Below are 56274 nucleotides of genomic sequence, written 5' to 3'. Positions count from 1 at the left end.
CCTGAAACTGCTGCCGCAATTCGATGTACTGGTCGAGAACTTCCGCACCGGCACGCTGGCGCGCTGGGGGCTGGATATCGAGACCCTGCGCGCTGCCAACCCCGGCCTGGTGGTATTGCGGCTGACCGGCTTCGGCCAGACCGGACCCTACGCGCAGCGGCCCGGGTTTGCGCGGATCTTTGAAGCGATGAGCGGGTTCACCAACCTGGCGGGGTCGCCGGAGAGCGGGCCGATGCATATGAACTATCCGGTCGGCGACATGGTCGCTGGCTTGTTCGGCGCCTTTGCCATCGCCACTGCGGTGGCGGAGCGGCGCGCGCGGCCGGACTTGCCCGGCCGCGAGATCGACCTCGCCGCCACCGAAGCACTGTTCCGGCTGCTGGAGCCGCTGGCGGTGGAGTACGAGCAACTGGGCCGCGTGCGCCAGCGCGCGGGCAATCGAACGACCTATGCGGCGCCGTCCAATATGTACCGGACCTCGGATGACGTCTGGGTGTCGGTGGTGGCCTCGTCCGATGCCACCTTCCGCCGGCTGGCAGAGGCGATGGCTGCGCCGCAGCTCGCGCACGCGGCCAACTACGCTACCAATGCCGACCGCGTGCGCAATCTCGATGCGCTCGACGCCCAGATCGCCGCGTGGTTTGCGGCCAGGCCCTACGCGGATGCGGCGTCGGCGCTTGAGGCGTGCCAGGTGCCGTTCAGCAAGGTGTTCAGCATCGCCGACATTGTCGAGGATCCGCAGATGCAGGCGCGCGAAGCGATCGTGCGCCTGCCGGATTCTGAACTCGGGTCAGTGCCGGCGCCGTGCGTGGTGCCGAGGTTCTCCGGCTACGCACCGTCCGCGCCGCGCTGCGGCCCGGACGTGGGCGAGCACAATGCGCTGGTCTATGGCGCGTTGGGGCTGGACGCGAGCGAGTTGCGCGCACTGCGGGAAGCGGGCGTCATCTGAAGCGCGTTGCTGCCGTGGTTGTCAGTTGACAACTTGCGTGGGCGCATTTAATCTTTGGAGACAGAAATGGTTCGGGACAGGTACCCCTGGTCAATCCGCAGAAGGCGAAATAGACATGGAATATTCTTTCACCCTCAGATATCAACTTTCGCCGGACGATAACAACCCCGACGCGCTGGTCGAACGCCTGTACGAAGCGGGTTGTGACGACGCCATCGTAGGGACGGGCGTGGCCGGCCGGATTGCGGTTGCGTTCGACCGCGAGTCGGAGTCCGCCATGGATGCCATCATGAGCGCGCTCGCCGACGTGAAGCGCGCCATACCCTCCGCAATGCTGATCGAAGCCGCGCCGGATCTGGTTGGCTTGACGGATATCGCCGATGCGATCGGGATGTCGCGCCAGAACATGCGCAAGCTGATGATTGGCTATCCCGAATCATTTCCACCGCCGGTGCATGAAGGCACCAGTTCGCTGTGGCACCTGCGCGAGGTCTTGTCGTGGATGGCCAGGAATGGCTATGAGATAGATCGGACACTGATTGAAACGGCATCCACGACCATGCAAGTCAATCTGGCGATGCGCGTCAGGGACGTAAGCCCTGCAATGGAGCGCCAGTTCCGGCCGCTGGTCGCCTGAGCAGCGCTTTCCCTTGCCGCGCTTGTCCACCACTGCCGATAAGGTCGTGCCAGGCGACGCGTACACCGCCTCGGCATACGTCCCACGCACCGCCGGCCGGACCAAGGGGAAGCTGCCCAGCGGCACGCCAGCTGGTGCAGCCAGTCTGGAAACTGACGCAGTACCGGCTTAGTCCAGCCGGATGTTGTACTCCTTGATCACCTTTCCCCAATAAGCCTGGTCGGCCTTCGCCACTGCAGCGAACGCGGCCGGGCGCGAAGTCTTGACGATCAGCCCGAGGTCGGCCATGCGCTGCCGGATATCGGCCGCGGCCATCACCGTCTCCACATCCGCGGAAATCTTCTCGACGATAGCCTGCGGCGTCCCGGCCGTGGTGAACAGCCCGAGCCAGGCCGGGCCGTCCAGCCCCTTGTAGCCGAGCTCCTGGAAGGTGGGTACGTCAGGCAGCATCGGCGCGCGCGTGTTGCCGGTCACGGCCAGCGGCTGCAGCTTGCCGGTGCGCGCGTGCTGCCGCACGGTCATGGGCGAGAGCGTACCCAGCGAGATCTGGCCGCCGATCAGGTCGGTGGCGATCGGCGCTTCGCCCTTGTACGGGACGTGCAGCAGCTCGGCGCCGGCAGCGGTCGCGAATACCTGCATATAGAGATGCGCGCCGGTGCCAATGCCATAGGTGCCATAGGAAATCTTGTTGGACTGCGCCTTGGCCAGGCTGACCACCTCGGGCAGCGTGCGTGGCATGGCGCTGTTGGCGGTCAGCACCAGGCTGGAGGTGCACAGCTGGCCGATGGCGGTCAGATCGCGCAGCGGATCGAACGGAGGCTTGGCCACCATGTAGGGCGTCTGCACCAGGCTGGGCAGCGCCAGCAGCAGCGTATAGCCATCCGGCGCTGCCTTGGCCACCACGTCGGCGCCGATCATGCCGCCGACGCCGGGGCGGTTCTCGACGATGACCGGGCGCTGCCACAGCTTGCCGAGCGGTTCGCCGAGCGCGCGTGCCAGCACGTCGGTGGCGCCGCCTGGCGGGTAGGGCACGACCAGCCGCACCGGCTTCGACGGATAGTTCGCCACGGCGGACTGGGCTGGCTGGGCGCGGGCATGGCCAAGGCCAAGTGCCGAAGCGGTGGCGGCGAGCGAGCCTGCACCCAGCCGCTGCAGGGCTTTGCGTCGGTCAGCTTGCATGGTGTTTCCTCCTGGTTGTGACGTCCTGGTTGTCGTGTCGCGCCTTGCGCGCATGGCAAACGGCAGCGTACCGGCCGCTGCCGGCGCGGCACATCGGCGCTATGGACGAAACAGCGGGACGGTATTTACCCCGAGGCGCAGACACTGATGCCATTGCCGCTGTGAAATATTTCAACTCGCGCGGCAAGAAATCTGAATTCCGTTTCAGTACCCATTCTGTGACGATACCCGCAGGTGCACGATTGCACCTTTTGTCTTTGCGGAGGACGTCCTATGGCAACCGGCAAGCGCAACGGGCTTAAGTCGCAGGCCCCGGCGCACGGCGCAGCGCAAGTGCCTGCCTCTGCTGCGGCGCCGCATCGACGCCGCAGGTTCCTGATTGCCGTGCTGGCCTGTGCCGGCATCGCGGCAGGTGCGGGCGGCAGCTGGTGGTACGCGCAGTCGCGCGGCGGCACGGCGCCTGGGGTGGTGGAAGGCGACGGCAAGAGCGGCCCGCTCGGCATGGTCCATGTACCCGGCGGCGAATTCCTGATGGGTAGCGACAGCAAGATGGCGCAGGCCAACGAGAAGCCGGCGCACAAGGTGCGCGTGCATGCCTTCTGGATGGACAAGCACCACGTCACCAATGGCGAGTTCCGCAAGTTCGTCGAGGCCACGGGCTACGTCACCACGGCGGAACGGGCGCCGGAATGGGAAACCCTTAAAGTACAGCTGCCCCCCGGCACGCCGCGGCCACCCGACAGCGCGATGGTAGCCGGCGGCATGGTCTTTGTCGGCACGCCGCGTCCGGTGCCGCTGCAGGACTATTCGCGCTGGTGGCGGTACGTGCCTGACGCCGACTGGCGTCATCCGGGTGGTCCCGGTACTTCGATCGAAGGCAAGGACGATCATCCGGTGGTGCAGGTGTCGTACGAAGACGCACAGGCCTACGCCAAATGGGTCGGCAAGCGCCTGCCTACCGAGGCCGAGTGGGAGTTCGCCGCGCGAGGCGGGCTGGAGCAGGCCACCTACGCATGGGGCGACCAGTTCGCACCCGCCGGCAAGCAGATGGCCAACGTCTGGCAGGGCCAGCAGAGCCGGCCGTTCCCCGTTGTGGGCCAGGTAGTCAGCCCGAAGGCCGGTGGGGCGCTGGGCACCAGCCCGGTCGGCACGTTTCCGCCCAACGGCTATGGGCTGTCCGACATGACCGGCAATGCCTGGCAATGGGTCGCCGACTGGTACCGCGCCGACCAGTTCCGGCGCGAAGCCGGCAAGGCGCTGCCGATCGAGAACCCCGCCGGCCCGCTGGCCTCTTGGGATCCCAGCGAGCCCGGCGTTCCGGTCAACGCACCCAAGCGCGTGACGCGCGGGGGCTCGTTTCTCTGCAACGAAGATTACTGCCTGAGCTACCGCCCCAGCGCGCGGCGCGGGACGGATCCGTTCAATAGCATGTCGCACCTTGGCTTCCGGCTGGTGATGGACGACAGCCGCTGGGCCGAGATGCGTCGCAATGCGCCCAATACGCCGCTGGCGATGGGCGGACAACCGCAACCGGCGGCACGCTGATGCAGGGCCGGAGCGACACGAACCAGGAGCAAGCGTCATGAACATGCCTGCCAACGGCGCCTTGCGCGCTGGCACTTCGCGCAAGATGATCGCTGTACTGTGTGCCGCGCTGGCGCTTGCGGGACTGCAGCTTTCCGGCTGTACCGCGCCCGCCACGCCTGTGGCCCCCGCGGCACAGCCAACCGCCACGCAGGCGGCGCGCCCCGCGGAACAGGCCCTGCCATCGTGGCGCGACGGCGCCGCACGGCAGGCGCTGCTCAAGTTCGTGGCCGACGTGACAACCCCGGGCTCGCCCGGCTTCGTGGGGCCCGAGGCGCGCGTGGCCGTGTTCGACAACGACGGCACGCTGTGGAGCGAGCAGCCGCTGTACTTCCAGTTCTTCTTCCTGCTCGACCAGGTCAGGGCGGCCGCGCCGCAGCATCCGGAGTGGCGCAACAATGCCGCGTTCAAGGCGCTGATGGCCAACGACATGAATGCGCTGATGGCCAACCAGAAGCAGCTGCTCGGGCTGATCGCCACGGCCAACAGTGGCATGAGCGTCGACGAATACGACCGCACCATCCGCGACTGGCTTTCCAAGGCGCGCCATCCCAGGTTCAAGCGGCCCTATACCGAGCTGGTCTACCAGCCGCAGCTCGAGCTGCTGTCCTACCTGCGCGCCAATGGCTTCAAGACCTACATCGTGTCCGGCGGCACCATCGATTTCATGCGGCCCTGGAGCCAGCAGGTCTATGGCATTCCGCCCGAGCAGGTGATTGGTTCGTCCCAGGCGGTGCGCTACATGGTGCGCGACGGCAAGCCCGTGCTGATGCGCGATCCCAAGCTCGACTTTATCGATGACGGCCCCGGCAAGCCGGTCGGCATCTACCGTCATATCGGCCGCCGGCCAATCCTCGCGGTCGGCAATTCGGACGGCGACTTGCAGATGCTCGAGTACACCGCCGGCGGCGACGGTCCGCGCATGGCGGTGCTGGTGCATCACGACGACGCCGAGCGGGAGTTTGCCTACGACCGCCAGTCCAAGGTGGGCAAGCTCGACAAGGCTCTGGATGCTGCCAGGGCCAAGGGCTGGACCGTGGTCAGCATGAAGCAGGACTGGCAGCAGATTTATCCGGCCGCCAAGCCATGAGCACGATGTGAGCAGCAGTGAACCGACCGTAACGGGTCAACGAACGGAGGCGGGACATGCACCGATTTGACGAAGGCTTAGGGAAAGGAGGCGGCTCCAGGCTGGTGATGCTGGCCATGGCCGCCGTCGTGTTCACGATCGCGGGCTGCGGCAAGAAGGAGACGCCGCCCAAGGAACAGCAGCCGGCGGCGCAGGCGCCTTCCGCGCCGGCACCCACCGCGGCCGAGCCTGTGCCAGCCAGGGAGAACCCGCCGGTCGCGGCCACCGCGCCGGTTGCCGCGGCTTCGGCGCCCGCGCTGGCGGCCACCGCGCCGTCCGGCAAGAAGCCCAACATCCTCGTCATCTTCGGCGATGACATCGGACAGACCAACATCAGCGCCTACAGCCACGGCGTGGTGGGCTATCGCACGCCCAACATCGACCGCATCGCGCAGGAAGGCATGATGCTCACCGACTACTACGGCGAAAACAGCTGCACGGCCGGCCGTTCCACCTTCATCACCGGTGAAGTCGGGTTGCGCACGGGCCTGCTGAAAGTCGGCATCCCGGGTGCGCCAGTCGGCCTGCAGGCGCAGAACGTCACCATCGCACAGGCCCTCAAGCCGCTTGGCTATGCCACCGGCCAGTTCGGCAAGAACCACCTGGGCGACCGTAACGAGCACCTGCCGACCGCGCATGGCTTCGACGAGTTCTTTGGCAACCTCTACCACCTGAATGCGGAAGAGGAACCCGAGCGCCCGTACTATCCGAAGAACGACGCGGCCTGGGTGAAGGCGAACGCTCCGCGCGGCGTCATCCATTCCTTTGCCGACGGCAAGGTGGAGGATACCGGCCCGCTGAACCGCAAGCGCATGGAGACCATCGACGACGAGACCACGGCGGCCGCGATCGGCTTCATGGAGAAGCAGGTCAAGGCCGACAAGCCATTCTTCGTGTGGATGAACACTACACGCATGCACCTGTTCACCCACGTACGCGAGTCGAGGCGCGGGCAGAGCGGCATGCCAGGCAATGAATATGCGGACGGCATGATCGAGCACGACGGCGATGTCGGCAAACTGCTCAAGTCACTGGATGACCTGAAGGTCGCGGACAATACGATCGTGATCTACACGACGGACAATGGCCCGAACCAGTTCAGCTGGCCGGACGCCGCGACCACGCCGTTCCGCAGCGAGAAGGACACCAACTGGGAGGGCGCATTCCGCGTGCCGGCGATCGTCCGGTGGCCCGGTCGCATCAAGCCCAATACCGTGTCCACGACGATGATGTCCGGGCTCGACTGGTTCCCGACACTGCTTGCCGCAGCCGGCGATGCCGACATCAAGGATCGGCTGCTCAAGGGCATCAGTATCGGCGGGAAGTCGTTCAAGGTTCACCTCGATGGCTACAACTTCCTGCCATACCTGACCGGTCAGGCCAATACCGGGCCCCGCCAGGATTTCTATTACTTCAACGATGACGGCGTACTGGTGGCGATGCGGCACAACGACTGGAAGTTCGTCTTCTGCGAGCAGCGCCAGCCGGGCGGCTTCGAGGTGTGGGCGAACCCCTTCACCTGCCTGCGCGTACCGAAGGCATTCAACCTGCGCATGGATCCGTATGAGCGGGCGGATATCGTCTCCGACCAGTACTATGACTGGACCGCGAAGAATGCCTACATGATCAGCTATGCATCGTCGCGGGTAGCGCCGTTCCTCCAGACATTCAAGGCCTATCCACCCAGCCAGAGGCCGGCAAGCTTCACCATTGACCAGATGACCGAGGCGTTGATGAACTCCCTCGACAAGGGGGCGGCGGGAGGAAAGTAAACCTCCCGGCGAACCTCTTCACCAGGATCACACCATGGGAGAAGCGCATGCCGGCGCAAGCGCCGGCAAGCAGCAAGCGCGGCACAGGTCCGGCAAACCGCGACGCGTGGAAAGTGCTGCCTTGCAGGCAGGGCAGGGTCAGTTGGCACCTCACCGCGCCATGCTGGCACCTGCCCTGCTGCTTTTCGCGTCCGGCGCGGCCGGACTGATCTACCAGGTCCTCTGGATCAAGCAGCTCGCGCTGGTGGTCGGCGTGGATGTGCACGCCGTCACCACCGCCGTGGGTGCGTTCTTTGCCGGGCTGGCACTGGGCGGCTGGCTATTCGGGCGCGTGGCCGATCGGCACGCGCAACCGCTGCGGCTGTATGCGTGGCTCGAAATCGCCGTGCTGGTGCTGGCCATTGGCGCCACGCTGGCGCTGGCCCGTGCCGCCGCGCCGTTCGCGTGGCTGGAAAGCCGTGTTGGCCTGCTGGCCTGGGCGTTGCCGTTCGTCCTGGTGATCCTGCCCGCGGCGGCCATGGGCGGCACGCTGCCTGTGCTGATGCGAATGCTGGCGTCGCGCGCGGGCCAGGTCGGCACGCACGGCGGGCGCCTCTATGCCGCCAACACCGCAGGGGCCATTGCCGGCACGCTGCTGGCGGGTTTCGTGCTGATCCCGTGGCTCGGTATCACCGGCAGCGCGTTGGCCGCGGCCACGCTCAACGGTCTTGCTGCGGTCGTCGCGCTAGCCCTGGCGTCGCACGTATCGCCGCCGACGGAAGGGCCGGCTGCCATTGCCGCCGCGCCAGCGTTCGCAGAGCCCGCGCGCGATGCCGGCGACGGTCGCCTGGCGCTGGTGCTTTATGCCGCCGCGGGCGGCATCGCGCTGGGTTATGAAGTGGTGTGGTCGCAAGCCATCGTGCAGTTCATCAGCACGCGCACCTTTGCCTTCACGGTGGTACTGGCGACCTATCTTGCGGGCCTAGCCATCGGCAGTGCGCTGGCCGCGCGGCGAGCCGACCGTGCGCGCGATCCGTGGGGCGCGTTCGCGATGCTGATCGCCGCGGCCGGGCTGGTGGCGCTGCTCGAAATCGTGGTGCTTGGCGAATGGCTGCTGCGGGCGCAGTCAGCGGTATCGGACTGGGTGCAGTCGGCCACTTCGAGCGGCCTGGCGGCCGCCTGCGCGAGCTTCGCGGTGGCAGCGCTGAGCGTGGTGTTCGTGCCCACGCTGCTGCTGGGCGCCGCGTTCCCGTTCGTGCTGCGCGTGGGCGTGGACAACCACCGGCTCGGCGCCGGCGTGGGGGCAGTGGTCGCGCTCAACACGCTGGGCGGCATCGTCGGCACAGCGGTGGCGGGGTTTGTGCTCGTGCCGCGCATCGGCCTTGTCCATACGCTGTCGCTGCTGGCCGTGGGCGCCGGCATGGTTGGCATCGTCGCGGTTGCGCTCGGCTCGGGTGTGCGCAAGCTGGCGCGCTGGTCTGTGCCGATGGTGGCGGTGATTGCGGTGATTGCCGCGGCTCTAGCGCCGGCGGACCGGCTCGCCACGCTGTTGGCGAGGGCGCGTGGCGGCGAGATGGTGTTTTACGAGGAGGGCCGGGGCGCCACTGTGGCGGTGGTGAAGCAATCGTCGCCGAGCCACACGTTCAACCGCCTCTATATCCAGGGCGTGTCCAATTCCGGCGACACCATGACGTCGCTGCGCTACATGCGGTTGCAGGCGCTGCTGCCCCTGATCGTGCACGGCGGCACGCCGCGCTCGGCGCTGGTGATCGGCCTCGGAACCGGCATCACCGCCGGTGCCACGCTGCCGTATCCAGGCCTAGAACGCCGCGTGGTGGCCGAACTGCTGCCGGCGGTGCTGCGTGCCGTGCCACAGTTCCAGGGCAATTTCGGCGTTGCCGGAGACAAGCGCGTCGATATCCGCTTGCGCGACGGCCGGCGCGAGTTGCTGCAGAGCGAGCAACGCTACGACCTGATCACGCTAGAGCCGCCCCCGCCTTCGGCCGCAGGCGTGGTCAACCTGTACTCGACCGACTTCTATCGGCTCGCCGCGGCCCGGCTGCAGCCGGGCGGACTGGTCGCGCAATGGCTGCCGTTGCCCACGCAGAACAACGAAGACACGCGTTCGCTGGTGCGCAGTTTCCTCGACGTGTTTCCGCACGCGACGCTATGGACCACCGAACTGCACGAGATGATGCTGGTGGGTTCCCTGTCGCCGATCACGCTCAGTGCGGCGCATATTCGCCAGCGCTTTGCGGAGCCTGAAGTCGCGGCGGCGCTGCGGGCGGTGGGCGTGGCATCGCCGGCCGCGCTGCTGGCGACCTGGGTGACGGACCGCGCGGGTCTGGAGCGCTATGTCGGCGATGCGCCCGCCGTGACCGACGACCGCCCGCGCATCGAATACGCGGCGTGGGTGCGGCGCGCCGAGTTCCCGCAGGTCCTCGAGCGCCTGCTGACGCTGCAGACCGAGCCGCCGCTGACGGGTGCCGATGCAGGGCTGATCGCCGATATCGGGCGCGAACGCGAAACGCTGCATACCTTCTACACGGCCGGCCTCGACGCCTATTATGGCGATCGCGACGCTTGGGCGCTGCATATGCAACAAGTCATGCGTACCGATCCCGACAACCCTTACTACGCCTGGTTCGGAGGTGGCCGCCGAACACCCGGCCCGGCGCCATCGAGGAAAGCCCCATGAGCACCCGTGACGACGTGCTGGCGCTGCAGCAGCGGATGGGCGAAGCGATCGTCGGCCAGCAGCATATGATCGAGCGCCTCTTGCTGGGCCTGCTGGCTGATGGCCACCTGCTGGTGGAAGGGCTGCCGGGTCTGGCCAAGACGCGCGCGATCAAGGTGCTCGCGCGGAACCTGGAGGCGAAGCTGTCGCGCATCCAGTTCACGCCTGACCTGCTGCCGGCCGATATCACGGGCTCCGAGGTGTATTACACCGAGGGCGGCAAGGGCGAATTCCGCTTCCAGGCCGGGCCGATCTTCGCCAACCTGGTGCTCGCGGATGAGGTCAACCGCTCGCCGGCCAAGGTGCAGGCGGCGCTGCTCGAAGCGATGGAAGAGCGCCAGGTCACCGTCGGCGGCGTCACCCACAAGCTCGACCCGCTGTTCCTGGTCATGGCCACGCAGAACCCGATCGAGCAGGAGGGCACCTACCCCTTGCCCGAAGCGCAGATGGACCGCTTCCTGATGCACGTGAGCGTGACCTACCCCGAAGCCGACGCCGAGGCGCAGATTGTCGCGCTGGCGCGCGCCGAGGAGTCCGGCGCCGCCGCCGGTGCACAGTCGGGCTCCGTGCAGAGGCTGGCACCCGAAGTCATTTTCGCCGCGCGGGCCGAGATCCACGGCATCCACGTGAGCGAAGCGGTCGCGCGCTACATGGTCGCGCTCGTGCATGCCACGCGCGAGCCCAAGGCCGTCGACGACGAGCTGGATCGCTGGATCCAGGTCGGCGCGAGCCCGCGGGGATCCATCGGGCTGGACAAGGTGGCGCGCGCGCATGCCTGGCTGCACGGGCACGACTTCGTCTCGCCCGAGGACGTGCAGGCCGTGGTGCACGAAGTGTTCCGCCACCGCCTGATCCTGTCGTACGAGGCGCACGCGGCCGGCGTCAACGCCGATGCCGTGATCGACCGCCTGGTGCAGCAGGTGGCCGTGGCCTGACCCGCCGGGCGGCGCCATGCGTTCCCACCTTGCCTCGCTCGGCCGTTCGCCGGTGCCAGCCGGGCCCGGCCAGGCCACGCGCGCGCAGCCCGGCGTCAGCGTCGATGCCGCGGCACTGGCAGCGCTCGAAGTCGCCGCGCGCGATTTCCATTTCCTGCCGCGCCAGCCGGTGCACAGCGTGCTGGCGGGCCGGCATGCGTCCAGGATACGCGGGCGCGGCCTGACCTTTGAGGAGCTGCGCGGCTACCTGCCTGGCGACGATATTCGCAGCATGGACTGGCGCGTCACGGCGCGCACCGGCAAGCCGCACGTGCGCGTGTACAGCGAGGAGAAGGACCGGCCCGTGCTGCTGCTCGTGGACCAGCGCATCAATATGTTCTTCGGCAGCCGCCGCGCGATGAAATCCGTGGTCGCGGCAGAGGCCGCGGCGCTGGCCGCGTGGCGCGTGCTGTCCGAGGGCGACCGTGTCGGCGGCCTGGTGTTCGGCGACGGCGGATGCACCGAGCTGGCGCCGCGCCGCAGCCGTCAGGCCGTCGAGCACTTGCTCGGCGAGATCGCGCGCTACAACCAGGCGCTGCGTGCCGATGCCCCCGCGCGGCGCGGCGCCGGCCAGCTCAATGCCGCGCTCGAGCGCGCCGCACGGCTCGCGCGGCATGACCACCTCGTCATCGTCATCAGCGACTTCGACGGACATGACGCAGCCACGCGCGACCTGATGCTGTCGATGAGCGCCCGCAACGACCTGCTCACGATGCTGGTCTATGACCCGTTCCTGCTCGAACTGCCGGACTCCGGCCACCTTGTCGTCAGCGACGGCGAGCTGCAGGTCGAGCTGGGGTTCGGCCACGCCTCTACGCGCAAGGGCATCGCCGAATTCGTCGATGCGCAGAGCCGCAACCTGCTGGGCTGGCACCGTGCCATCGGCGTGCCGCTGCTGCCGCTGTCGGCCGCGGAGGAAACGCCGCTGCAGCTGCGCCGCCTGCTCGGACAGGCACTGCCGCAAGGCCAGGGAACGCTGCGTGCCCGGCAGGGAGGGCGGCCATGAGCGACCTGACCCACAGCACGGCCGCGCCCGACAGTGCCACGATTGCCGGCGATCTCCAGCAGATGGCCGAGGTGGTCGTGCCGCCGCCGCCGTCGTGGCGGCCGCAGACCATCGGCTGGCCGGTGGCCGGCGCGATCGTGCTGGCGCTGCTGGCCTTCGCAACCTGGCGCTGGTGGCGCCACTATCGTGCCAACCGCTACCGCCGCGAGGCGCTGGCCGAACTGTCGCGATTGCGCGCGGGCATATCCGCGTCGCCCGAAGCGCGCGCGCAGGCGCTGGCCGCCATGGCGGAACTGCTCAAGCGCACCGCGCTGGCGGCGTGGCCGCGTACAGAGGTGGCCAGTATGGCCGGTGCGGAGTGGGCGCGGTTCCTGCGCGACCATGCGGGCAAGGCCGGCGCGGCGGTGCCGGTGCTTGCCACGCTGGTCAACGACGCGCAGTACCGCGATGCGTCCGCGCTGGCGCAATGGCCCGACAGCCAGGTGACGGCCACCGCCGAAGCCTGCCAGCAATGGATTGCCGGCCACCATGTACCAGTTTGAATACCCGTGGCTCTTCGTGCTGTTGCCGCTGCCCTTGCTGCTGTGGTGGCTGTTGCCGCCGTATCGCGAGGAAAGCCCGTCGGTGCGCCTGCCGTTCTTCGGCGAGGTGGCCAGCGCCGTGGGACTCAAGCCGGCGCCGGGCGCGGTCGTGCCGCGCAGCAACTGGCTGCAGCGCATGCTGGCGCCGCTCGCGTGGGCACTGCTGGTGACGGCGCTGGCGCGCCCGCAGTTCCTGGAGGCGCCGCTCGAGAAGGTGCAGCCGGCGCGCGACCTGCTGCTCGCGCTGGACCTGTCGCAGTCGATGGATACGCAGGATTTCCGCGACCCGGCCGGCGCGCGGATCCCGCGCGTGCAGGCGGTGCGGGAAGTGGTCAGCAGTTTCGTGACGCATCGGCCCGGCGACCGCATCGGCCTGATCGTCTTCGGCGACGCGCCGTACCCGCTGGCGCCGTTCACGCTGGACCATGCGCTGGTGCAGACCATGATCCATGACCTGATGCCGGGCATGGCCGGGCCCAGCACGGCACTCGGCGACGGCATCGGCCTTGGCATCAAGATGTTCGGCCAGAGCCAGGCGCCCGAGAAGGTGCTGATCGTGCTGACCGACGGCAACGACACCGCCAGCAAGATGCCGCCGGAACGCGCCGCGGACATCGCCAGGCAGCGGCATGTGATCGTGCATACGATCGGCATCGGCGATCCTTCCGCCGAGGGCGAGCAGCGCGTCGATCTCGGCGTGCTGCAGCGCATCGCCGCGCAGACGGGCGGACGCTATTTCTTCGGCGCCGACCAGGCGGGACTCGAAAGCATCTACGCGACGCTGGACCACATCACGCCGCACAACCACAAGACGCTGTCGTGGCGGCCGCGCCGCGAGCTGTTCATGTGGCCGCTCGGCGCCGCGGTGGGCGTGGTGCTGGCGTACCAGCTCATCATGGCGGTGTGGACAGCGTGGCTGTCGCGACCAAGCCGGCACGGCGCGCCACAAGCGGTAGCGGAGGAGCCGTGATGCAGATGCTGGCGGACTTCCACTTTCTGCGCCCGTGGTGGCTGCTGGCGCTGTTCCCGGCGGTGCTGCTGGTATGGGCCGTGCGCCGCCGCGGCGACGTGCGGCGCCGTTGGCGCGACACCATCGCCCCGCACCTGCTGGACGCTCTGATGGTGGGCGAGCGCCGCCGGCTGGCCATCCGCCCCGTGCATCTGACCGCGCTGCTGCTTGCGCTCGGCGCCATTGCGCTGGCTGGTCCCACCTGGGAGCGCGAGCGCCCGCCGTTTCTCGACGACAAGGCGCCGCTGGCGATTGCCATCGACCTGTCGCCGACCATGGATGCCATCGACGTGACCCCCACGCGGCTCGAGCGCGCTAAGCTCAAGGTGAAGGCGCTGCTGGCGCGCCGCGACGGCGGACGTACCGCCATCTGGGCCTATGCCGGCTCCACGCACCTGGTGCTGCCGCTGACCGACGATGCGACGCTGCTGCAGACCTTTGTCGATGCGCTGCAGACCCGCATCATGCCGGCGCCCGGCAGGGACACCGCGCTGGCATTGCGCACCATCGATGCGGCGCTCGCGCACGAGGAGGTGCCCGGCACCATCCTGTTCCTGACCGACGGGGTGGAGACCGCCGCCGTGCGCGCGTTCAAGGCCCAGGCAGGCAGCGGGCGCAGCCAGCCGGTGGTGCTGGCGATCGGCACCGAACGCGGTGGCCCACTGCGCAGCGGCACCGACGGCTTTGTGGAGAAGGACGGCGTGCGCATGTTCGCGCGCATGGACACGGCGGCGCTCAAGCGCTTTGGCGACGATACCGGCGTGCCGGTCGCCACGTTCACGCCCGACAGCGACGACGATGTCGCATGGGTGCAGCGCCATGTGCAGTCGCACCTCGCGCAGAAGCAGTCGGCGGACAACACGCGCTGGAAGGATGAGGGCTGGTGGCTGACGATTCCCATCGCGCTGCTCGGCATGCTGTGGTTCCGCAAGGGCTGGACCGTACGCTGGATCACTGGCGTGCTGCTTGCCGTGGCGCTGGCGGCGCCGCAGCAGGAGCTGCGCGCGCAGGCTTCGGCGCCGGATGCCGAAGCGCCGCGCGCGTGGCGCTTTGTGGACCTGTGGTTCACGCATGACCAGCAGGGCCGCCGGGCGTTCGAGCGTGGCGACTTTGCCGCTGCCGCCGCGCTGTTCGATGATCCCATGTGGCGCGGCGTGGCGCAGTACCGCGCGGGCCAGTACGCGCAGGCGGTGCAGAGTTTCGCGCTGGTCGATTCGCCGGAGAGCGACTTCAACCAGGGCGATGCGCTGGCGCGGCTGGGCAAGTACAAGGACGCGGCGGCGCGCTACCGGCAGGCCCTGAAACGCCGCCCGCAATGGCCCGCGGCAGCGGCCAACCTTGCGCTCATGGAAAAACTGGCCGCGAAGGCGGAAAAGCCGAAGGAAGGCGAGGAGTCGCCCGACATCAAGCCCGACGCAGTGAAATACGACAGCGAGTCCAGGCCGCCCGAAGGCGAGGGCAAGAAGCTGGAGATGGGCGCGGTCGAAAGTGCCGAGACGTGGATGCGTGCGATCCAGACCACGCCGACCGAGCTGCTGCAACGCAAGTTCGCGCTGCAGCAGAGCCAGGCGCAGCCTGACGCCGGAGCCAGACCATGACGCGCGCGGGCCGGGGTTTCGGCATCTGGCTCGCCGGCCTTGCGCTGTGGCTGGCGAGCACGCTCGCGCTGGCGGCCGATCCCGTCGTGCGCGTCGACGTGGCGGCGCAGCAGCCGGTGCTGCCGGGCCAGCAGATCCGCATCGACGTGACGATACTGGCGCCCAACTTCTTCCTGTCGGCGCCGGCCTTTCCGGCGCTGCAGGTGCCCGGCGCGATCGTCACCATGCCGGACGACCGCGGCCAGAACACGGTCGAGACCATCGACGGCGTGAGCTACGCCGGCATCCGGAAGACCTACCTGTTCGCCGCGGAGCAGGGCGGCGAATTCCGGTTGCCGCAGGTTTCCATCGCCTTCACTTATGCCGGTGACGACGGCAAGCCGCGCCAGGGCAGCGTGACGCTGCCAGCCACCACGATCCGCGCCGCGGGCGCAGCCGGCGCGCCGGCCGGTGCCACGCTGCCGGTGGCGCGCCTGAACGTCACGCAGCGCTTCGACCGACCGGTGAGCGGCCCGCAGGCGCAATTCCATGCCGGCGACGCGCTGGTGCGCACCATCACAACGTTCGCGCCGCAGACGCAGGCCATGATGATCCGGCCGCCGAAGGTCGAGGCGCCGTCCGGTGTGCGCGTGTTCGCCGGCGATCCGCAACTCAGCGATAGCGCGCACGACAGCGCGGGCAATACGGGCGGCAGCCGTACGGACCGCATCACCTATGTGTTCGAGCATGCCGGGACCTATACGCTGCCGGCGATCAAGGTGGAATGGTTTGACCCGGTCACGCGCAAGCCCGGCGAATCGGTGGCACCCGAGGTCAAGGTGGACGTGGCCTCCGCGCCGCACCTCGCAGGACTGTCCCCGACCGGACCGCACGCCGCGCCGTTGCGCGGGGAGGCCGGCACCGCGTGGCGCCTGTGGCTGTGGGCGGCCGGGGGCGCCCTGGTACTGCTGCTGGCGTGGCTGCTGCTTTATTGGGCACGGCCGCGCGTGGCACGCCTGCGCCGGGCGCTGGCGGCACGGCGCAGCGCCAGGGCGGCCGGCAGCGAGGCACGGCTCGCGGCGCTGCTGCGGGCCTGCCGCGCGAACGACGCGCCGGCGGCCTATCGCGCCCTGGGCGTGTGGTCGCGCACCGCGTGGGGCAAGGCCTCAGCGGAATGGGCGGCAGGCACCGGCGACGCGGCGCTGGTTTCCGCCGTCGATGAACTCGAACGGCGCCTGTTCGGTGCCGGCACCATCTCGGGGCCATGGAACGGCGGCGAGCTCGCGGGCCTGTTGCCGAAGTACGGCTCCCCACACGAGCCTGCCCGTACGCATCGGGCGACGCCTGCAGCCCTGCCGCCGCTCAATCCCTGAGCGCCGCTGGAGGAACTGGCCGGATCGACTATGATGGGCGCCTCGCCGCCAGCCAGCCCGGGATCGGATGACCCTTGCGCACGCCTGGTGGCGGCTTCCTGTCCACTTTGCCCGATGCCGCCATGGCCCGTCTTCAACTCGACCTTCCCGACGACCAGTTTTGCTATTCGACCCACCTGACCGTGCGCGTCACCGACATCAATTCAGCCAACCACCTGGCCAACGATTCGATGATCTCGATGATCTCCGAGGCGCGCGCCCGCTTCCTCTATGAGTTCGGCAGCGAGGGCGACAGGGTGGAGGGTCTCGGCATCATCGTCACGGACCTGGCCACCATGTACCGCAACGAAGCGCATGCGCGCGACCAGTTGCTGTTCGAAGTCGGCGTGATGGACTTCAACAAGTACGGCGGCGACATCATCTTCCGCATCACGCGCCCGGCTGACGGCGCGCTGATCGCCAAGGCCAAGTCCGGCTTTGTGTTCTTCGACTACATCGGCAAGACCGTGGTGCCGATGCCGGCCGGGTTTGCCGGCCGTTTCCCCAAGGTGAACTGGGTGGTGTAGCTGGCGTACCTGACGTACCTGGTGTAAGGGGGGAGCCGGCGCGCGGCAGCGCGCGCCGCCCGGCCTCAGCTCTTGCGCTCGCCGCCCAGCGCTTCGGTCAGGTCGCCCAGCAGGCCGGACAGCTCGCCGGCCATCATGGCGAAATCGGCATCGAAGCGCTCGTCCTCGTCATGCGTGGTGCCGTCGGCCTGTTCCTTGATCACGTCCAGCGGCGCCACCTTCTTTACCACCAGCCCGTCGGTCAGCACGAACGAGACGCGGTCGTTCCAGGTCATCGCCAGGCGCGTGCAGCGCTTGCCGGCGGCAATGTGTCGGCGCAGGTCTTCAGGATCGAGCGGATGGCGCACGTAGCGCACGGTGGCCTTGCTTTCGCTGCCGGACTGCAGCTCGATTTCCTGGTCGACGGTGAAGCCGCCCGGCGCGGCGTCGCCGGCCAGCCATTCGGTCATCGCCGCCACCGGGGACTGGTTGACATGCAGGTTGACCAGCGGCAGCGGGTCCAGCGCCTTGAACAGCATGCCGCGCACTTCGTCGGCCTTGGCCGCCGCGGCGGCATCGATCGCCAGCCAGCCGTTGTCCGGGTCGATCCACACGCGCGTGTCGCGGCGGATGCTGAAGGCGCGCGGCAGCAGTTCCTCGGTGACCTGCTCCTTCAGTTCCTTCATCTGCTTGCGGCCCGGCTTGTAGCCTTGCTGTTCCTCGATCTCCGCGGCGCGTGCGCGCGTGACCTGGTTGACCACGGTGGTCGGCAGCAGCTTCTTCTCGGTGCGCAGCGTCAGCAGCATCTGGCGGCCCACGGTGTGGACCAGCTGGCCGTTGTCACGGGGCGAGGCCCAGCCCTGCGTCTGCATTTCGAGGCTGGTGCCGGGGTAAAAGGCGTGCTTCGCCAGGCTGGCTTCGACTTCGTCGGCGCCGGACGTCCACGGAGCGGAGAAACGATGGACCTGCAGGTTCTTGAACCACATGAGAATTCGGCCAAAGGGACGAATTCTATCCCCTCGCGGCAGATGGCCGCGAAAAACTGCCGCCGCACGGCCGTCGAGCCGTGCGGCACTAGCTCGCGGCAGGTGCTTACAGGTCGAGCCGGGTGATCTTGCTACCTTCGAGGCTCAGGCCCGCCATCAACCCCGCGTTGGTCATCACGAAACCGACGATCGGCTGCTGCGCGGTATTGGTGTCGAGCACGCCGCTGGCGCCGACCGTTGCCAGCGCGACGGTAGCATCGACACCGGCGGTCCAGCCTGAGCTGCGTACGAACTTGTCGTACGCGTCCTGCGTCAAGAACATCAGGATCACTGACTTGGACTGCGCGCCGATCTGCCAGCCGAACGAGCCGGAAACCAGGCGGTAATAGCCGCGCGTGGCGCCGCCCGAGCGCAGCGCGCCGTCGCCATATTCGCCGCCGACGATAAAGCCCGCCGACAACGTTTTGGGGAACACCAGGATGCCGCGCGCGCGATTGCCGAGTTCGCGCGAGCCGTTGACCGAGCCATACAGGCGCGACAGCGTGGCATCGACGCCCGAGTCGAGCTCGCGCCGCCGTGCCGCCTTGTCGGTCGGCGCGTCGGGTGGTGTGGTGGTACAGGCACCCAGTGCCAGGCTGCCCAGGGCCAGGCCCGCGCTGGCGGTCAGGAAGTTTCGACGTTTCATCTTGTCTCCTTGGGTGTTGTTGTCGTCTCTGAAGCATAGGCGCCAGAAGCACTCGGACAAAAGATCACGTGGTGACGAGGCGTTTCCATTTGTGACGAAGGTAGCCTCGCCGACGCATTCGTGGCAGTTTGACGGCTCCCGAAACCACCACGCATCCATGCGGCACTGCCGCATCGCATCATCCAGGCATGAAGAAAATTCTTACCGCCCTGCCACTGGCGCTCCTCGCTGCGTGCGCTTCCCAGCCCTCGACCGGACCCGTCGGGGATACCGCCAGCGCTGCCGCGAGCGCCGACAGCAGCGGCTGGCAGTCGCTGCGCGCCAAATACATGGATTGCGTCAAGGAAAAGGCCGACGACAACCTGTCGTCCAAGGGCCAGTCGAAGGACGTGGCGAATGCGGCGCTGGCAGCTTGCCAGTCCGACCTGAACGCCATGCACGACGCCTTCCGCAGCTACCTGGACGGACAGATGTCGTCGTCGCACGGCAAGAACAGCGCCCGCCAGGCGGCGGCGCGCGTCACCGCCGATACCCGCGACAAGGCGCGCAACTACCTGGTGCGCTACGTCGAGCGCGAACGCTACGCGTCGCGCCTGAACTGACGCCGCGCCACCGGCGTGCTCACAGCATCTCCAGCGCCCCTGGCCCGTCCGGTGGTGGGAAGATGCGGTCGAGTTCGGCCAGCTGGGCCGCCGACAACGGGTGCGACAGCGCGCCGATATTCTCCTGCAGGCGCTCGCGCCGGCCCGTCTTGGGAATGGCGATGACGCCGTCCTGCGCCAGCAGCCAGGCCAGCGCCGCCTGCGCCGCGGTCATGCCGTGGTCGCGCGCGAAGCGCTTCAGCCCCGGGTTGCCCAGCAGCCGCGACTGCTCGATCGGCGAGTAGGCCATCACCGGGATGCCGCGCTGGCGCAGCCATGGCAACAGATCCCATTCGATGCCGCGCCGGCCCAGGTTGTACAGCAGCTGGTTGGTGGCCATGTTGTCGCCGCCGGGCGCGTCCCATAGCTCCTGCAGGTCAGCCAGGTCCAGGTTGCTGACGCCCCAGTGGCGGATCTTGCCGTCGCGCTGCAGCGCCTGCATGGCGGCAACGGTCTCTTCCAGCGGGACGCCTCCGCGCCAGTGCAACAGGTACAGGTCGATGCGGTCGGTGCGCAGCCGCCGCAGGCTGCGCTCGCACGCCTGCACGGTGCCGCGGCGGCTGGCGTTGAACGGATAGACCTTGCTGACCAGGAAGGCCTCATCGCGCCGTCCGGCCAGGGCCTCGCCGATCATTTCCTCGGACTGGCCCTCGCCATACATCTCGGCGGTATCGATCAGCCGCAGGCCCAGGTCCAGGCCCAGCCTTAGCGTGGCGATCTCTTCGGCGCGCGCGGCGGGCGTCTCGCCCATGTTCCACGTTCCCATGCCGAGCGCGGGGATGCGCTCGCCATCGGGCAGGATGATCTGTTTCATGCGTCGGGTTCCAGGATGGCCGGGCCGGGTGCCGGCGGCACCCAACCACACTAGTTAACAACGCACTAAATGTACAAGCGGCGGGCCGCCCGATTGCTTCAGACCAGTCCGGTCACAAAATACAGCCCGATCACGAAGAACACCGCACCGGTCTTGATCAGCGTGACGGCGAAGATATCCCGGTAGGACTCGCGGTGAGTGAGGCCGGTCACCGCCAGCAGCGTGATCACCGCGCCGTTGTGCGGCAGCGTATCCATGCCGCCGCTGGCCATCGACACCACCCGGTGCAGCACTTCCAGCGGAATCTGCATGGCCTGCGCGCCCGCGATAAAGGTCTGCGACATCGCCGCCAGCGCAATGCTCATGCCGCCCGACGCCGAGCCGGTGATGCCGGCGAGCGTGCTGACCGAAACGGCGGCATTGACCAGCGGATTGGGGATGGCGCGCAGCGCATCGCTGACCACCAGGAAGCCGGGCAGCGCGGCGATCACGCCGCCGAAGCCGTATTCCGAGGCGGTGTTCATCGACGCCAGCAGCGCACCGCCGACGGCCCCCTTGGTGCCTTCGGCAAAGCGTTCGCGCAGCGCGCCGAATGCGGTCACCAGCACCACGGCAATGCCCAGCAGCAGCGCGCCTTCCACTGCCCAGATCGCGGTCACGCTGGCGATCTTGGTTTCCACCGGCTTGGGCAGGCCAGGCAGCGTCACGCTGCTGGCTTCGCCGTACCAGAGCGGGATCATCCGCGTCAGCCAGAAGTTGGCGACGCCTACAACTACCAGTGGCAGCAGCGCCAGCAGCGGGTGCGGCAACTGGCCGGACTGGCTGCGCTCGGGCTCGTTGCGCAGGCTGGTGCCGTAGCCTTCGCCACGCGCGGCGGCGGCGCGGCGGCGCCATTCGAGGTAAGAGAGGCCGACCACGATGATGAAGACCGATCCCGCCACCCCCAGCACCGGCGCGGCCCAGGAGGTGGTGTTAAAGAAGTTGGTCGGGATGATGTTCTGGATCTGCGGCGTGCCCGGCAGCGAATCCATGGTGAACGAGAACGCGCCCAGCGCGATCGCGCCCGGCATCAGCCGCTTGGGGATATTGCTCTGGCGATACAGCTCAGCGGCGAAGGGGTAGACCGCGAACACCACCACGAACAGCGACACGCCGCCGTAGGTCAGCAGCGCGCACACCGTGACGATCACCGCATTGGCGCGCGAGCGGCCGATATAGCGGATCGCGGCCGCGACGATCGACTCGGAAAAGCCCGACAGCTCGACCACCTTGCCGAACACCGCGCCCAGCAGGAACACCGGGAAATAGAGCTTCACGAAGCCGACCATCTTCTCCATGAAGATGCCGGTAAAGACCGGCGCGACCGCGGACGGGTCGGTCAGCAGCACCGCGCCCAGCGCGGCGATCGGCGCGAACAGGATCACGCTGTAGCCGCGGTAGGCGGCGAACATCAGGAAGGCCAGCGCGGCCAGCACAATCAAGAACGACATCGGTTCTCCTTCAGGTTGGCCTTGTCCTGAGGGGCGGTGCGATGCCGCGCGGGGGCTGGCGCTTGTGGCGCCTTGTGGGTAGGTCCGTCAGGGCAAGGGATCAGCCGGCGACTGTGCCACAGGCGGGCGTGCGGCGAAACACCCGTTCGCGGCGTGGCAGCCCGCCGGCCTGAAGGCGACGCGTGCATCAGCCGTGCTGGTGGCGGTACTCCTGCGTGCGGCCGCCATAGCCGTACGCCGCCGCGCGGGCATCGATCACATGCACATAAGAGACGGGATGCAGGTTGCCGAGCAGACCCGCCATGGCCTCGAACACGGCCTGGATGAACTGCGCCTTTTCAGCCTTGGTATTGGTCTCGTCGGTGACGCTGATATCGAGGTGGAAGGCGTTGCGATCCTGCTCGGACAGCGGCACGCCGCCGATGATCCAGCTGTCGCGCGGCACGTAGTGGACGGTGATGGCAATCACGTCGCGCTTCTTGCCGAGCACGCTTGCGGTCAGGTCGGCGATGGCAGCGGCGCTGCGCCGGGTGAGGGCGGCATCGGGCTCGCCGGAGAGGTGCAGGACGATGTGGGGCATGGCTGGCTCCTGGTTTCGTGGGTGGGTGATGCCATGTTAGGAGCCGGTGTAATATCGGAAAAGCGGGAATATCCGATACATTCAATCGGATCTGCCGAAGGAACCGCGGCCTCGTTTTCCACCCTTGCCGGAGCGCCCATCATGCGTGGATTCGAAACAGACCAGTTGCGCACCTTCGTCACCGTTGCCGACTGCGGCAGCCTGTCCGCCGCCGCGCCCCGGCTGTTCCTGTCGCAGTCGTCGGTCAGCGAGCAGCTGCGCAAGCTGGAAGAGCGCGCCGGCGTGCCGCTGCTGTCGCGCGGGCGGCACGGCGCGGTGCCGACGCCGGCCGGTGCGCGGCTGCTGGAGCACGCGCGGCGCATCCTCGCGCTGAACGAGCTGGCGCTGCAGGAGCTGCGCGGGCACGCGCTGGAGGGCGACCTGCGGCTTGCCGTCACCGACTACTTCCGCCCCGGCGAAATCGCCGGCATGCTGCGGCGCCTGCGCGAACGCTATCCCTACCTGCGGCTGCACGTGACGGTGATGAAGAGTGCGGCAATCGATGCCGCTGCCGAGATGGATGCCTTCGATATCGGGCTGAGCATGCGCCTGCCGCGCGGCCGCGACACACCGGGCAAGAGCACGCGGGGCACGGTGCTGCGGCGCGAACCGCTGGCCTGGGTGGCGGCCTCCGGCGAGGCCGACGCCTTGCCTGCCACGCTGCCGCTGGTGCTGCTGCCCGACACCTGCTCGCTGCACCAGTTCGTGGTGCAGCTGCTGCTGCGCAAGCGCTTGCCGTTCGAGGTCGCGCACTCGGCCTCGGGTGTGGCAGGCCTGCATCTCGCGCTCGCAGCCGGGCTGGGGCTGTCCTGCCTGAACGCATCGGCGATCGGGCCAGGTGTCGCCCCGCTCGACGGCGCCACGGTCGCGCGCCTCGGGTTGCCGCGCCTGCCCGAAGCGGAGTTCTTCCTGCTACCCGCCCGCCGCACCGAATCGCCGTTCATTGCCGAGGCCCGCAACGTGCTGGCCGAGCAGTTGGCCTGACTCGGCCCACAAGTCAAACACCTGAGTACTGCTCGTAATCAACACCGATCGGAAAACAACGCTGCGCAATATTGAATGGGAATAATTCGCAATCTCGTTGACCCCTTCATTCTCATAATTGATAATGCGTCGCTTTCTTAAAAAAAATTACAGTCGACTACAGGGAAATGAGAATAAGACTTCACCCGATCTGCGCCGCGGTGGCAGGGACCTTCGTTTTTCAACCGATGGCAGCCTGGTCGCAGGCGACCCCGACGGCAGCGGCGCAGCTGCCCGAGGTCACCGTCAAGGCCGATGTCAGCCGCGAACTGGGCGCCGGCTATAACCCGCCCAACGCGCTCAGCGCGACCAAGACCGAAGCGCCGCTGCGCGATGTTCCGCAGACCGTCAACGTGGTTACCGCCGAGGTGATGCGCGACCAGCACGCCACGTCGATGCAGGACGCGCTGAAGAACGTGCCCGGCGTGTCGTTCTCGCATGGCGACGGCCAGCGCGACCAGGTCTCGATTCGCGGCTTCACCGCGATCGCCGACCAGTTCGTCGACGGCATCCGCGACGACGCGCTGTATTTCCGCGACCTGTCCAACGTGGACCGTGTCGAAGTGGTCAAGGGCCCGGCGGCGGTGCTGTACGGGCGCGGCTCGGCCGGCGGCCTGATCAACCGCGTCACCAAGAAGCCCGGCATCGACGTCACCGATTTCGCGCTGAGCTACGGCATGTGGGCCGACCGCCGCGCCGAGGCCGACGTCGGCCGCGTGTTCGCCGACGGCGCCGCCGCGTTCCGCATTACCGGCGCCGTGCAGAAGGCCAACAGCTATCGCTCGCAGCAGTTCCTTGACCGCAAGGCGATCGCGCCGTCGCTGGAGCTGCGCGTGGCGCCGGAGACCACCGTGCTGTTCCAGGCCGACTACCTGGAAGACCGCCGCGTCACCGACTTCGGCATCCCGGCCTACCAGGGTCGCCCGGTCGACGTGCCGGCCTCGCGCTACTACGGCGCGGCCAATGCGCGCGATGCCGACTACTCGCAGTCGCGCGTGTTCTCCGGCACCGCCACGATCAACCACCGCTTCAACCAGAACTGGTCGATCCGCAACGCCACGCGCTACTACCACTACTCGCTGGACCGCAACAACACGCTGACCGCAGCGGTCAACGAAGCGGCGCGCACGCTGACCATGAACCACGGCAATGTCCGCCGCGAGGAACATGGCTGGTTCAACCAGACCGACCTGACCCAGAAGGCGACCTTCCTGGGCATGGAGCACGAGATCCTGTACGGCATGGAGATCGGGCAGCAGAACAAGGACCAGGTCAACAACACCAAGCCGGTGCCGGGCACGTTCGACCTGTTCAACCCGGTGCTGCCGGTGTTGCCGCGCCAGGCGCCGGGCAACCCGACCACCTCGAACCTGGGCGTGTTCGACACCCTGGCGTTCTACACCCAGGACATGATCAAGTTCAGCGAGCAGTGGAAGGCGCTGGTCGGGGTGCGCTACGACAACTTCCAGCAGGAGACCAAGAACCGGATCGCCGGCCAGCGCGACCTGTCGCGCACCGACACCGCCTGGAGCCCGCGCGCCGGCCTGGTGTGGCAGCCGTCGAAGGCGCAGTCGTACTACGTATCGTGGAGCAAGTCGTTCCAGCCCTCGGGCGAGGCCTTTGCGCTGGCGGCCAACAACGCCGACCTGGCGCCCGAGACCACCAACAACACCGAAGTCGGCGCCAAGTACGACTGGCTGGATGGCAAGGCCAGCACCACAATCTCGGTGTTCCGCCTGGAGCGCAGCAACATCAAGGTGGCCAACGCCACCAACACGGCACTGCTGCCGATCGGCGAGCAGCGCACCGACGGTATCGAGATCTCCGGCGCGGCCGAGCTGGGCGGCGGCTGGCGCATGCTGGCGGGCTACGCGTACCTGGATGCCACCATCACCAAGTCCACCGCCGCGCTGCAGGGCAAGCGCGCCACCATCACGCCGCGCCACTCGGGCAACGCGTGGGTGACCAAGGACCTGGGCCACGGCTTCGGCGTGGGCGCCGGCCTCAACCTGGTGGGCGCGCGCTATGCCGATCCGCTCAATACCGTGACGCTGCCCGGCTACGTCACCGCCGACGCCATGGCCTGGTACCGCCGCGGCGCCTTCGAGGCGCAGCTGAACGTGTACAACCTGTTCGACAAGGGCTACATCGTGTCGGCGCACGGCACCAGCCCCAACCTGAACATGCCGGGTGCCCCGCGCAGCGTGATGGCGACGCTGCGGTACCGGATGTAAAGCGCAGCATCGAGGACAAAAAAACCGGGCGGTGAGAACCGCCCGGTTTTTTTTCGTCAGCCGCGCCGCCGCGTGTTGCCATTGGCTGCGGAGAAACCCTGAGTCACATGAGCCGCCGCCCGCTCAGTGATCGCGTTCCCAGGTCTGGGTGCGGCCGATCAGGCTGATGCCGATGAAGCCGCGCACGTTGAGCTTGTTGCCGTCCTCGGCGAGCGACATCTTGCTCTTGTAGACCTTGCCGTTCTCCGGGTCGAGGATCTCGCCGCCGCTCCACTCATTGTCGCCGGTCTTGCGCAGGCCGGTCAGGATGGTCATGCCGATCAGCGGCTGGTCCTTGCGCGCGTCGGTGCACTTGTCGCAGACCCTGGGCTTGCCGTCGCCTTCGACGAAGGTCTTCACCAGGCGGCCGCTGTAGACGCCGTTCTTCTCGCTGATCTCTACCAGCCCGCGCGGCTTGCCGGTGCTGTCGTCGATGGTCTTCCACATGCCGCTGGGCGAGGACTGCGCCATCGCGGCAGCGCTGCCGAGCAGGGCGGCGGCGAGCACCGCGGCACGCAATGCCGGACGCACCAGCGGACCGACGCCGGCGAGGTGGGATGGGTTGCGCATGATGTCTCCTTTGAGGTTCGTTGCCACCGGCAGGGTGCCGGTGCGATGCGCCGCGCGGTGACTGCCGCTTGCGTCGAAGCAGCGCAGCCCGGGCGGCGGGCGCGCACGCCAATCTACTTTCGCAGGCGCCGCGCTGCAATCGCACGGCAAGCTCGCCGATCCACGCGGCAGCCTCCGCGCACGGCTTGCGTGCTCGCCGCAAAGCCGCATGCAGCCGTCGTTTGCGGGTTTTTGTGTTGCAGCAAATCGGGCCGCTGAGCGCGGTGCCGAAGCATTCCTCTAAGCGGACGCGCGGCGCACTGCCGGGCTCTCGCGGCGACATCGGCAAGCCTGTGGCAAGCGGTGCGAAGCGTGCCGGGACAGTCGGCATCAGGCGATGCGCGCAGCGATCCATGGCGAGTGATCGGAGTCATCCGAATGGATGAAAGCAGCGATCGCGATGCTGTCGGCGCAGCGGTGTCCGGCCAGCGTTCGAAGTGTTGCCGCGATGCTTCGCGCGCGTCGCCGCTTTGCTCATTCGCAACGCTTCGATGTCCTCGCGCTGTTGCTTCGATGCAAACCGTTGCGTTCGCGCATCACTCTTCGTCGGCGGGTCCGTAGTGCTCGCGCGAGATGCGTGGCGCGAGTCATCGCAGTCAGCCGGACGCGCTTCGCGCGTGCGCGCTGACGACTGTGTAACGCATGCAGGCGACGAAGCGTGCTACCCGTTCCCGGCGCGCGCGCTTGCGTGCTCGCGCACTGCCGCGCAGATCGTGCGCGTATCTGTGCATCGCCCGCGAAGCCTTTGTTCATGCGGCTTTTCGGAAAGCGTGATGACGTGCGCAGCAGGACTCGAGCCTTCCTGCGATGCGCGTTGCGCGGGTTGTAATAGGGTGCCACGCGGGTGTGTAAAAGCTGCGTGTGCGCGGGTCAGGATGAAGAGCCGCGACGCGTGCGTGAACGTGCGAGGCACGCCTTCGCACCAGCGTGCGAGCGATGCATTGCGATGCCATCGGCAACGTCTTCGTGACGACGCGCGAGAGAACTAGTTTGAGCAACGCATGCAGGCAAGTTTTTTTGCACTTTTTTCTTAACATCATCGTGCAAACGAATTATGATTCGCCTTGACAAGAGTCTCACTTCATTGCAGCGAAGCAGGAAGCAAGATTGGAACGACGAGCGCGATGCGCGCTTCGATGCAGTGATGAAGGTTGTAGCCGAGGAGCACGAGAACTTTGACGCAGACCTGGCCGAGCCGGCTTCTTAAAACGCGTGCAGTCTCCCTTGGTCCATTGACGGGTTGGACCAGCTACCACCGAATGAATGCCGCTTGCCGTGCGCGAGGCCATGCCCGCACCGCAGGCCTGCTGTCCGATATCTCCTCTTTTCAGGCCGCGCGCCGACCCAACTGGCGGGGCGGGCCGATCGAATATTCCAGGGCGCGGCAAGTGCCCCGGTCCCGCTTGCGGGTCCGCGATTGCCGCGAAGTCACCGCCACGGGCGGTGCGCCTGCAACCGAATTCATTAGCGTGCAGCCGCAGTCGGGCCGCGCGCCGATGAATCGCTCGCTCGACTGGGGCCACGCTGTGTTATCGCGCCTCGGGTCGGTCGGGTAGCCTGACTTAGGTCATTCGATATTCACTCTCTAGTGAAGGAGTTATCCATGGCAACTGCTGCAAAGAAAAAGCCGGCGGCTAAGAAGGCCGCCAAGCCGGCCGCCAAGAAGGCCGCAACCAAGAAGGTAGCCGCCAAGAAGGCAGCACCGGCCGCCAAGAAGGCACCGGCCAAGAAGGCCGCAGTGAAGAAGGTCGCCGCCAAGAAGGCTGCGCCGGCGAAGAAGGCTGCGGCCAAGAAGGCCCCCGCCAAGAAGGCCGCAGTGAAGAAGGTCGCCGCCAAGAAGGTTGCAACCAAGAAGGTAGCCGCCAAGAAGGCAGCACCGGCCGCCAAGAAGGCACCGGCCAAGAAGGCCGCAGTGAAGAAGGTCGCTGCCAAGAAGGCCGCACCGGCCAAGAAGGCTGCAACCAAGAAGGTCGCCGCCAAGAAGGCCGCACCGGCCAAGAAGGCTGCTGCCAAGAAGCCGGCCGCCAAGAAGGCTCCGGCCAAGAAGGCTGCTGCCAAGAAGGCTGCCGCGAAGCCTGCCGCTGCCCCTGCCGTTGCTCCCGCTTCGGCTGCCAAGACCGCGCTGAACCCGGCCGCTGCCTGGCCGTTCCCGACGGGCAACCGTCCGTAAGCTGCGCCGCCACGGCGTGCGACTTACGCGTTCCGTACGGAACCATATCGGCACGCAGTGCGTGCCAGCATGACCGGATACCGCGTATCCGGTCAGCAAGACGCCAGTCTTGCAGACCCGCCGATGGCCGCTGGCCCGGCGGGTTTTTTCATTGGTACGCGAGCAACGAAAAAGCGCCGCGGCCCTTGCGGGCGCGGCGCCTGGATGCGCTGCATGCTGGCGCCCGGCCGGGCGCAGCGGTTCAGTGCGTGACGCGGGTGACGCCGCCCGAGGACAGCAGCCGCACTCGCTCGCCCGGGTGGAAGACCTCGTCGGCCTCCTGCGTGATCGCGCGCATCTCGCCGTTGTCCAGGCGCACGGTGATCTCCAGGCCGCGCCGCTCGTTGACCTTGTTCTCGGCAGCGCTGCCGGCGATGCCGCCCAGTATCGCGCCGAGGATGCCCGCCGCCACCGCGCCGTTGCCGCTGCCGATGGTGCTGCCTGCAGCGATGCCGCCGATGGCACTGCCGGCGATCGTGCCCGCCCCGGTCTGGCTGCGCTGGATCGCAACGTCGCGTACACCCTCGACCACGCCATAGCGCACCGTCTGCTCGCGCTGCGCCTGGCCGGTGCTGTAGACGCTGTTGGAGTTGGACTCCGTCGCACAGCCGGCGACCAGGGCCGCGATGGCAATGACGGCAAGCGCGCAGCCACGGACCTTGTAGCTCATGTCAAATCCCGAAAAAGCCACGCACCGGCCGCAGATCAGGCGTAGCGGTACCCGAATGCAGACTGGAACCGGTTGCCGATTTCCTCGCGCGACAACCAGTGGTTCTGCGGACCCTGCTGCGCGATCTTGACCGACCCCATCAGCGATGCCAGGCGGCCGGTCGTTTCCCAGTCTAAACCGTTTTCAATGCCATAGAGCAGGCCGCCACGGAAGGCGTCGCCACAGCCGGTCGGGTCCACGATGCGTTCGGCCTGCACGGCCGGGATCGCGTACTGCTGACCATCGGCATAGATGCTGGCGCCGCGCTCGCCGTGCGTGACGATGAAGGCACGGACCTTGGCGGCAACTTCCGCGCTGGTCCATGCGGTACGGGACAGCAGGACCTGCGCCTCGTAGTCATTGACTGTCACGTAACTGGCGAGTTCAACGAACTCCCGCAGGTCCTCGCCGTTGAACAGCGGCATTGCCTGGCCCAGGTCGAAGATGAACGGAACACCCGCTTCGGCGAACTGGCGCGCGTGGTGCAGCATGCCTTCGCGGCTGTCCGGGGCCACGATGCCGAGCGCCGGCGCCTTGCCGCCGCCGAGCGCGTCCTTGACGTTGTTCAGCTGCGACTGGCTCATTGCGCCAGGGTGGAAGGCGGTGATCTGGTTGTTGTCCAGGTCGGTGGTGATCATGGCCTGCGCCGTGAAGGTCTCGGGCAGCACGCGGATGTGGCTGGTGGGAATCTCCAGCTTGCGCAGGTATTCCAGGTAGGGCTCGGCATCCGTGCCGACGGTGGCCATCACCACCGGGTCGCCGCCGAGCATCTTCAGCGTATAGGCGATGTTGCCGGCGCAGCCGCCGAACTCGCGGCGCATGCCGGGCACCAGGAACGAGACGTTCAGCATATGGATCTGGTCCGGCAGGATGTGTTCGCGGAAGCGTCCGTCGAACGTCATGATGGTGTCGTAGGCGACGGAGCCGCAGATCAGGCTGGCCATGCTCTCTCCAGGTTGCAGGTTGTTTGTTGGTTGGATGGGTCAGATAAAGCGAAAACGGCCGCCCCGGTTCCGCGGGCGGCCGCTGCCGTCAGGCGGCGCGTGTGTTACTGCAGCGCGGCCAGGGCGGCTTCGTAGTCCGGCTCGGTCTTGATTTCCGGGACCAGCTGGGCGTACTTGACGGTGTCGTTCTCGTCGAGCACCACCACTGCGCGCGCGGTCACGCCGGCCAGCGGGCCGCTCTTGATGTCCACGCCGTAGTTGCCCTTGAACTCGGCGCCGCGCATCGTCGACAGCGTCACCACGTTGGCCAGGCCTTCGGTGGTGCAGAAGCGGCCCATCGCGAACGGCAGGTCGGCCGAGATCGTCAGCACGACGGTGTTGGCCAGGCCGTTGGCGGCCTCGTTGAACTTGCGGGCCGAAGCCTGGCACACCGGCGTGTCCAGGCTCGGGACGATGTTCAGCACCTTGCGCTTGCCGGCGAAGTCGGCCAGCGTGACGTCCTTCAGGTCCTTGCCGACCAGCGAGAAGGCGGGCGCCTTGTCGCCGGCCTGCGGAAACTTGCCTGCGACTTCGATCGGGTTGCCGCCGAGGGTGACGCTGCTCATGTCTACTCCTTGATGTCTGATGGGTTTCCGGTTCAGTTTCCGGCGCCTGGCCGGCCAATGCCCCGGTGGGGGGCGCTGCCCGCCGCCCGACTCGGATTCGGTCTGGTGGCAGGCCGCGGAATTCAGGGATAAAAAATCAGCACGCGGTAGTTGGATGGCGCCTGCTGCGTCCGGAATCGTACCCGAACCGGCAGCTCCATGCCGGCACGAAGACCCTCTGTCGCGAAGGCCTTTTGCGACGGGTCCAGGTAATCCGCCGGTTGCAGCACACGCCGCAGCAGCAGCTGGTCCTGCAGGTCGGTCATCACCAGCTCGATCGCGGGCAGCGCAGTGTTGGCACGGCCCAGGTTGCGCAGCGTAACGGCGAGCATGTAGGCATCGCCGCCTTCGTCCAGGCGCTGCAGCTGCGAGCTCTCGATGCGCAGTGCGTCGATGTCGCGCCACGGCGGCACGTCGCAGCCGAACGGGGCGCATGCGGCTTCCAGTGCCGGACGCAGCATCGGGAACTGTCCGGCCAGCGGACTGCGCGCGAGATACACCGCTTGCACCGTCGCGCCCAGCGCGAGCACCGCTGCCGCGACGTACCAGAGCGTACGCGGTGCCGGCGCGCGGCTGCGGGCCGGGGCGCGCTCGCGTTCGCGTTCGCGGGTGTGGCGCAGGAAGTCGGGAGCGAAGACCGGGCCGGCCGGGGCTTCCGCGCGGGTCCAGCGGCGCGTGGTCTGCTCGCGTGCGACGGCTTCGCCGGTGATGCTGGCGGGCTCGCCAGTGTCGGGCGCGGGCCCGGCGTCGCGGCCGTAGCGCGTATCGCTGGTGCCGGTGCGCCCGGCAGCCTCGCTCTCGCTCTCAGGTGGCTCGGCGGCAGCCGGGGGCGTGTCTGCCGGCGACGGATGGATCGCCGGTGGCGGGCCGATATCCGCCGACGCGGCGCGCAGGAATTCGCTGGCACTCGGGATGGCCGCGGGTGCGGGCACGGCCTCTGGCTGGGGCGCCGGCGCTTGCGCTTTTCCTTCCGCTTCCGCTTCTGCTTCTGCTTCTGCTTCGGCTTCCACTTCCGCGGTCTTGCCGATCCGTGCCGGCTCATAGAGCGCAGGATGATCGAGTGCGTTGTGGTTCAGCGCGGGCCATGCCGGCGCGGCAGCTTGCGGTGCGGCAGGCTGTGGTGCCGCGTGCGTGGGGGTGGCCTCTGCGTCGGGCGTCGCGCGCTCCGGCTCAAGCAGCGATTCGGGTTCTGCTTCTGCCTCTGGTTCCGGCTCCGCCACGGGCTCCGCTTCCGGCGCGGTCTGCGCCGCAGGCGCCTGCGGGGACACGGGCTCGGCGTCGGCTTGCCGCTCCGCATCGCGCGCGTCGCGCTGGGCGACGGCCTCGTTGGCCTCGCGCAGCGCACGTTCGATCTCGTCCTCATGCACTTCCACGTCGGCCGGTGCCGGGACCTCGAGGTCCTCGGGCGAGGTCATGAGCATGGTAGGCGCGTCCAGCGCCGGCACGTCATAGCCGGGATCGATGGTGGGCGTGAATGGCGTGGAGGGCGCAGGCGCCGGCTGCGGTGCCGCGGCGGACTCGCCGGGGCGCGAAGCTTCAGCTGCCGGTGCGGGTGCGGCCGCAGGAGGTGTGGTCGTTGCCGGTTCGGCGGACGCCGGCGGCGTGACACTGCCTGCCGGCAAGGGGATTTCGATCAGGTGCTCGCGCGCATCGAACACCGTTTCGCAGTGGCCGCAACGCACCAGCCCCTGGCGCAGGCGCAACTGGTCGGCGACCAGCCGGAAGGCGGTGCGGCAGGCCGGGCAGCGCGTGACGAGCTTGACGGCGGCCATCTGGACTGATCAGGGACGGGTGCCGTGCAGGCACACCCAGCCTTCCTCGGCGCGCCATACCGTCAGCGGCAGCCACGGTGCATAGGCGGCGGCAACTTCCTCCGCCTGGCGCTCCAGCACGCCGGACAACACCAGCCGGCCGCCGGGGCGGACGCGGGCGCTGAGCATGGCGGCCATCAGCTTGAGCGGGTTCGACAGGATATTGGCCACCACCAGGTCATAGGTGGCTTCCGACACCGACTCGGGCAGCGCGAACGATGCCTCGACCTGGTTGCGCTCGGCGTTGTAGCGCGACGCTTCCACGGCGTTGGGATCGATGTCGATGCCGACGGTATCGCCCGCGCCGAGCTTGCGCGCGACGATCGCGAGGATGCCGGAGCCGCAGCCATAGTCGAGCACGGTTTCGCCCGGCACCACGTGTTGCTCCAGCCACTGCATGCACAGCCGCGTGGTCGGATGGCTGCCGGTGCCGAAGGCCAGGCCGGGATCCAGCTCCAGCACCACCGCATCGGGTTCGGGCGCGTCGTGCCACGACGGCACCACCCAGATGCGCTCGCCGATGCGGATCGGTTCGAACTGCGATTGCGTCAGGCGCACCCAGTCCTGGTCTTCAACCGCGCGCAGTTCGTACGCCGGCACCGGATCGATGCCAAGCTGGTTGGCGGCGGCGGCCACCACCACGGCGGGATCGGCATCGTCGCCGAACAGCGCCACCACGCGCGACCGGTTCCACGCGAGTTGCTTGGGTTCGAGCCCGGGCTCGCCGAAAAGCGGTTGTTCATCGGGCGTATCGGCATCGGCGTCTTCCACCGAGACCGACAGCGCACCGAGGTCGAAAAGGGCCTCGGACCAGGCTTCGGCCTGGTCCTGCGCCACTTCGATCACACATTCCTGAAATGCCACGGGCTTCCTTGCTTGCTGCGTGTGTGTTGCGGGTAACGTTGGGGTAACGTTACTCAGGCCTTCGCGCGCTCCGCCAGGCGATGCTCAAGATAATGGATGCTGGTGCCGCCTTCCACGAAGTTGGCGTCCATCATCAGCTCGCGGTGCAGCGGCACGTTGGTCAGGATGCCGTCCACAACCATTTCGGACAGCGCGATGCGCATGCGGGCGATGGCCTGCTCGCGCGTGGTGCCGTAAGTGATGATCTTGCCGATCATCGAATCGTAGTTGGGCGGCACGAAGTACCCATCATACGCGTGCGAGTCCACGCGTACACCGGGGCCCCCCGGCATGTGCCAGGCGGTGATACGGCCGGGCGACGGGATGAACTTGAACGGGTCCTCGGCGTTCACGCGGCATTCGATCGCGTGGCCGCGGAACTGCACATCCTTCTGGCGGAAACGCAGCTTTTCGCCGAAGGCGATGCGGATCTGCTCCTGCACGATGTCGATGCCGGTGATCATCTCGGTGACCGGGTGCTCAACCTGCACACGCGTGTTCATCTCGATGAAGTAGAACTCGTTGTTCTCGTACAGGAACTCGAAAGTGCCGGCGCCGCGGTAGCCCATCTTCTTGCAGGCCTCGGCGCAACGGTCGCCGATGCGCTCGATCAGGCGGCGCGGAATATGCGGCGCCGGGGCTTCCTCGATCACCTTCTGGTGGCGGCGCTGCATCGAGCAGTCGCGCTCGCCCAGCCAGATCGCCTGCTTGTGCTGGTCGGCAAGGATCTGGATCTCCACGTGACGCGGATTCTCCAGGAACTTCTCCATGTAGACCTCGGGATTGCCGAAGGCGCGGCCGGCTTCCTCACGCGTCATGTTGACGGCATTGATCAGCGCGGCTTCCGTATGCACCACGCGCATGCCGCGGCCACCGCCGCCGCCGGCGGCCTTGATGATCACCGGGTAGCCAACGCGACGCGCGGTCGCGAGGATTTCCTTGGGGTCGTCGGGCAGGGCGCCGTCCGAGCCCGGCACGCACGGCACGCCGGCCTTGATCATCGCCTGCTTGGCCGAGACCTTGTCGCCCATCAGGCGGATGCTGTCGGCGGTCGGGCCGATGAAGACGAAGCCGGATTTTTCCACGCGCTCGGCAAAGTCGGCATTCTCCGACAGGAAGCCGTAGCCCGGGTGGATGGCCTGCGCATCGGTCACTTCGGCGGCCGAGATGATGGCCGGCATGTTCAGGTACGACTGCGGCGACGGCGCCGGGCCGATGCAGACGGCTTCGTCGGCCAGGCGTACGTACTTGGCCTCCTTGTCGGCCTCCGAGTACACCACCACCGTCTTGATGCCCAGCTCGCGGCAGGCGCGCTGGATGCGAAGTGCGATTTCGCCGCGGTTCGCGATCAGAATTTTTTCAAACATGGTCTCTCTCTGCGAGAACGGGAGCGGTCCGCTGCGTGCCGCTACGGCACATCGGGCCGGGCGCGCGGCCGTCAGGCTGGCCGCCGGGCCGCACTGACGCGCGGAACTGCATGGAACTGCACGGAACGGGTCGCGATGCCCACAACGTCCCTGGCGTCCTGAAACGCCGTAGAGGGCCGCGCCGGTGCTGTGCCAGGCGCCGCGCGGGCGGCCGTTGGCAGCGCTGGGCGCGGCATGCCTTTCAGGCTCAGCCGATGACGAACAGCGGCTGGCCGTATTCCACAGCCTGGCCGTTCTCGACCAGGATTTCCTTGATGACGCCGGCCTTGTCGCACTCGATCTCGTTGAGCAGCTTCATGGCTTCGATAATGCAGACGGTCTGGCCTTCCTTGACCGAATCGCCGACATTGACGAACGGGGCGGCGCCCGGCGACGGCGCGCGGTAGAACGTGCCCACCATCGGCGAGGTCACGATGTGGCCGGCGGGCAGCTGCGCCACCGGCTCGGCGGCCGGGGCGGCGGTGCCAACCGGCGCGGCCGGCGCGACCGGCAGTGCCTGCAGCTGCGGCATCGCCATTGGCGCGGCGACAATTTGCGGCGGTTGCTTGACGATGCGTACCTTGCCGTCGCCTTCGGTGACTTCCAGCTCGGAGATGCCGGATTCGGCCACCAGGTCGATGAGCGTCTTCAGCTTGCGCAGGTCCATCTTCTTATCCTCCTGAATCAGGTTGTCCGGCCGCTGCCCCACTGGGCTGCGGCGGAAGAAATCATTTGGCGCCCACCACGGAGCCGCGCCCGCCGTGCCGCAGCACGCGCAACGGGCGCGGACCGCCGGGCGGCGCGCGCAGGTTCGTCAAAAATTCTGGCAGGGGTCAGCGCCCCGGGCTCCCTGGCGGCGGCTGTTCCTGGGCGAGCGCATAGTCGAGTGCCAGCAGGTATCCCTGCCAGCCCAGCCCACAGATCACCCCGACAGCGACGTCGGAGAAATAGGAGTGGTGACGGAAGCTCTCGCGGCGGTGCACGTTGGACAGGTGGACCTCCACGAACGGGATGGCCACGCCGGCCAGCGCATCGCGCAGGGCCACGCTGGTATGCGTGTAGGCCGCCGGGTTGATGATGATGAAATCGACGCCTTCCTCGCGCGCGGCGTGGATGCGGTCGACCAGTGCCCCCTCATGGTTGGACTGGAACGAAGCCAGGGAAATGCCGGCCTTGGATGCATGGTCGGCCAGCGCTGCGTCGATATCGGCGAGGGTGGTGTGCCCGTAGGTCTCCGGTTCGCGCGTGCCCAGCAGGTTCAGGTTAGGCCCATGCAGGACCAGCACCTTGCGGTAGCGGGCTGAGCGACGGATGGAGCGGGTTGCAGTCACGGCGGCTCGACCAGATCAACGAAATTGCGCGGAGATTACCGTAGCTTAGAGGGATTTGTCTAGCGCGGGATACAAAGCTGGAGGGCTTCCGGACGATGCGGCGCCGATTTCGGCACTTTCCCGGCCTCTGGGCACAGAAAAGGAAAAAATCGCGCCAGAAATCCGAAATTGACCGGAGATATCGAAAGAACTTACTCAGGTGCGCGGCAGCACCGCGCGCAGCTCTTCCGCGGTGACGCGTCCCATCTTGCGGTACTTGACGCTGCCGTCGGGATTGATGACCACGGTATAGGGCAGGCCGCCGGCGCTGTTGCCGAAGTTGCGCGACAGTTCCGTGCCGGCGAAGCCTGCCACCGCGAGCGGATAGGCGACCGGCACTTTCCTGGTGAACTGCTGGATATTGCTGGCTGAATCGATGCCGATACCAACAAACTCGACTTGCCGGTTCTTGTATTCCTCGTGCAGCGCGGTCAGCTCGGGCATTTCTTCCACGCACGGCCCGCACCACGGCGCCCAGAAGTTCACCACCAGCGTCTTGCCGCGCAGCTTGCCGAGGTCAAGCTCGGTGCCCGCGGGGTCCGGCAGCCGCGCCTGGAAGAACGCCTCGACGGCCTGGTCGCTGGCCGGCTTCGGCGAGAACACGAAGTGGCCGGCAAACGCGCCCGCGGCGCAAGCCACCACGGCAATCACGATCCACAGCCAGAGGCGGGAGCGGCGGACGGGCGAGGAGACGGAATCAGTCATGGGGCGAGCTGGACTGGTGAGTAATGGCAGGGTGAGTGGACGAGCGCCGACCGGGATTCAGGACGGGCCGGTGCCGGCAACTTCGCCGATCAGCGCGCGTACGGCCTGCAGGTCCGCGCGGGCGGGCCGCCCGGAGGCGTCGGCACGTACTGCGCCGCGTTCGTCGACGGCATCATACAGCGCAATATGGATGCCGACCGGCGCACCCAGTTCCGCGCGCACCTCGCCAGCCAGCTGGCGGGCCTCGCGACGGTCGGGCCACTGGCCCTTCCACAGGAAGCTGAGGGTCTCGACATCGGCGCGGCCGCCGAAGTGACGGCTTTCGCTGGTTTCGAAGTCGACCCCCGCATTCAGCAGGTGCAGCGTGGCGTCCTTGGCGCTGTCGCAGAAGCACTGCAGGTAAACGTCCGAGTGCTCGGTCGCTGTGCCGTTCAGCACGGCGCCAACCAGGTAAGGCCGGAACGGCGCCAGGTCCTCCATGGCCAGCAGGGCCACGCGGCGCAGCAGGGCCAGCACGCGCGGCTGGGTGTCGCCATGGAACAGCGCCTGGTAGGCGCGCACTTCGGCCTCGACCTGGTCATTGTCGGGCAGCCATTCGCCGGGCACGCGCTGCTCGCCCAGCACCTGGCGCGCGGCCTTGCGCTTGGCGGTGGCGTAGTCGGCGCCGTCCTCCGCGATCATGCGGGCGGCGGCCTGGGCGATTTCCTCGCGCAGGCGGGTGGGGTCGGGCGGGGTACGTCGGCTCATTACCCCATGATACCGGAGCGCACGCCTGGCGCCGCAGGGAGGCGGCCGCCGGTGCCGCGGTGCAGCGAAGGCCGCCGGCGCTCGGGTACAATCAGTGGCTTCCTGCCCGGCCTGCCATCACCATGCGGCCACGCTGCCGCCGCGCGAGCGCCGGGTGCCGAGTCCCCAAGCCTGCGGGCTTCATGTCTTCCCGGGAACCCATGCATATTCATATCCTTGGCATCTGCGGCACCTTCATGGGCGGCCTGGCGGTGCTGGCCAAGCAGGCCGGCCATCGCGTCACCGGCTGCGATGCCAATGTCTATCCGCCGATGAGCACCCAGCTGGAAGCGCAGGGCATCGAGCTGATTGAAGGCTTCGACCCCGCCCAGCTGGCGCTGGAGCCGGACCTGTTCGTGATCGGCAACGTGGTTTCGCGCGGCAATCCGCTGATGGAAGCCATTCTTGATCGCAACCTGCCTTATGTGTCAGGCCCCCAATGGCTGGGCGAGCACGTGCTGGCGCGCAAATGGGTGCTGGCGGTGGCCGGCACCCACGGCAAGACCACCACCACGTCGATGCTGGCCTGGGTCCTGGAGGATGCCGGCTACAACCCGGGCTTCCTGGTGGGCGGCGTGCCGCAGAACTTCGGCATCTCGGCGCGCGTGACCGAATCCGACTTCTTCGTGATCGAGGCCGACGAGTACGACACCGCGTTCTTCGACAAGCGCAGCAAGTTCGTGCATTACCGCCCGCGCACCGCGATCCTGAACAACCTGGAATACGATCACGCCGACATCTTCCCGGATCTGGCGGCGATCGAGACGCAGTTCCACCACCTGGTGCGTACCGTGCCGGGCCAGGGCCGGCTGGTCGTCAATGGCGTCGAGGAAAGCCTGGCGCGCGTGCTCGAGCGCGGCTGCTGGAGCGAGGTCGAGCAGTTCGGCATGGGCGACTGGCGCGAGAGCGATGCCGCCCACAGCGCGCCGCCGGGCAAGGATGCCTTCGACGTCTGGTTCAACGGCGCCGTGATCGGCACCGTGGTGTGGGACCTGCAGGGCACGCACAACCGCATGAACGCGCTGGCGGCAATCGCCGCGGCGCGCCACGTGGGCGTGCCGGCGGAGCAGGCGATTGCTTCGCTGTCGCGCTTCGCCAACGTCAAGCGTCGCATGGAAGTACGCGGCGAGGTCGGCGGCGTGACCGTCTACGACGACTTCGCCCACCATCCGACCGCGATCCAGACCACGCTGGAAGGGCTGCGCCGCCGTGTCGGCAACGCCCGCATCCTGGCGGTGCTGGAGCCGCGCTCGAACACCATGAAGCTGGGCGTGATGAAAGCCCAGCTGCCGGCAAGCCTGGAGCAGGCCGACCTGGTGTTCGGCTACGGCGCCCCGGCCGGCAAGGATGCGCTGGGCTGGGACCTGCCCGGGTCGCTGGCGCCGCTGGGCGACAAGGCAAACGCGTTCCAGGACCTGGGCTCGCTGGTGCGTGCCGTGCGCGCCGCGGCGCAGCCGGGCGACCACGTGCTGGTGATGAGCAACGGCGGCTTCGGCGGCGTGCACCAGAAGCTGCTGGACGCGCTGGCCGCGGCGGCCTGAGCCGCAGGGGACCGCCATGCTGCTGTACCTGCACGGATTCCGCTCCTCACCGCAGTCGTTCAAGGCGCGGCTGGTGCAGGAGCGCATGCGCGAGTGGGGCGTGGGCCGCTACTACGCCTGCCCGGAACTCAATGTCTCGCCGGCGCTGGCGATCGCCCAGGCCGAGGCCGCCATCCGCGCCGCCCAGGCTGGCGGCGACCAGGAAGTCGCCATCATGGGCTCGTCGCTGGGCGGGTTCTATGCGCGCTGGCTCGGCGAACGCCACGGCTGCAAGACCGTGCTGCTGAACCCGGCGGTCCATCCGTGGACCGACCTGGAGCAATACCTCGGCGAGCAGCCGCTGTGGCACGGGGGCGGCTCGGTCACGGTCGAGCGCCGCCATCTGCAGGAACTGCTCGACCTGCGCGTGAACGTCATCACGCGCCCCGAACGTTATTACCTGCTCGCCGCCACCGGCGACGAGGTACTGGACTACCGTGAAATGGTGGCCGCCTGCCCCGGCGCGAATATCCGCGTGATCGAGGGCAGCGACCACGGCATCGGCGAATTTGCCGACTACGTCGACGAAGTGCTCGCCTTCTGCGGCTATGGCCCGGGCGGCAAGATGCCCGAGGTGCCGGCCGGCGCGGGCGCGGCATGAGCGCGCAGTCTGCGCGCCGCTGCGGCTGGAGTTCGCACCTGGCTTTCGATGCGGCGATCACGCCCAACCTGCGGCGCTGGGTGACAGGCGACGACGGTTCGCTGACCGCGCGGCTGGTGGCCGCGTCCGGGCGCTTTCGCGTGGCGCAGCTGCTGCAGCGCCCGTTGCGGCCGCTGGCCGATGAATGGCAGGTGCTGGGCCAGCACGACCGCGTCCCGGCGCTGACGCGTGAAGTGCTGCTGATCTGCGACGATATTCCCGCGGTCTTTGCCCACACCGTGGTGCGCCTGCGCCATGCGCGGCGCGACTGGCCGTTCCTGCGAGGGCTGGGCGCGCGCCCGCTGGGCGGACGGCTGTTTATCGATCCGGCAGTGACGCGCGACCCGTTCCAGTTCGCCCGGCTGCTGCCGCACCATCCATTGCGCCAGGCGCTGCAGCGCGTGCTGCCGGCGATGGCGCCGCTGCCCATGCTGCCTGCGCGGCGCTCCGTATTCCGGCGCGGTGACGGCGTCATGCTCGTGACAGAGGTCTTCTTGCCGGACCTGCTGGCACGGCCAGCCCCGGGGACCAAGGCGATTGCGCTACCGATGTTCCGGCGCAGCACAGACCGCGGCCCCATCACTTCACACACTACCGAAATCAAGAGATAACGAGATGAAACTGCAGGGTCGGGTTGCCATCATCACCGGTGCCGCCGCTGGCATCGGCTTTGCCACCGCGCAGCGCTTCGCCGCCGAAGGCGCCATCGTCGTGCTGTGCGACGTCAATGAAGCGCGCGTGCGCGAAGCCGCCGGCAAGCTTGCCGGCACCGGCGCCAGCGTGTCGGCCTACCGGGTCGACGTGACCCGCCGCGAAGAAGTCGACGCCATGGTGGCGGCAGTGATGGCCGCGCACGGCCGCATCGACATCCTGGTCAACAACGCCGGCATCACCAAGGACGCGCGCCTGGCCAAGATGACCGAGGCGCAGTTCGATGCCGTGATCGACGTCAACCTGAAGGGCGTCTTCAACTGCGCCCAGGCAGTCGCCACGATCATGACCGAGCAGGGCAAGGGCGTGATCCTGAACGCTTCCAGCGTGGTCGGCCTGTACGGCAACTTCGGCCAGACCAACTACGCCGCCAGCAAGTTCGGCGTGATCGGCTTCACCAAGACCTGGGCGCGCGAGCTGGGTCCCAAGGGCGTGCGCGTCAATGCCGTCTGCCCAGGCTTCGTCAATACCGAGATCCTGCAGACCGTGCCCGACAAGGTGCTCGACGGCATGAAGTCGTCGTGCTGGCTGCGCCGGCTGGCCGAGCCCGCCGAGATCGCCAGCATCTACGCCTTCCTGGCCAGCGACGACGCCAGCTACGTCAACGGCGTGGCGATCGAAGCCAGCGGCGGCATGTCGCTCTGACCCCTCCGATCATTTCCGGCGTCCGCCGGCTTGCACCGGCCCGGGGCGCACGCCGGGGTCCGCAGCGGCGGTGCGGTATCATTCCGGGTCTGCGGCCTGGCCTCGTGGCCACGGGCGCGGCGCCCGCGCAGCGCGCCGCCGGCCGATGCCGTTCGCACCATTTCTCCCACAGGATCCGCCGCTGCGCCCACTCCGTGGCGCCCCGACGCGGTTCCGCGCATTTCTGAAAGTACCGATCGATGCAGTTGCTGTTCGAAGAAGGCGGCGAAATCCGCGCCGGCACCGTGCTGAACCAGCAGGGCGAGGCTTACCAGGTGGAACTGCCGGCCGGCAAGCGCACCAAGGTCAAGTCGCGCGACGTGCTGCTGCAGTTTGCGCAGCCGTCGGCGATCGAGCTGGTCCGCCAGACCGGCGACATGGTGGCCGAGATCGACCTGGACTTCCTGTGGGAATGCGCCCCCGAGGCCGAGTTCGGCTTTGCCGAGCTGGCCGCCGAGTACTACGGCGCCGAGCCCGGCGCGGTGCAGCAGGCGGCGCTTGCCATGGCGCTGCACGGCAATCCGGTGTACTTCCGCCGCAAGGGGCGCGGCCGCTACCAGCGCGCGCCCGAAGACCAGCTCAAGGCCGCGCTCGCCGCGCTCGAGCGCAAGCGCCAGCAGGCGCTGGTGCAGTCCGAGTATGAAGAACAGCTCAAGGCGCTGACGCTGCCGGAATCGTTCCGCAACAAGGTGCTGCAGCTGCTGTTCAAGCCGGACAAGAACAGCCTGGAATACAAGGCCATGGACGCGGCCTGCACCGCGCTCGGCATGACGCCGATGCGGCTGATGGTGGCCGCCGGCGGCGTCGCCAGCGCGCGTGCCCTGCACGAGGCCAAGTTCCTCGCCGAGTGTTTTCCGAAGGGCACCGGCTTCCCCGATACCGACGTGCCCGAGCCGTCTGCCGACCTGCCGCTGGCCGAGGTCGAGGCGTTCTCGATCGACGACGTCACCACCACCGAGATCGACGATGCGCTGTCGGTGACGAAGCTGCCCGACGGCAAGCTGCGCATCGGCATCCATATCGCCGCGCCCGCGCTGGGCATCCGCCGCGGCGAGCCGCTCGACGCGATCGCGCGCCAGCGCCTGTCCACGGTGTACTTCCCGGGCGACAAGATCACCATGCTGCCTGACCCGGTGGTAGAGCGCTACACGCTGCAGGAAGGCCGGGTTTGCCCGGCATTGTCGCTGTACGTGACGGTGGACCCGACGGTGTGGCTGATCACCGGCAGCGAAACCCGCGCCGAGATGGTGCCGATCGCCGCCAACCTGCGCCACAACTTGCTGGACGATGTCATCACCGAGGCCTCGCTGGCCGAAGGCACCGGCGACTACCCGTTCCGCGAGGCCCTGACCCAGCTGTGGCACTTCGCCGGCTACCTGTACGACGAGCGCCAGAAGGCGCGCCTGGCCAGCGGCCTGCGTCCCGAGTCGCACAACCGCGCCGACTTCAACTTCTACCTCGACGACCAGCCCGACGGCAGCCAGCGCGTGCGCATCGAGCAGCGCAAGCGTGGCTCGCCTCTGGACAAGATCGTGGCCGAGCTGATGATCCTGGCCAACAGCACCTGGGGCAAGCTGCTGGCCGACAACGGCGTGCCCGGCATCTACCGCACGCAGAAGGCGTGGGGCATGCATCGCACCCGCATGCAAACCTACCCTGCACCGCACGAGGGGCTGGGCGTGGCGCAGTACGCCTGGAGCACCTCGCCGCTGCGCCGCTACGTCGACCTGGTCAACCAGTGGCAGATCCTGGCGGTGGCGCAGCACGGCGTGACCGCCAAGCTGGTGGCGCCGTTCAAGCCCAAGGATGCCGACCTGCTGGCCGCCGTGGCTGACTTTGAAGGCACTTACGCCGCGTATGCCGACCACCAGTCGACCATGGAGCGTTATTGGTGCCTGCGCTGGCTCAAGCAGGAGAACCGCGAGCGCATGGTCGCCGCGGTGCTCAAGGAAGGCGCGGTGCGCTTTACCGAGATTCCGCTGGTCACGCGCGTCCCCGAGCTGGTTCAGGCGCAGCGCGGCACCCAGGTGCTGCTTGAGATCGGCGAGACCGACGAGATTACGCTGGAAGTCTCGTGCCGCGTGCTGGAGATCTTCGCCGGCGAGGGCGTGTTGCCTGAAGAAGAGCTGGAAAGCGACGAGGAAGCCGCTGAAATGTCGGCCGAAGCCGCTGCCGAAGCTGCCGCGGAAGAAGCCGCCGAGCTGGCCGCCGCGCCGGCCGACGGAGTTGCGGACGATGTCGCCGCGGGCGCCGGTGGCGACGCATCGGCGGAGCCGTCGGCTGAGCGCGACACCGGCGCCCCCGCCGCCGGCTGAAGCCTTCGGAAATCGGCGGGGCTCACTTACAATGCCTAGCGACATTCCCGGCCGGCCGGGAATGTCCATCCACCTGTCGCCTCGCACCTTCCGAGCCAAATTCCCGCCATCGTGAACGCCGCACTCGCCGCTCCCCGCCACTGGTGGCATGCCAGGTGGCACAACAGCAGTACGCTGGCCAAGGCGCTGGCCATTTCCCTGGTCGTGCATGCGCTGCTGCTGATGGTGCGGGTAGCCGCGCCCGAGGTGTTCGAGATCAAGCGCACCGACTCGCCGCTTGACGTGGTGCTGGTCAACGCGAAATCGGCGCAGAAGCCGCGCAACCCGACCGCGCTGGCACAAGCCAACCTGGACGGCGGCGGCGACCATGACCTGCAGCGCGCCACCACGCCGCTGCCCGCGCAGACCGTGACGCAGGAAGGCGACCTGGTGCGCCAGGTGCAGCGCCGCGTTGAGCAGCTCGAGCTGGAGCAGCAGCGCCTGCTGACGCAGGCGCGCGAGTCCGCGCCCGCGGTGCGCAGCCAGCTGCTCAAGCCCGGCGAGAAGCGCCAGGACAATCCCCAGCGCGGCCAGGACGAGCGCACCTCGGCCGACGAGATGGCCAAGCTCGAAGCCGAGATTGGCCGCAACCTGGACCACTACGCCAAGCGGCCCAAGCGCTTTCAGCTGACCGCGACCAGCGCGCAGGCGGTCGACTACGCGCAGTACTACGACCGGCTGCGCCGCAAGATCGAGGCGCGCGGCACCACCGATTTCCCGCAACGCAACGGCAAGCCGCTGTATGGCCAGCTGATCCTGGTGATCAACGTCAACCGGCTCGGCAAGCTCGGCTACAACCGCGACGGCTACAACATCGACGCCATCGACGTGGTCAAGAGCTCGGGCGATCCGGCGCTGGACCGCCAGGCCGTGGCGATCGTGCGCGCTGCGGCGCCGTTCGGCGCCTTCACCGCGGAAATGGCGGCACGCCAGGACATCCTGGAAGTCATTTCCACCTTCAAGTTTTCGCGCAGCGGGCTGGAAACCCGGCTGCAGGCACGCTGATGACCACTCCAGACACTACGCCAGAGAGCATCCACAACACGCCGGACCAGTATGTGGTGATCGGCAATCCCATTGCGCACAGCCGCTCGCCGGCGATCCACGCCGCCTTTGCGCGCCAGACCGGCGAAGCGGTGCAGTACGACCGGCTTGAGGCGCCGCTGGACGGGTTTGCCGATACGGTGCGCAAGTTCTTCGCCGACGGCGGCTACGGCTGCAACGTGACGGTGCCGTTCAAGCTCGAGGCCTATGACCTGGCCGACCGCCTGACCGAGCGTGCGGAAGCCGCCGGCGCGGTCAACACGCTGTGGATCGAGGATGGGCTGATCCACGGCGACAACACCGATGGCGTGGGCCTGGTGCGCGATATCCAGGACAACCTCGACACGCTGGTCGAAGGCAAGCGCGTGCTGTTGCTGGGCGCGGGTGGCGCGGCCATGGGCGCGATGCTGCCGCTGATCGAGGCGCGTCCGTCGCGCATCGTGGTGGCCAACCGCACCGCGTCGCGCGCCAGCGACATGCTCGAAGAGTTCGTCGAAGCGGCCGACCAGTTCGGCGTGGAGCTGTGGGGCGGCGGTCTCGATGCGCTGGAAGGCCTGTCCGAGGACGAGGCCTGCGACATCGTGATCAATGCCTCGTCGAGCAGCCTGCACGGCGAAGTGCCGCCGCTGCCCGAGTTCCTGCTGGGCGAAGGCGTGCTGGCCTACGACATGATGTACGGTGCCGAGCCGACCGTGTTCCTGCAGTTCGCCGCGCGCTGCGGTGCGCGCACCAGCGACGGCCTGGGCATGCTGGTCGAGCAGGCCGCCGAGGCCTTCTATATCTGGCGCGGCGTGCGCCCCCGCACCGCGCCCGTGCTGGCCGAGCTGCGCGACGCGCTGCAGGCCGAACGCAAGGGCTGAGCGAGGCGTCGCCGGCCGTGGCCATCCGCAACCGCACGGCCAGCGCCGCCCGCGGCGCTGCCTCCGCCGGCTCGGTGCTGAATCCGCTGCGCTGGCTCGGCTACCTGCTGGGCTGCGTGGTCGCGGGCGTGCTGGCGATGCAGTTGTATTTCTTCGTGCAGATTGCCAGCTGGCAGTACGTCAACCCGTCGAGCACGACCTTCATGCGGGCCGAGCGCTGGCGGCTGTGCGGCGTCAACCTGTGGAGCTGCCGGCTGGAGCGCGAGTGGGTGCCGTATGAGCGCATCTCGCGCAACCTAAAGCGTGCCGTGATCGCCAGCGAGGATTCGGGCTTCGTCAATCATCCCGGCTACGAACTCGATGCCATGCTCGATGCGTGGGAGCGCAACAAGAAGCGCGGCCGCATCGTGCGCGGCGCGTCCACCATCACGCAGCAGCTGGCCAAGAACCTGTTCCTGTCGTCCGAGCAGCATTACCTGCGCAAGGGGCAGGAGCTGGCGATCACGTGGATGCTGGAGTTCTGGCTCGACAAGCAGCGCATCTACGAGATCTACCTGAACTCGGTGGAGTGGGGCGAGGGCGTGTTCGGCGCGCAAGCCGCGGCGCAGCACTACTTCCGCACCAGTGCCGACAAGCTCAGCATCGGCCAGTCCGCGCGGCTGGCGGCGGCGCTGCCAGCTCCCAAGTGCTTCGACAAGAAGGAGTACTGCGCCAACGTGCGGGTGAATTTCCGCGCCAAGGCGGGGATCATCGCGCGCCGGATGGGCGCGGCGACGTTGCCGGACTGAGGCCCGACAGGCCTCCGTGTCTCAGCTCAGCCAGCCCTTGCGGCGGAAATACACCAGCGGGATCGCCGCCGACACCGCCATCAGCGCGATCGCCCACGGATAGCCCGCGGCCCAGTCCAGTTCCGGCATCACCTTGAAGTTCATGCCATAGATACTTGCGATCAGCGTAGGCGGCATCAATGCCACCGACACCACCGAGAACAGTTTGATGATCTTGTTCTGGTTGATGTTGATGAAACCGACGGTCGCATCCATCAGGAAGTTGATCTTGTCGAACAGGAACGCGGTGTGGTTCTCGATCGAGTCGATATCGCGCAGGATCTGGCGCGCTTCGTCCTGCTGCTCGGCCGACAGCAGCTGGCTGCGCATCAGGAAGGACACCGCGCGGCGCGTGTCCATCACGTTGCGGCGGATGCGGCCGTTCAGGTCTTCCTCGCGGGCGATGGTTTCCAGCACGTCGGCCGCGGCGGCATCGGTCACGTTCTCGGCCAGCACGCGGCGGCTGGCTTCTTCCAGGCGTTCGTAGACTTCCTCGATCGAGTCGGCCGAATATTCCGCATCGGTCGCGTACAGGTCCATCAGCACGTCCTTGGCGTTGCGCACCGAGCCCGGGCGCATGCGCGCACGCAGCCGCACCAGCCGGAACACCGGCAGGTCTTCGTCGTGGATGGAGAACAGGACGTCCTTGGTCAGCACGAAGGCCACGCGCACGTTGCGCGAAACCTCTTCCTCGTCGAGCAGGAAGTCGGTGCGGATATGGATATTCTCGTCCTCGCCCTCGAAATAGCGCGCCGACGCCTCCAGGTCGCCCAGGTCTTCCAGCTCGGGAAGGGCGACGCCGTAGGCTTCCTTGATCCAGTTCAGCTCTTCGTCGTCAGGGTTGACGACGTCGATCCAGATCGGCTTGTGCTGCAGCAGCTCATTGCGCTCGTCGACTTGCTCCTGGGCAAGCCGGCCTTTCTGCAGGACGAACAGGTTGATCATCCCCGGGATTCCTTATTGCTGATTTGCGACGAAAAACAATGACAAGCGCGAAGACAAGCGCAGGCGGCTCGCCGCATCCCAGGTATTGCGTCATGTCCCGTCATGGCCCAGCGGCAAGCCGCGAAAGGCCGGGCCACGGGCAAGCGTGATCGCGCTGTTCCGCGGCTGCGCGGGCGCAGGGCGGCCAAGGCGATGGCGTTTGCCTGGGTTGGCTGGCTAGCCGGGAGAGGGAAGATCCGCCGCGGTGGGGCGCGCATGAAGGCGCCGCCGGTGGCACGGAAAGACACTCGCCCGCAGTTCTGACTGCGGGCAAGGCCGACGAAGCGCGGAGCCGGGTGCTCCGGGCGGGTCGTCGTTACGCAGCCCGCAGTGACATGGCATTCGCAGTGGCCGCATGACTGCGCCAACTCGAACACCCGATGCTACTGCCCACGTAATTTCTCCGGGATTGTGATGGCCGCGAGTGTAGCCCAACGAAGGGGCGCTTGTTAAGTGAAATCTCCGTGGGGGCGGCGCGGCCGTTGCGCTCCGCCCTCTTGCCAGCGGCCTCAGCCCACGGCACCGCGCAGCCGGCGCCACAGCAGCGGCGCCAGCATCACCGAGGACAAGGCCATGAACATCAGCACGATGGCGGCGTAGTCCTGCCAGTGCGGCTGCTCGCCCAGCAGCCACATGCCCGAGAACACGCCGACCACCGGGATAAACATGATCGACAGGCTCGACACTACCGGCGGCAGGCTGCGCGCCAGCCCGAACCAGACCAGGTGGCAGAAGGCGAAGACCACCACCGCGTTGTAGGCGATCGCGCCCCATTCGACAGCGGTCGGCATGCGCCAGCCGTGCTCGAGCAGCAGCGTGCCGGCGAGCAGGAAGGGCAGGGTCGCCAGCAGCATCCAGAAAGTCATGGCGCCGATCGGCACGTCGGTCTGGGTGCGCTTCATCAGCTGGGTGCCGAAGCCCCAGCCGGCCGCGGCCAGCAGCATCAGCAGCGTGCCGGCGGGGCTGCCGGTCAGCGCGCTGATCTCGCCCGACAGCAGCAGCACCGTGCCCGCCAGCGCGCAGCCGATGCCGATCCAGGCCCAGCCGCCGATGCGTTCGCGGAAGAAGACCAGACCCCACACCACGGCCCAGATCGGCATGGTGTAGCCAAGAATGGCGGCGCGCCCCGACGACAGCATCTTGACCGCGCAGATGGCGAACAGGTGCCACACCACCATGTTGGGCAGGGCGAGGCGGAACACGGTGCCCCATTCGCGCCGTGGCACGGCCAGCGAATCGCCGCGCAGGCGCAGCGCCAGGCCCAGCGCGACCACGCCGCCCGCCATGCACAGCAGGCGGAAGCCCATCGGCGGAAAATGCGCAACCCCGACCTTCATGATGGGCCAGTTGATGCCCCAGGCGAGGGTCAGTACGACAAGCAGGAAAATACCGCGGCGATCGAGAGACATGACTGCAGGCTGGCGGCTGTGCGCGATGCCGCTCTTTGTTTTGAGAGGAAGCGCAAAACGATAGCACGCAGCGGGTAAAATTGCCGGAAACGACATATGCTGCAGGGATGAAAGGTTTTCACGCCGCTGCGGCCAACCGTGCCGGCCTGGGACTTGGATGTCCCATGAGGCGCCGGCGCCACCAGGATATTTCGATCATCCCATGACTTTCACCGAGCAGCTTGCTGCCGCCTGGCAGCGCAACGATTCCCTTCTGTGTGTCGGGCTCGACCCTGATCCGCAGAAGCTGCCGCTGTCGCTGACCGGCGCGGGCGGCGCCATCTTCTCGTTCTGCCGCGAGATCGTCGATGCCACCGCCGACCTGGTTTGCGCCTTCAAGCCGCAGATCGCGTATTTCCATTCGCAGCGCGCCGAAGACCAGCTCGAGCAGCTGATCCACTACATCCACGACGCGCACCCCGGCATCCCGGTGATCCTGGACGCCAAGCGCGGCGATATCGGCTCGACCGCCGAGCACTATGCGCTGGAGGCGTTCGAGCGCTACCGCGCCGACGCGGTCACGGTCAGCCCGTATATGGGCTTCGATTCGATGCAGCCGTACCTGGCCTACCCGGACCGCGGCGTGATCGTGCTGTGCCGCACCTCCAATCCCGGCGGCTCCGACGTGCAGTTCCTGCAGGTCGATGGCAAGCCGCTGTACCAGCTGGTGGCCGAGGCCGCGCGCGAGCGCTGGAACACTACCGGGCAGATGGGCCTGGTGGTGGGCGCCACCTTCCCCAACGAGATCGCGCGCGTGCGCCAGATCGTCGGCGACATGCCGCTGCTGATCCCGGGCATCGGCGCGCAGGGCGGTGATATCGAGGCGACGGTCAAGGCCGGGCGTACCGCGGATGGCACCGGCATGATGATCAACTCGTCGCGCGCGATCCTGTACGCCAGCCGCGAGAAGGATTTCCCGGCAGCGGCGCGCAATGTCGCGCTGCAGACGCGCGAGACCATCAACCGCTACCGCCACGGCTGACTGCCGCAGGCGCAAGGATAAAAAAACCGCGCCAAACGGCGCGGTTTTTTTTGGGTCTGCGTGGGCGGCAGGGCCTCAGGCCTCATTGCGCAGCAACTCCAGCAACCCCCGCATGGCGTGCTCCGCCGCCTGGCGCCGGATCTGCGCCCGGTCGCCGCGAAAGCGCTGGGTCTCCACGATGGTGGTGATGCGGTTGCTCCAGCCAAAGCACACCATGCCTACCGGCTTTTCCGGCGTGCCGCCGTTGGGACCGGCCACGCCGGTGATCGACAACGAAACCTGCGCGCGGCTGTTCAGCAGCGCGCCTTCCGCCATCGCGCGGGCGACTTCTTCGCTGACGGCACCGTGGTCGCGGATCAGCTTGGCCGGCACGCCCAGCATGGTGGACTTGGCTTCGTTGGAATACGTGACGAAGCCGCGCTCGAACCAGCCGGACGAGCCCGACACATCGGTGATGGCGGCGGCGACGAGCCCGCCGGTACAGGACTCGGCGGTGGCCAGCATCAGGGATTTTTCGGCAAGGGCAACGCCGGACTGGACGGCAAGCTGGTCGAGCAGGCGGCTGACTGACATGGTGGACTCGGGGGGTTGTTGGAATGGGCCGGGCTCAGAACGAGCGCCACAGCGCGAACACCAGCAGCGTGTAGAAGGCCGCGAAGATGTCGTCGAACATGACGCCGAAGCCGCCGCGCAGGCCGGGGCCCTTGAGCGTGCGGTCGTAGTAGCTGATCGGCGCGGGCTTGGCGATATCGAACAGCCGGAACCACAGGAAGGCGGCGAACTGCCCCCAGAAATCGGTTGGCGTGACAAAAACCAGCACCAGCCAGAACGCGATGATCTCGTCCCACACCATGCTGCCGTGGTCATGCACGCCCATGTCGCGGGCGGTCCTGGCGCAGGCCCACAGGCCCACCAGGAAGCCTGCGCCTATGATCCACAGCCAGGTGGCCGGCTCGATCCACAGCGACATCGCCACGAACGACAGCCACGCGTAGAGCGTGCCGACCGTGCCGGGACTGACCGGCGACAGGCCGGAGCCGAAGCCAAAGGCGATCAGGTGGGCCGGATGGGCCAGCATGAAGCGCGCCGTCGGGCGCGTGACCTTGACGGTCTGGCCGGCTTCCAGGGTCATGGCGGGATCGCGGGGAGCGGCCCCGGGGGGAATGGTGGACATCAAGGTTGGCTCGTGTGATGCGGATGCTGCTTATGGTTTTGGCCGGCGTGCTGCTGTCACTGCTGCTGAAGGCGGGACTCCGGTTCCCGCGCGGCGCGCCGATGCCGGCATCATGACACGCCTGTGCCCCGGTGTCAGGAGGAGGCGAAGTGGTCGAAGCTTGCGCCGGTGTAGCGGGTCGGGTTGCCGGCATGGTCGACCAGCCGCAGGCCCGGCTCCGGTGTGATCGCGCCGACGCGCGTCAGCGGCAACGCCAGCCGTTCGCTGATCGCGGCGAGCGCGTCGCGGTTGCCCGCCGGGGCGGTGAAGCACAGCTCGTAGTCGTCGCCGCCCGCCAATATGCATTCGCGCTGGATCGCTTCCGGCTGGCTGGCCAGCACCGCCGAGCGCGGCAGCGCGTCGACATCGATCAGCGCGCCCACCTGCGAGCGTGCCAGGATATGACCGAGGTCGCCGATCAGGCCGTCGGAGATGTCGAGCGCCGCATGGGCCACGCCCCGCAGCGCCATGCCCAGTGCCACGCGCGGTGTCGGCATGTCCATGCGTGGGCGTACCTGGGTGAAGTCGGGCTCGGGCAGCAGCCATTCACCACGGCAGTCGCCCAGTGCCAGGCGCGCGTCGCCGAGCGTGCCGGAGATCCAGATGTCGTCGCCCGGGCGTGCCGCGTCGCGGCGCAGCGCGGCGCGGTGCGGAACATCGCCGAAGACGGTCAGCGACAGCGTCAGCGGGCCGCGCGTGGTGTCGCCGCCGACCAGCTCGCAGCCGTGGGCGTCGGCCAGCGCCAGCATGCCGTCGGCCAGCTCGGCCAGCCATGCCGGGTCGGCCTCGGGCAGGGCCAGCGCCAGCGTGAAGGCGCGCGGCTCGGCTCCCATCGCGGCAAGGTCGGACAGGTTGACCGCCAGCGCCTTGTGGCCAAGCGCGCGGGGCGCCACGTCCGCAAAGAAATGGCGGCCGCTGACCAGCATGTCGGTGCTGATGGCGAGGTGATGGCCCGGGCGGCCTTCGATCAGGGCGCAGTCGTCGCCCACGCCGAGTGCGGCTTTATGCACCGGCCGCGTGAAATAGCGGCAGATCAGGTCGAACTCGGAAAGTGGGGCGTGCGGAGCGGTCTGGGCGTCGGACATCGCGGCGAGCTGGCAGTGGACAGGTGTTTGCCCGGCCGGCAGGCACCGGAGGGACGGAAGGACTCGGAAGGGCGCATCAGGATGCGGCGCCGGCAGCGTTTCAGCAAGATACTGCCGCGCATGACAGCCATGACCGCAGCGAGTCACCAGCCATGCGCCGGGCGGCGCTACGCTTGCTGGTGTTGCCCCGTTGGATGGGGCATATTGTACCGAATCGCAAAGGTGCCCCAAGCAAAAGGCTTATTGTGAAATAGTATTTCACTATATAAAATGCTGGGTTCCAAAGGAAGAGAAGGGCGGACACGTGGAGCCGGTCCGCCGATCGTCCCCGCCACGTCAATGACGGCTCCACCGATTGGAAAATGCGCCGATGACCAGCCCTCAGCAGTCCCCGTCCCAAGACGATCTGAAACAGCAGCAGCGTGAGGCGCTGCGCAAAGCGGCGCTCGAGTATCACGAGTTTCCGACCCCCGGCAAGATTTCCGTCACCCCGACCAAGCCGCTGTCGAACCAGCGCGACCTGGCGCTGGCCTACTCGCCGGGCGTGGCCGCGGCCTGTGAAGAGATCGTGGTCGACCAGGCCAATTCCTTCCGCTACACCGCGCGCGGCAACCTCGTCGCGGTGATCACCAACGGCACCGCCGTGCTCGGCCTGGGCGACATCGGCGCCGCGGCCTCCAAGCCCGTGATGGAAGGCAAGGGCGGCCTGTTCAAGAAGTTTGCCGGCATCGACGTGTTCGATATCGAAATCGACGAGAAGGACCCGGAAAAGCTGGTCCAGATCATCGCCGCGCTCGAGCCCACCTTCGGCGGCATCAACCTGGAAGACATCAAGGCACCGGAGTGCTTCTACGTCGAGCGCAAGCTGCGCGAGAAGATGAAGATTCCCGTCTTCCACGACGACCAGCACGGCACCGCGATCGTGGTGGCCGCGGCCGTCATCAACGGCCTGAAGGTGGTCGGCAAGGACATCAGCAAGGTCAAGCTGGTCGCCTCGGGCGCCGGCGCCGCCGCGCTGGCCTGCCTGGACCTGCTGGTCGACATCGGCCTGCCTATCGAGAACATCTGGGTGACCGACCTGGCCGGCGTGGTCTATGAAGGCCGTACCGAGCTGATGGACCCGGAAAAGGCCCGTTTCTCGCAGAAAACCGACAAGCGCAAGCTGGGCGAGGTCATCGACGGCGCCGATATCTTCCTGGGCCTGTCCGCCGCGGGCGTGCTCAAGCAGGACATGGTCCAGCGCATGGCCGACAAGCCGCTGGTGCTGGCGCTGGCCAACCCGAATCCGGAGATCGCGCCCGAGCTGGTCAAGGAAGTGCGGCCGGACGCGGTGATGGCCACCGGCCGTACCGACTACCCGAACCAGGTCAACAACGTCCTGTGCTTCCCGTTCATCTTCCGCGGTGCGCTGGACTGCGGCGCCACCACCATCACGCGCGAGATGGAGATCGCCGCCGCCAACGCGCTGGCCGAGCTGGCGCGCCAGGAGCAGAGCGACATCGTTGCCACTGCCTATGGCATCCAGGATCTGTCGTTCGGCCCGGAATACCTGATCCCGAAGCCGTTCGATCCGCGCCTGATCGTCAAGGTGGCCCCGGCGGTGGCCGAAGCCGCGATGAAGTCGGGCGTGGCTGCCCGTCCGATCGAGGACATGGACGCGTACCGCCTGCAGCTGCAGCAGTTCGTGTACCACTCGGGCACGCTGATGAAGCCGATCTACGCCGCCGCGCGCAAGGTCGAGATGGAGAAGAAGCGCATCGTCTTTGCCGAGGGCGAGGAAGAGCGCGTGCTGCGTGCGGTGCAGGTGATCGTCGATGAGAAGCTGGCCAACCCGATCCTGATCGGCCGCCCGGCCGTGCTGCAGCACCGCATCGAGCGCTTCGGCCTGCGCCTGCGCGCCGGCGTCGACTTCACCGTGGTCAACCCCGAGCACGACGAGCGCTTCCGCGACTACTCCGACGCGTATTACCGGATGATGGCGCGCCAGGGCATCACGCCCCAGTACGCCAAGCTGGAACTGCGTCGCCGCACCACGCTGATCGGCGCAATGCTGGTCAAGCAGGGCGAGGCCGACGGCATGATCTGCGGCACCGTCAGCACCACCGCGGCGCACCTGCGCTATATCGACCAGGTGCTGGGCGGCACCGGCAAGGTCTACGCGGCCATGAACGGCCTGGTGCTGCCGGGACGCCAGATCTTCCTGGTCGACACCCACGTCAACGTGGACCCGACCGCCGAGGAACTGGCCGAGATCACGCTGATGGCTGCCGAAGAGCTCAAGCGCTTCGGTATCGAACCCAAGGTTGGCCTGCTGTCGCACTCGAACTTCGGCTCCTCCGAGGCGCCTTCGGCCCGCAAGATGCGCGATACGCTCGCCATCCTGCGCGAGCGCGCGCCCGAACTCGAAGTCGACGGCGAAATGCATGGCGACAGCGCGCTCGACCAGAAGCTGCGCGACCAGCTGGTGCCGGACAGCACGCTGCAGGGCGAAGCCAACCTGCTGGTGTGCCCGAACATCGACGCCGCCAATATCTCGTACAACCTGCTCAAGGTTGCCGCGGGCAACAACGTGGCGATCGGCCCGATCCTGCTGGGCGTGAAGGCGCCGGTGCACATCCTGACGCCGTCGGCCACGGTGCGCCGCATCGTCAACATGACCTCGCTGGTGGTGGTGGACGCGGCTGCCAAGCGTTAAGCCGCCTGCTGCAAGGGTTTCGGAAAAGCCGGGTTCGCCCGGCTTTTTTGTCGCCTGACGGTAACAGTTAGTATGCGCCCACATACGCTTAACATATTGAAACAATTGAAGAATTCCCGCTGCGCCCGGGCCGGGATTGATTAATTGCGTGCATGCGCGTAACCTTACGCCTTTGATACAGGCGCTCGCCATGAGCGCCCCGGTGCGGTTGGCATCCGGCGCGTGCAGGACAAGGCGCGCGAGGTTGCCGGCCAGGGTGGCCCGGACAGATCGTCTACCCAAACAGCGGCAGGCTCGATTTCCGGTTCAACCTAGACAAGCAACGTGGTTTCCCAAGTACCCTTGATGCAGCAGGCAGCGCGGATGCTGGCCCGGTCAATGACCGGCGCGGCACTGGTGCTGGCCCTGGCGCAGCCCGCGCTGGCGCGCCAGGCGCAGACCGAAGGCATGGGAACCATTGCAGTGCAGCAGTTGCCCAACGAAGCACGGCAGACCCTTGAGCGCATCGAAGCCGGCGGCCCGTTCCCGTATGACAAGGACGGAACCAGGTTCGGCAATTACGAACGCCTCCTGCCGCAACAAGAACGCGGGTACTACCGCGAGTACACGGTAAAGAGCGCCAGAAGCCGGAACCGGGGAGCCAGGCGGATCGTATGCGGCGGGGAACAGCGCGCTGCCAACGATTGTTACTACACGGAAGACCACTACAACAGCTTCAAACGGATACTCAAATGATGACTGACATTTTCGGACTGGGCGACGCCCTTGCCGCCCGCGAAGAGCGCGGCGCCGGAGATGGCTGGCAGCGGGCTCAGCAGCAGGCCCAGAACCTATACGACAACGTGCTGACGATGCCGCAGCGCCAAGAGCTCACGGACAAACTTCCGCCCGCGAACGCGCCCGTGGCCATGCCGGCCGGTGCAGGCTGGGCTGACGGCACCAGCGAGGGGGCCATGAACCTGTTCAAGACGGTGCGTCCGAACATCGTCCAGTCGATCCGCGCCTTCCGTGTGCCCGAGCTGGCCCAGGCGGCCGCCGATCTCGGCCAGCATTTCCTTTATGCCAATTGCGCGCATTGCGCCAGCAAGGCCGAGGTCCTGGAAACGATCGCAACGTCGTTTATCTTCCCCAAGCATTTCGGCAAGAATTTCGATGCGCTGGCGGATTGCCTGACCGACCTGATCTACAAGGCCGGCCCGCAGCCGGGCTTTGTCATCGTTCTGGAAGGCCTGCCGATCGCGCAGAAGTTTGACAAGGAAGGGCGCGAGGTGCTGCTCGACGTGTTCCGCGACGCCGCCGAGTTCTGGGGCGAGCGCAAGGTGCAGTTCCGGGTGTTCTACTCGTTCGCCTGAGCGCCGGTACAGTTCCGTAGGCAAAAAAAAGGTTCATCGCCGATCTGCGTGACCGCTTAGAAACAAAAAGGGCCAACCGCCCACCGCTGTTATCTTGGAGTTGCGACACAACAAGAAACAGGAAGGTGGGGGTTGGCCCTACGCGATTGTATGGCCC

At 67.5% G+C, this 56274-nt stretch carries 52 protein-coding genes (1 of these 52 only partly in view); 30 read left to right on the top strand and 22 right to left on the bottom strand.

All coding sequences use genetic code 11. The annotated features are described in order from the left end of the window. Together VSR71_RS32445 and VSR71_RS32440 are read left to right on the top strand one after the other, a co-directional pair. Positions 1–949, top strand: partial view of a CaiB/BaiF CoA transferase family protein gene (locus VSR71_RS32445; RefSeq protein WP_428979482.1) — the 3' portion only. It extends 209 nt beyond the left edge of the window; only the last 949 of its 1158 coding nucleotides appear in the window; its start codon lies off the left edge, out of view; it ends in the stop codon at positions 947–949. A gap of 115 nt (positions 950–1064) precedes the next feature. Beyond that, positions 1065–1586: a DNA-binding protein gene (locus VSR71_RS32440; RefSeq protein ID WP_342917654.1), complete on the top strand. Its 522-nt coding sequence runs from the start codon at positions 1065–1067 to the stop codon at positions 1584–1586. A 168-nt stretch (positions 1587–1754) separates the two neighbouring features. On the opposite strand, the gene VSR71_RS32435 is transcribed toward VSR71_RS32440, so the two are convergent. After that, positions 1755–2765 (bottom strand): tripartite tricarboxylate transporter substrate binding protein, encoded by a 1011-nt coding sequence (locus VSR71_RS32435; RefSeq protein ID WP_342917653.1) that lies wholly within the window; start codon positions 2763–2765, stop codon positions 1755–1757. 273 nt (positions 2766–3038) lie between these two features. Between VSR71_RS32435 and VSR71_RS32430 the strand changes: the two genes are divergently transcribed. The 11 genes from VSR71_RS32430 (at position 3039) to VSR71_RS32380 (ending at position 17052) form a co-directional block, all read left to right on the top strand. After that, positions 3039–4310: a formylglycine-generating enzyme family protein gene (locus tag VSR71_RS32430; protein WP_342917652.1), complete on the top strand. Its 1272-nt coding sequence runs from the start codon at positions 3039–3041 to the stop codon at positions 4308–4310. 43 nt (positions 4311–4353) lie between these two features. Further along, the gene (locus tag VSR71_RS32425; RefSeq protein ID WP_342917661.1) at positions 4354–5439 is read left to right on the top strand and encodes an HAD family hydrolase; all 1086 of its coding nucleotides are present in this window, start codon (positions 4354–4356) and stop codon (positions 5437–5439) included. Between the two features lie 56 nt (positions 5440–5495). Further along, a complete protein-coding gene (locus VSR71_RS32420) occupies positions 5496–7250 on the top strand; it encodes an arylsulfatase (protein WP_342917651.1) in 1755 nt (584 codons plus the stop codon). Between the two features lie 34 nt (positions 7251–7284). Then, positions 7285–9927 (top strand): fused MFS/spermidine synthase, encoded by a 2643-nt coding sequence (locus VSR71_RS32415; RefSeq protein ID WP_342917650.1) that lies wholly within the window; start codon positions 7285–7287, stop codon positions 9925–9927. Then, a complete protein-coding gene (locus tag VSR71_RS32410; RefSeq protein ID WP_342917649.1) occupies positions 9924–10901 on the top strand; it encodes a MoxR family ATPase in 978 nt (325 codons plus the stop codon). Before VSR71_RS32415 ends, VSR71_RS32410 begins: the two co-directional genes overlap by 4 nt. Positions 10902–10917: 16 nt before the next feature. Then, positions 10918–11946, top strand: a complete 1029-nt coding sequence (locus tag VSR71_RS32405; protein WP_342917648.1) for a DUF58 domain-containing protein — start codon at positions 10918–10920, stop codon at positions 11944–11946. Continuing rightward, positions 11943–12488, top strand: coding sequence for a DUF4381 domain-containing protein (locus VSR71_RS32400; protein ID WP_342917647.1), 546 nt, complete (start codon positions 11943–11945; stop codon positions 12486–12488). Before VSR71_RS32405 ends, VSR71_RS32400 begins: the two co-directional genes overlap by 4 nt. Then, entirely contained in the window at positions 12475–13497 is a 1023-nt protein-coding gene (locus VSR71_RS32395; RefSeq protein WP_342917646.1) for a VWA domain-containing protein, read from the top strand. The genes VSR71_RS32400 and VSR71_RS32395 overlap by 14 nt, the downstream gene beginning before the upstream one ends. After that, complete coding sequence (locus VSR71_RS32390; RefSeq protein WP_342917645.1) at positions 13497–15134, top strand: VWA domain-containing protein; 1638 nt, start codon at positions 13497–13499, stop codon at positions 15132–15134. The genes VSR71_RS32395 and VSR71_RS32390 overlap by 1 nt, the downstream gene beginning before the upstream one ends. After that, positions 15131–16486, top strand: coding sequence for a BatD family protein (locus VSR71_RS32385; RefSeq protein ID WP_342917644.1), 1356 nt, complete (start codon positions 15131–15133; stop codon positions 16484–16486). Before VSR71_RS32390 ends, VSR71_RS32385 begins: the two co-directional genes overlap by 4 nt. Before the next feature lie 122 nt (positions 16487–16608). Beyond that, positions 16609–17052, top strand: coding sequence for a thioesterase family protein (locus VSR71_RS32380; RefSeq protein WP_342917643.1), 444 nt, complete (start codon positions 16609–16611; stop codon positions 17050–17052). A gap of 65 nt (positions 17053–17117) precedes the next feature. Here the strand turns inward: VSR71_RS32380 and VSR71_RS32375 are convergent, their stop codons facing one another. Beyond that, positions 17118–18017 carry a recombination-associated protein RdgC gene (locus VSR71_RS32375; RefSeq protein ID WP_342917642.1) on the bottom strand — a complete coding sequence of 300 codons (900 nt, stop codon included), beginning with the start codon at positions 18015–18017 and terminating at the stop codon, positions 17118–17120. Between the two features lie 106 nt (positions 18018–18123). Further along, complete coding sequence (locus VSR71_RS32370; RefSeq protein WP_342917641.1) at positions 18124–18702, bottom strand: BPSL1445 family SYLF domain-containing lipoprotein; 579 nt, start codon at positions 18700–18702, stop codon at positions 18124–18126. Between the two features lie 188 nt (positions 18703–18890). Here VSR71_RS32370 and VSR71_RS32365 point away from each other — a divergent pair, with 188 nt between their 5' ends. After that, positions 18891–19304, top strand: coding sequence for a hypothetical protein (locus tag VSR71_RS32365; RefSeq protein ID WP_342917640.1), 414 nt, complete (start codon positions 18891–18893; stop codon positions 19302–19304). A gap of 19 nt (positions 19305–19323) precedes the next feature. Here the strand turns inward: VSR71_RS32365 and VSR71_RS32360 are convergent, their stop codons facing one another. The 3 genes from VSR71_RS32360 to VSR71_RS32350 form a co-directional block, all read right to left on the bottom strand. Further along, complete coding sequence (locus VSR71_RS32360) at positions 19324–20157, bottom strand: aldo/keto reductase (RefSeq protein ID WP_342917639.1); 834 nt, start codon at positions 20155–20157, stop codon at positions 19324–19326. Between the two features lie 98 nt (positions 20158–20255). Further along, positions 20256–21647: a GntP family permease gene (locus VSR71_RS32355; protein WP_342917638.1), complete on the bottom strand. Its 1392-nt coding sequence runs from the start codon at positions 21645–21647 to the stop codon at positions 20256–20258. Between the two features lie 187 nt (positions 21648–21834). Then, positions 21835–22227 (bottom strand): 4-oxalocrotonate tautomerase family protein, encoded by a 393-nt coding sequence (locus tag VSR71_RS32350; RefSeq protein ID WP_342917637.1) that lies wholly within the window; start codon positions 22225–22227, stop codon positions 21835–21837. A gap of 141 nt (positions 22228–22368) precedes the next feature. On the opposite strand from VSR71_RS32350, the gene VSR71_RS32345 reads away from it, so the two are divergent. Further along, entirely contained in the window at positions 22369–23250 is an 882-nt protein-coding gene (locus VSR71_RS32345; RefSeq protein WP_342917636.1) for a LysR family transcriptional regulator, read from the top strand. 167 nt (positions 23251–23417) lie between these two features. Next, on the top strand, positions 23418–25523 hold the full coding sequence (locus VSR71_RS32340; protein ID WP_342917635.1) for a TonB-dependent siderophore receptor: 2106 nt from the start codon (positions 23418–23420) through the stop codon (positions 25521–25523). Positions 25524–25646: 123 nt separating this feature from the next. Here the strand turns inward: VSR71_RS32340 and VSR71_RS32335 are convergent, their stop codons facing one another. After that, positions 25647–26132, bottom strand: a complete 486-nt coding sequence (locus tag VSR71_RS32335; RefSeq protein ID WP_342917634.1) for a DUF2147 domain-containing protein — start codon at positions 26130–26132, stop codon at positions 25647–25649. 1093 nt (positions 26133–27225) lie between these two features. Here VSR71_RS32335 and VSR71_RS32330 point away from each other — a divergent pair. Beyond that, positions 27226–27378 carry a hypothetical protein gene (locus tag VSR71_RS32330; protein ID WP_156914394.1) on the top strand — a complete coding sequence of 51 codons (153 nt, stop codon included), beginning with the start codon at positions 27226–27228 and terminating at the stop codon, positions 27376–27378. Between the two features lie 396 nt (positions 27379–27774). Beyond that, positions 27775–28341 carry a histone H1-like DNA-binding protein gene (locus VSR71_RS32325; RefSeq protein ID WP_342917633.1) on the top strand — a complete coding sequence of 189 codons (567 nt, stop codon included), beginning with the start codon at positions 27775–27777 and terminating at the stop codon, positions 28339–28341. Positions 28342–28582: 241 nt separating this feature from the next. Here the strand turns inward: VSR71_RS32325 and VSR71_RS32320 are convergent, their stop codons facing one another. The 10 genes from VSR71_RS32320 to VSR71_RS32275 all read right to left on the bottom strand — a co-directional run bounded on the left by VSR71_RS32320 (position 28583) and on the right by VSR71_RS32275 (position 37619). Then, positions 28583–29050 (bottom strand): hypothetical protein, encoded by a 468-nt coding sequence (locus tag VSR71_RS32320; protein ID WP_342917632.1) that lies wholly within the window; start codon positions 29048–29050, stop codon positions 28583–28585. Positions 29051–29085: 35 nt separating this feature from the next. After that, positions 29086–30033, bottom strand: a complete 948-nt coding sequence (locus VSR71_RS32315; protein ID WP_342917631.1) for a carbohydrate kinase family protein — start codon at positions 30031–30033, stop codon at positions 29086–29088. 104 nt (positions 30034–30137) lie between these two features. Further along, positions 30138–30638, bottom strand: a complete 501-nt coding sequence (gene tpx / locus VSR71_RS32310; RefSeq protein ID WP_209763751.1) for a thiol peroxidase — start codon at positions 30636–30638, stop codon at positions 30138–30140. A 122-nt stretch (positions 30639–30760) separates the two neighbouring features. Then, on the bottom strand, positions 30761–32449 hold the full coding sequence (locus VSR71_RS32305) for a DUF3426 domain-containing protein (RefSeq protein WP_342917630.1): 1689 nt from the start codon (positions 32447–32449) through the stop codon (positions 30761–30763). Between the two features lie 9 nt (positions 32450–32458). Continuing rightward, positions 32459–33352 (bottom strand): 50S ribosomal protein L11 methyltransferase, encoded by an 894-nt coding sequence (gene prmA, locus VSR71_RS32300; protein ID WP_342917629.1) that lies wholly within the window; start codon positions 33350–33352, stop codon positions 32459–32461. A gap of 53 nt (positions 33353–33405) precedes the next feature. Next, positions 33406–34758, bottom strand: a complete 1353-nt coding sequence (accC, locus tag VSR71_RS32295; RefSeq protein ID WP_342917628.1) for an acetyl-CoA carboxylase biotin carboxylase subunit — start codon at positions 34756–34758, stop codon at positions 33406–33408. A gap of 247 nt (positions 34759–35005) precedes the next feature. Continuing rightward, positions 35006–35464: an acetyl-CoA carboxylase biotin carboxyl carrier protein gene (gene accB / locus VSR71_RS32290; RefSeq protein WP_342917627.1), complete on the bottom strand. Its 459-nt coding sequence runs from the start codon at positions 35462–35464 to the stop codon at positions 35006–35008. Positions 35465–35630: 166 nt separating this feature from the next. After that, positions 35631–36128: a type II 3-dehydroquinate dehydratase gene (gene aroQ / locus VSR71_RS32285; protein WP_209763747.1), complete on the bottom strand. Its 498-nt coding sequence runs from the start codon at positions 36126–36128 to the stop codon at positions 35631–35633. 195 nt (positions 36129–36323) lie between these two features. Then, on the bottom strand, positions 36324–36872 hold the full coding sequence (locus VSR71_RS32280; RefSeq protein WP_342917626.1) for a TlpA disulfide reductase family protein: 549 nt from the start codon (positions 36870–36872) through the stop codon (positions 36324–36326). A gap of 57 nt (positions 36873–36929) precedes the next feature. Then, positions 36930–37619, bottom strand: a complete 690-nt coding sequence (locus VSR71_RS32275; protein ID WP_342917625.1) for a UDP-N-acetylmuramate--alanine ligase — start codon at positions 37617–37619, stop codon at positions 36930–36932. Between the two features lie 200 nt (positions 37620–37819). Here VSR71_RS32275 and mpl point away from each other — a divergent pair, with 200 nt between their 5' ends. The 8 genes from mpl to mtgA all read left to right on the top strand — a co-directional run bounded on the left by mpl (position 37820) and on the right by mtgA (position 46319). Further along, positions 37820–39199, top strand: coding sequence for a UDP-N-acetylmuramate:L-alanyl-gamma-D-glutamyl-meso-diaminopimelate ligase (gene mpl, locus VSR71_RS32270; protein ID WP_342917624.1), 1380 nt, complete (start codon positions 37820–37822; stop codon positions 39197–39199). A gap of 16 nt (positions 39200–39215) precedes the next feature. Next, positions 39216–39839, top strand: a complete 624-nt coding sequence (locus VSR71_RS32265) for a YqiA/YcfP family alpha/beta fold hydrolase (RefSeq protein WP_342917623.1) — start codon at positions 39216–39218, stop codon at positions 39837–39839. Then, positions 39836–40489, top strand: coding sequence for a chorismate--pyruvate lyase family protein (locus VSR71_RS32260; RefSeq protein ID WP_342917622.1), 654 nt, complete (start codon positions 39836–39838; stop codon positions 40487–40489). The genes VSR71_RS32265 and VSR71_RS32260 overlap by 4 nt, the downstream gene beginning before the upstream one ends. Positions 40490–40493: 4 nt before the next feature. Next, complete coding sequence (gene fabG, locus VSR71_RS32255) at positions 40494–41234, top strand: 3-oxoacyl-ACP reductase FabG (RefSeq protein WP_342917621.1); 741 nt, start codon at positions 40494–40496, stop codon at positions 41232–41234. 239 nt (positions 41235–41473) lie between these two features. Continuing rightward, positions 41474–43588 (top strand): ribonuclease catalytic domain-containing protein, encoded by a 2115-nt coding sequence (locus VSR71_RS32250; protein ID WP_342917620.1) that lies wholly within the window; start codon positions 41474–41476, stop codon positions 43586–43588. 111 nt (positions 43589–43699) lie between these two features. After that, the gene (locus tag VSR71_RS32245; RefSeq protein WP_342917619.1) at positions 43700–44632 is read left to right on the top strand and encodes an energy transducer TonB; all 933 of its coding nucleotides are present in this window, start codon (positions 43700–43702) and stop codon (positions 44630–44632) included. After that, entirely contained in the window at positions 44632–45531 is a 900-nt protein-coding gene (gene aroE / locus VSR71_RS32240; RefSeq protein ID WP_342917618.1) for a shikimate dehydrogenase, read from the top strand. Before VSR71_RS32245 ends, aroE begins: the two co-directional genes overlap by 1 nt. Positions 45532–45617: 86 nt before the next feature. Next, positions 45618–46319, top strand: a complete 702-nt coding sequence (gene mtgA / locus VSR71_RS32235; RefSeq protein ID WP_342917660.1) for a monofunctional biosynthetic peptidoglycan transglycosylase — start codon at positions 45618–45620, stop codon at positions 46317–46319. Positions 46320–46340: 21 nt separating this feature from the next. Here the strand turns inward: mtgA and corA are convergent, their stop codons facing one another. Then, on the bottom strand, positions 46341–47303 hold the full coding sequence (gene corA / locus VSR71_RS32230; protein ID WP_209763733.1) for a magnesium/cobalt transporter CorA: 963 nt from the start codon (positions 47301–47303) through the stop codon (positions 46341–46343). 548 nt (positions 47304–47851) lie between these two features. Then, a complete protein-coding gene (locus tag VSR71_RS32225) occupies positions 47852–48751 on the bottom strand; it encodes a DMT family transporter (RefSeq protein ID WP_342917617.1) in 900 nt (299 codons plus the stop codon). Positions 48752–48953: 202 nt separating this feature from the next. On the opposite strand from VSR71_RS32225, the gene pyrF reads away from it, so the two are divergent. Next, positions 48954–49772, top strand: coding sequence for an orotidine-5'-phosphate decarboxylase (gene pyrF / locus VSR71_RS32220; protein WP_342917616.1), 819 nt, complete (start codon positions 48954–48956; stop codon positions 49770–49772). Positions 49773–49847: 75 nt separating this feature from the next. On the opposite strand, the gene VSR71_RS32215 is transcribed toward pyrF, so the two are convergent. From VSR71_RS32215 to thiL, 3 genes are all read right to left on the bottom strand, one after another. After that, positions 49848–50345, bottom strand: coding sequence for a CinA family protein (locus VSR71_RS32215; RefSeq protein WP_342917615.1), 498 nt, complete (start codon positions 50343–50345; stop codon positions 49848–49850). Between the two features lie 34 nt (positions 50346–50379). Further along, positions 50380–50946 carry a phosphatidylglycerophosphatase A gene (locus VSR71_RS32210; RefSeq protein WP_342917614.1) on the bottom strand — a complete coding sequence of 189 codons (567 nt, stop codon included), beginning with the start codon at positions 50944–50946 and terminating at the stop codon, positions 50380–50382. Between the two features lie 134 nt (positions 50947–51080). Continuing rightward, positions 51081–52070: a thiamine-phosphate kinase gene (thiL, locus tag VSR71_RS32205; protein ID WP_342917613.1), complete on the bottom strand. Its 990-nt coding sequence runs from the start codon at positions 52068–52070 to the stop codon at positions 51081–51083. 370 nt (positions 52071–52440) lie between these two features. Here thiL and VSR71_RS32200 point away from each other — a divergent pair, with 370 nt between their 5' ends. From VSR71_RS32200 to VSR71_RS32190, 3 genes are all read left to right on the top strand, one after another. Beyond that, positions 52441–54765, top strand: a complete 2325-nt coding sequence (locus VSR71_RS32200; RefSeq protein WP_342917612.1) for an NADP-dependent malic enzyme — start codon at positions 52441–52443, stop codon at positions 54763–54765. 363 nt (positions 54766–55128) lie between these two features. Next, complete coding sequence (locus VSR71_RS32195; protein ID WP_342917659.1) at positions 55129–55500, top strand: ribonuclease; 372 nt, start codon at positions 55129–55131, stop codon at positions 55498–55500. Further along, positions 55497–56117: a barstar family protein gene (locus tag VSR71_RS32190; RefSeq protein WP_342917611.1), complete on the top strand. Its 621-nt coding sequence runs from the start codon at positions 55497–55499 to the stop codon at positions 56115–56117. Before VSR71_RS32195 ends, VSR71_RS32190 begins: the two co-directional genes overlap by 4 nt. Positions 56118–56274: the final 157 nt, after the last annotated feature.

This window comes from Cupriavidus oxalaticus, from assembly GCF_038900635.1.
Taxonomy (GTDB): domain Bacteria; phylum Pseudomonadota; class Gammaproteobacteria; order Burkholderiales; family Burkholderiaceae; genus Cupriavidus; species Cupriavidus oxalaticus_B.
This window is presented reverse-complemented; position numbering and strand designations above follow the sequence as displayed.

Excerpts from the sequence above, each read along its gene's own strand:
- thiL (WP_342917613.1), bottom strand. The coding sequence starts at position 52,070 with ATGTCCGACGCCCAGACCGCTCCGCACGCCCCACTTTCCGAGTTCGAC.
- VSR71_RS32415 (WP_342917650.1), top strand. The coding sequence starts at position 7,285 with ATGGGAGAAGCGCATGCCGGCGCAAGCGCCGGCAAGCAGCAAGCGCGG.
- VSR71_RS32195 (WP_342917659.1), top strand. The coding sequence starts at position 55,129 with ATGCTGGCCCGGTCAATGACCGGCGCGGCACTGGTGCTGGCCCTGGCG.
- VSR71_RS32380 (WP_342917643.1), top strand. The coding sequence starts at position 16,609 with ATGGCCCGTCTTCAACTCGACCTTCCCGACGACCAGTTTTGCTATTCG.
- VSR71_RS32360 (WP_342917639.1), bottom strand. The coding sequence starts at position 20,157 with ATGAAACAGATCATCCTGCCCGATGGCGAGCGCATCCCCGCGCTCGGC.
- VSR71_RS32405 (WP_342917648.1), top strand. The coding sequence starts at position 10,918 with ATGCGTTCCCACCTTGCCTCGCTCGGCCGTTCGCCGGTGCCAGCCGGG.
- VSR71_RS32335 (WP_342917634.1), bottom strand. The coding sequence starts at position 26,132 with ATGCGCAACCCATCCCACCTCGCCGGCGTCGGTCCGCTGGTGCGTCCG.
- VSR71_RS32215 (WP_342917615.1), bottom strand. The coding sequence starts at position 50,345 with ATGTCAGTCAGCCGCCTGCTCGACCAGCTTGCCGTCCAGTCCGGCGTT.
- VSR71_RS32260 (WP_342917622.1), top strand. The coding sequence starts at position 39,836 with ATGAGCGCGCAGTCTGCGCGCCGCTGCGGCTGGAGTTCGCACCTGGCT.
- VSR71_RS32225 (WP_342917617.1), bottom strand. The coding sequence starts at position 48,751 with ATGTCTCTCGATCGCCGCGGTATTTTCCTGCTTGTCGTACTGACCCTC.
- VSR71_RS32325 (WP_342917633.1), top strand. The coding sequence starts at position 27,775 with ATGGCAACTGCTGCAAAGAAAAAGCCGGCGGCTAAGAAGGCCGCCAAG.
- corA (WP_209763733.1), bottom strand. The coding sequence starts at position 47,303 with ATGATCAACCTGTTCGTCCTGCAGAAAGGCCGGCTTGCCCAGGAGCAA.
- VSR71_RS32275 (WP_342917625.1), bottom strand. The coding sequence starts at position 37,619 with ATGAGCCGACGTACCCCGCCCGACCCCACCCGCCTGCGCGAGGAAATC.
- VSR71_RS32395 (WP_342917646.1), top strand. The coding sequence starts at position 12,475 with ATGTACCAGTTTGAATACCCGTGGCTCTTCGTGCTGTTGCCGCTGCCC.
- VSR71_RS32425 (WP_342917661.1), top strand. The coding sequence starts at position 4,354 with ATGCCTGCCAACGGCGCCTTGCGCGCTGGCACTTCGCGCAAGATGATC.
- tpx (WP_209763751.1), bottom strand. The coding sequence starts at position 30,638 with ATGAGCAGCGTCACCCTCGGCGGCAACCCGATCGAAGTCGCAGGCAAG.
- fabG (WP_342917621.1), top strand. The coding sequence starts at position 40,494 with ATGAAACTGCAGGGTCGGGTTGCCATCATCACCGGTGCCGCCGCTGGC.
- accB (WP_342917627.1), bottom strand. The coding sequence starts at position 35,464 with ATGGACCTGCGCAAGCTGAAGACGCTCATCGACCTGGTGGCCGAATCC.
- mpl (WP_342917624.1), top strand. The coding sequence starts at position 37,820 with ATGCATATTCATATCCTTGGCATCTGCGGCACCTTCATGGGCGGCCTG.
- VSR71_RS32440 (WP_342917654.1), top strand. The coding sequence starts at position 1,065 with ATGGAATATTCTTTCACCCTCAGATATCAACTTTCGCCGGACGATAAC.
- VSR71_RS32265 (WP_342917623.1), top strand. The coding sequence starts at position 39,216 with ATGCTGCTGTACCTGCACGGATTCCGCTCCTCACCGCAGTCGTTCAAG.
- VSR71_RS32410 (WP_342917649.1), top strand. The coding sequence starts at position 9,924 with ATGAGCACCCGTGACGACGTGCTGGCGCTGCAGCAGCGGATGGGCGAA.
- VSR71_RS32400 (WP_342917647.1), top strand. The coding sequence starts at position 11,943 with ATGAGCGACCTGACCCACAGCACGGCCGCGCCCGACAGTGCCACGATT.
- VSR71_RS32250 (WP_342917620.1), top strand. The coding sequence starts at position 41,474 with ATGCAGTTGCTGTTCGAAGAAGGCGGCGAAATCCGCGCCGGCACCGTG.
- VSR71_RS32370 (WP_342917641.1), bottom strand. The coding sequence starts at position 18,702 with ATGAAACGTCGAAACTTCCTGACCGCCAGCGCGGGCCTGGCCCTGGGC.
- VSR71_RS32430 (WP_342917652.1), top strand. The coding sequence starts at position 3,039 with ATGGCAACCGGCAAGCGCAACGGGCTTAAGTCGCAGGCCCCGGCGCAC.
- VSR71_RS32320 (WP_342917632.1), bottom strand. The coding sequence starts at position 29,050 with ATGAGCTACAAGGTCCGTGGCTGCGCGCTTGCCGTCATTGCCATCGCG.
- VSR71_RS32390 (WP_342917645.1), top strand. The coding sequence starts at position 13,497 with ATGCAGATGCTGGCGGACTTCCACTTTCTGCGCCCGTGGTGGCTGCTG.
- VSR71_RS32365 (WP_342917640.1), top strand. The coding sequence starts at position 18,891 with ATGAAGAAAATTCTTACCGCCCTGCCACTGGCGCTCCTCGCTGCGTGC.
- VSR71_RS32435 (WP_342917653.1), bottom strand. The coding sequence starts at position 2,765 with ATGCAAGCTGACCGACGCAAAGCCCTGCAGCGGCTGGGTGCAGGCTCG.
- VSR71_RS32315 (WP_342917631.1), bottom strand. The coding sequence starts at position 30,033 with ATGGCCAGCCTGATCTGCGGCTCCGTCGCCTACGACACCATCATGACG.
- VSR71_RS32330 (WP_156914394.1), top strand. The coding sequence starts at position 27,226 with ATGATTCGCCTTGACAAGAGTCTCACTTCATTGCAGCGAAGCAGGAAG.
- VSR71_RS32350 (WP_342917637.1), bottom strand. The coding sequence starts at position 22,227 with ATGCCCCACATCGTCCTGCACCTCTCCGGCGAGCCCGATGCCGCCCTC.
- VSR71_RS32190 (WP_342917611.1), top strand. The coding sequence starts at position 55,497 with ATGATGACTGACATTTTCGGACTGGGCGACGCCCTTGCCGCCCGCGAA.
- aroE (WP_342917618.1), top strand. The coding sequence starts at position 44,632 with ATGACCACTCCAGACACTACGCCAGAGAGCATCCACAACACGCCGGAC.
- VSR71_RS32280 (WP_342917626.1), bottom strand. The coding sequence starts at position 36,872 with ATGACTGATTCCGTCTCCTCGCCCGTCCGCCGCTCCCGCCTCTGGCTG.
- VSR71_RS32385 (WP_342917644.1), top strand. The coding sequence starts at position 15,131 with ATGACGCGCGCGGGCCGGGGTTTCGGCATCTGGCTCGCCGGCCTTGCG.
- pyrF (WP_342917616.1), top strand. The coding sequence starts at position 48,954 with ATGACTTTCACCGAGCAGCTTGCTGCCGCCTGGCAGCGCAACGATTCC.
- VSR71_RS32340 (WP_342917635.1), top strand. The coding sequence starts at position 23,418 with ATGAGAATAAGACTTCACCCGATCTGCGCCGCGGTGGCAGGGACCTTC.
- VSR71_RS32345 (WP_342917636.1), top strand. The coding sequence starts at position 22,369 with ATGCGTGGATTCGAAACAGACCAGTTGCGCACCTTCGTCACCGTTGCC.
- VSR71_RS32355 (WP_342917638.1), bottom strand. The coding sequence starts at position 21,647 with ATGTCGTTCTTGATTGTGCTGGCCGCGCTGGCCTTCCTGATGTTCGCC.
- VSR71_RS32200 (WP_342917612.1), top strand. The coding sequence starts at position 52,441 with ATGACCAGCCCTCAGCAGTCCCCGTCCCAAGACGATCTGAAACAGCAG.
- VSR71_RS32305 (WP_342917630.1), bottom strand. The coding sequence starts at position 32,449 with ATGGCCGCCGTCAAGCTCGTCACGCGCTGCCCGGCCTGCCGCACCGCC.
- VSR71_RS32210 (WP_342917614.1), bottom strand. The coding sequence starts at position 50,946 with ATGTCCACCATTCCCCCCGGGGCCGCTCCCCGCGATCCCGCCATGACC.
- VSR71_RS32420 (WP_342917651.1), top strand. The coding sequence starts at position 5,496 with ATGCACCGATTTGACGAAGGCTTAGGGAAAGGAGGCGGCTCCAGGCTG.
- accC (WP_342917628.1), bottom strand. The coding sequence starts at position 34,758 with ATGTTTGAAAAAATTCTGATCGCGAACCGCGGCGAAATCGCACTTCGC.
- VSR71_RS32375 (WP_342917642.1), bottom strand. The coding sequence starts at position 18,017 with ATGTGGTTCAAGAACCTGCAGGTCCATCGTTTCTCCGCTCCGTGGACG.